Source organism: Burkholderia cepacia GG4 (assembly GCF_000292915.1).
Classification (GTDB): Bacteria; Pseudomonadota; Gammaproteobacteria; order Burkholderiales; family Burkholderiaceae; genus Burkholderia; species Burkholderia cepacia_D.
This window is the reverse complement of the sequence record NC_018514.1, coordinates 230687-288357: the sequence shown is the minus strand read 5'-3', so window position 1 is coordinate 288357 and position 57671 is coordinate 230687. Positions and strand designations below refer to the sequence as shown.

Here is a 57671-nt window from a genome sequence, read left to right as displayed (position 1 = left end):
TCGGGCTCGGGATCAAGCTGCTGACTGCGCGGCAGGCGTAAACGCAAGCGTCGGCACGGCGACTACCGGCGCGGCGACGCGGCCTGACCCGTCAGTCCCTCGCTGCGGCCAGCGTGGCGGCGATTTCGTCGAAAGACGGGCGCGCGTCGCTCTCCTCGTTCAGACACGCGGCGACCAGCGCGGCGAGTGCGCGCGAACCTTCCCATGCACGCGGCTCGCATCGCTCCAGCAACTCGCCGAGCAGATAGCCGAACGCCCTGACCTCCAACCGTTCGAGCCGTGCGGCAAGCCTGCGGTCGTTCACGTCGTAGACCGACGCCGCGCCGAAATCGCCGAGCAGCGCGCCGCCCGCGCCGTCGTGCAGGATGTTGTGCGCGTACAGGTCGCCATGCATGATGCCGCGCGCGTGCAGATGCGCTGCGACCGACGCGACGCCGTGCGCGATCCGCGCGGCGGCCTGCGGTTCGAATTGCGCATCGGCCGCATACACATCGCGCGTGCAGGACGCGAAGCTCGGCGGCCCGGCGAGGTTCGTCAGCGACGGATCGACCAGTTCCATCACGAGGCCGTGCGTGCCGTCCGGATGACCGCGCACCTTGCCGATCACCGGAATCATGTTCGGGTGGCGACCCGCGTGCAGGCACGCGGCCATCTCGCAGTCGGGCAGGCCGTCGCTCGTCACCGCGCCCTTGAACAGCTTGACCGCGACTGCTCGCGGCGCCTGGCCGTCTGCGCGCCACTGCGCACGGTAGATGACGCCCGATGCGCCTTCGCCGAGCTTCTGCTCGCAGGTGAGCGACGTCCAGTCGATGTCCGTGACGCCCGGCTCGGCCGAAGCCGCGGCCTCCGGCGAGGCGCCGAGCGGATTGCCGGCGGAGGCGAGCCACGCGAGGCGCGGCAGGCGCAACAGCCAGTCCGGCAGCGCATCGAGCCGGTTCGCCGACAGCCGCACCAGTTCGAGCGCACGGCATGCGGCCATCTCGGGCGGCAGCGCGCGCAGCCGGTTGCCCGCGAGCATCAGCTTCTGCAAGCGCGAACAGTCGCCAATCCCGGCCGGCAGCGCATCGATTTCGTTGTCGGTCAGGATCAGCCAGCGAAGCGCGCGCGGCAGCGAACGGTGCGGCACGGTGCGGATCCGGTTCGCCTTGAAGCCGATCATGTCGAGCTGCGCACACGTGCCGAGCACGTCGGGGAATTCGGTGAAGCGATTGCCGGACGCGAACAGGATGCGCAGACGGTGCAGCCGGGGCAGATCGTCCGGCAGCGCGGACAGCGCATTGCCGGACAGGTCGAGCACTTCGAGCGTGTCCGCCAGATCGAAGATCTCGCGCGGAAATTCGGTCAGCCCGCACGCGAGCTTGAGTTGCCGGGCGCCCGACAGCTGGCCGGCCTGCAGTTGTTCGAGGGTGGTCGTCACGGCGAGAAAACGGGTTGCGGTTGCGAGGATCGACGGATCGATCCGACGAATTTTACCGGGATCGCTGTCGCCCCCCCCCGAAACCGTGTCACATCCCCTTCACAAACGCGCAATGTGACGTTAGAATTGCGCCCCTGCAGTGCCGACGTGGTGAAATTGGTAGACACGCTATCTTGAGGGGGTAGTGGCGAAAGCTGTGCGAGTTCGAGTCTCGCCGTCGGCACCAGACGCGGTTTTTACCGTGTTCGGGCATGTGCAAAAAACCGCGACAGCGCAACGCTTCGCGGTTTTTTTGTTTCCACTCACACTTGTGGGGCGTGAAGCGCACCGCGCTCGACGAGAAGTACGGCGCCTCCATCCTCGCGCTCGACGCCACCACGAGCGCCGAGAAGTGGCCCTTCCAGACCGTGCATCACGACTTCTGGGACTACCACGTGCCGATGCAGCCGACGCTGATCGACTTCCCGACGGAAGACGGCAAGCGCGTGCCGGCGCTGATCGTCGGCACCAAGATTGGCCAGTTGTTCGAGGCGACTACGTGGTTGCTTACGCATTGCCCGACAACAAGTAAGCGCAGAATTCGACTGGATTGTGCGCGGCGTGGCACGGCGAGGGTTGCCGCTCCACACCGCATTCGACGCGGCGCCCCCCTGCTGAGGCTGCATGCCACCTTTACCCATGAGTCAGTCCTTTCCCGCTTCCAGCGCCCCACGCCACGACGCCGCGTCAGGGCACGGCCGATCGCGCCTGCCGGCGGCCGGCAGGCGTTTCGCACTTCGCATCGGTGTCGCCGCAACGGCCGTTGCCGCGCACGCGTCTGCGGTCCACGCGCAAAGCAGCGTGACGCTGTACGGTGCGCTCGACACGAGCATCGAGATCACGAATCCCGGCTCGGGTTACGTCGCCCGGATGGATTCCGGCGCGTATCGCGGCTCGCGCATCGGCGTGCACGGCGTCGAGGATATCGGCAACGGCGTGAAGATCCTGTTCGATCTCGAAAACGGGTTCGGCTCGGCGGACGGCACCCTGGCCGTCGCAAACACGTTGTTCAACCGTCAGGCATGGATCGGCGTGAGTTCACGCTACGGCACGGTGCGGGTCGGCCGCCAGTATTCGCCGATCTACATCCCGTTCAAGGGGCAGCTCGATGCGTTCGGTGCCGGCACGATCGCGTCGGGCCTGGACAACCTGTCTAAAATCACGCCGTACGAAAGCAACGCGATCACGTACCTTTCGCCGGAGGTACACGGCTTTTCGACCACGATCATGGCGTCGTTGCGCGATGCAAGCGACGGCGACGGCAACGGACTGGCCGGCCACATCGAAACGTTCTCATGGCATGACGGCCCGCTACGCGTTTCGTACGCTCACCAGCAAACCCACGGCAGCGGCGCACTGCGCGCCAACCTCGGCGGCGTGTCCTATGCATTCGGTCCGGTGACCGGCTTCCTGTCGTATTTCAATGGCGATGGCGGAACGCCCCGATACCACAACGATGGCGTGTCGGCTTCCGCGCGCTATGCCGTAAGCGCGCGTTTCCGCGCGTCGCTGGGTTATACCTGGCTGCGTGACCGATCGGGCGGCGACAACAACGCCGATCAGTTCAGCGCCGCGTGCGAATACGATGTGTCGAAGCGGGTTCTGCTCTATGCGAGTGCCGGCTGGCTTCGTAACCGTGGCCATGCGGCTTTCACGCTGAAAGGCGTGAACGTAACCGGCCTCCCGCCTTCGTGGCCGGGTGCGGCCGTGAGAGGGTTCCAGCTGGGGATGATCGATCGTTTCTAGAAAACGGCGCTCAGGGAGCAAACGGTCCAGTGAAGGCCCGCTTCCCCCTGCTCCGTCGGGTTGGGTTGTCACGATCTATCGCACCGTTCTGCATGTGCGATCGGAAACAACACCGGCCCCGTATCAAAGTCGGCCAAGCTCGCCCGAGTAGCCTCCGTTGCCGCGATGCGCGACACCGTGCGCCGAGCGAATGGCCGACCGGCCAGTCGATTTTGCAGACGTCCGCAAATTACTGCGCAACGCTCACAAAGGCCGCCTGGCCGGCGCCGTCGTTCGTCACGACGCGTTGACTGCGTCCTTGAACGCCTTGCCGGCGCTGAACTTCACCGTTTTCGCCGCGGCGATCGCAATCTCCTCGCCGGTTGCCGGGTTTCTGCCGGTCCGCGCGGCGCGTTCCCCTTGCGAGAACGAGCCAAAACCGACGAGCTGCACGCTATCGCCCGTACTGACCGCTTGCGCGATGACGTCCAGCACGGCCTGGATGGCTTCGCCAGTCGCGGTCTTGCTAAGACCGGTATCGGCAGCGACAGCGTCGATGAGTTCCTGTTTGTTCATGAGTCGACCTCTTTCAGTGATTCGAGCCCACACCCTACAGCATTGAGGGACACCCGGGCAAATCCTGGCCTCACTTGCGATGCACGGCCGCGACGCTCCATTCGCCGTCGGTCGACGCCGACCCGAATCATGCACCTCCATCGCGCGTCCGTACGCCGCCATGAAAACGTTGCCACGCCCGCGTCATTTCACCCGGTTCCGGACTGCCGGCCCAGGCCCGGCCCCGCTTTCCGCATCGATTCCGGCGCGGTGGCGGGCCCGAGTACGGCCGCCATTGATCCGGCCCTTCGCGCTGTCAGGCGCGGGCGCCGACTTCCGCTGCTTCAGCCGTCCAGCCCGCGACACGCTCGCTGAGCGTCAAGCCGAGCCCCGGACGCGTCGGCACGATCATCCTGCCGTCGCGGGTCTCGAGCCGTTCATTGAACAGCGGTTCGAGCCATTCAAAATGCTCGACCCACGGCTCGCGCGCATAGCACGCGGCAAGATGCACGTGCAGCTCCATCGCGAAGTGCGGGGCCAGCATCAGTCCCGCGTGATCGGCGAGCGTCGCGACTTTCAGGAATGGCGTGATGCCGCCGACGCGCGGCGCGTCCGGCATCAGGTAGTCGGCCGCACGCAGGCGAATGAATTCCCAATGCTCGGACACGCTGGTCAGCATCTCGCCGGTCGCGATCGGCGTATCGAATTGCGCGGCGAGTGCCGCATGGCCTTCGGCGTCGTAGCAGTCGAGCGGCTCCTCGATCCAGACCAGGTTGAACTGCTCGAACGTGCGGCACATGCGCTGCGCAGTGGGCCGGTCCCACTGCTGATTCGCGTCGACCATCAGCGGGAACGCGTCGCCCAGATGCTTGCGCACGGTTTGCACGCGATGGATGTCCAGCGCGCAATCCGGCTGGCCGACCTTGAGCTTGATGCCGCCGATGCCCTTCTCGCGCGACGCGTCGGTATTGGTCAGCAACTGATCGAGCGGCGTATGCAGGAAACCGCCGGACGTGTTGTAGCAGCGCACCGAATCGCGGTGTGCGCCGAGCAGTTTGGCCAGCGACAGGTTCGCACGCTTCGCCTTCAGGTCCCACAGCGCGACGTCGAATGCACCGATCGCCTGGGCCGCCATGCCGCTGCGGCCGACCGACGCGCCGGCCCACGCAAGCTTGTCCCACAGGCGCGCGATGTCGCTCGGGTCCTCGCCGAGCAGCGTCGGCGCGATCTCCTTCGCGTGGGCGAACTGGCCGGGGCCGCCCGCCCGCTTCGAGTAGCTGAAGCCGAGGCCGCGATGACCGTCGGCCGTTTCGATCTCGACGAACAGGATCGCGATTTCCGTCATCGGCTTCTGCCGTCCGGTCAGCACTTTTGCATCGCTGATGGGATTGGCCAGCGGAACAAACGTCGACGCGACGCGCACCCATTTGATCCGGTCGTTCGACGCGCCGGAGACGAGGGAAGACGAGGTATTCATGAAGAGGGCCTTTGGCGAGAGAAATTCGATACGTGGGTTCGTTCAGCTGCTGCGCGTCGGCTTCAGCGAGACTGACGCGGCGCCGCCTGCGGTGGCCGCATCGGACGCAGGGTCCTCGATCCGCTCGAGCTTGCCGACGATGAAGAGATACGCGAACGCGCCCAGCAGGGAGAGCGCCGCGACATACGTGAGCGCGACTTCGAACGTGCCGGTGCGCTTGATCATCCAGCCGATCGCAAGCGGCGTGACGATGCTCGCGAGGTTGCCGCAGAAGTTGAAGATGCCGCCGCTGATGCCCATCGCTTGCTTCGGCGACACATCGCCGACGATGCACCACCCCAGATTGCCGACGCCTTTCGCGAAGAACGCGATGGACATCACCAGAATGACGATCGTGGTCGAGTGAACGTAGTTCGCGGCCACGATCGTGCTGGACAACACGAGGCCACTGATGATCGGCGTCTTGCGCGCGGCGGTGAGGCTGAAGCCGCGCTTGAGCATCCAGTCCGACCACAATCCGCCGATCAGGCCGCCGATGCACCCCGCGATGGCAGGCACCGACGCGACGAGCCCGACCTTGAGGATCGACATCCCCTTCGCTTCGATCAGGTAGGTCGGAAACCAGGTGAGGAAGAACCACGTGATCGACGTGAGGCAGAACTGGCCGATATAGATGCCGATCATCATGCGGTTGGCCGCAATCGCGCCGGCCTCGCGCCATTTGAACGGCCGCGGGCTGTCGCCCATCGTCGGCAGCCCGCCGCCGGATGCAATGTACTCGAGTTCCGCCGCATTCACGCGATGGTCGCGCTGCGGCTCCCGTACCGACTTCAGCCACCAGAGCCCGATCAGCACGCCGACGGCACCCGTCGTGAAGAACACGTAGTGCCAGCCCCAGCGGCTGACCGTATAGGTCATCACCGGCGTGAACACGGCGAGTGCGAAGTACTGCGCCAGCTGGAAGATCGACGTGGCGAGCCCCCGCTCCGCATTCGGAAACCACATCACCGTGAGCCGGCTGTTGCACGGGAACGCCGGCGACTCGGCAACCCCCATCAGGAAACGCAGCGCAAACAATGCGGCGAATGCGGACGCGAACAGATGCACGTAGCCCTGCACGAACGTGAGCGCCGACCAGACGATCAGGCTCACGCCGAGCACGAGTCGTGCGCCGAACCGGTCGAGGATCAGCCCGCCCGGAATCTGCAGTGCGGTGTACGCCCAGCCGAACGCCGAGAACGCGATCCCCATCGTGAGCGCGTCGAAACCCAGCTCGTGACGCATGCTGGGCGCCGCAATGGACAAGGTCGCCCGGTCGACGTAGTTGAACACCGTGACGATGAAGATCATCGCGAGGATGAACCATCGGACATTCGTTCGCCTGCCGGCGCGCTGGTCGGTTGCCACTGTCGTCTCCTTGATGTTCGTTGCATCTCGTGTCGGTGAACAGAATCATACAATGATTGCGCAATCATTCAACATCGATATGATTGCGCAATCATCATCGTTTACACTGACGCTGCGGATCACGAGTTCCGGCCCCGTCGCCCGGCGACGACCGGCTTCATGCTCTAATGCCGATCTGGTGCCGGGCCCGCCCCGCCGCACCGGACGACATGGGAACAGACCAACGCAGGACGCATGGAGATGGCAAGAAAGAACGAAAGCCGGTCGGCCGCCGCCGCGGACCTGGGCGGCAGCGTGACGCTGATCGACGTGGCGCGAGTGGCGGGCGTCGCGCCGATGACCGTGTCGCGTGCGCTCAATCGTCCGGAACTGGTTCGCAGCGACACGCAGAAGAAGGTGCTCGACGCCGTTCGCGCGACCGGTTACGTGCCGAACCTGCTCGCCGGCGGCCTCGCCAGCAATCGCAGCCGGCTCGTGGCCATCCTGCTGCCGACCATCGCGAACTCGATCTTCGCCGACACGGTCCAGGCAATCATGGACGGCCTCGCCACCTCGGGATACCAGACGTTGCTCGGCCTGACGGCCTATTCCAGCGCACGCGAAGAGGCGCTGGTCGAAGCGATTCTCGGACGCCGGCCGGACGGCATCGTGCTGGCCGGCACGAGCCACACGAAGGCGACGATCAAGCGGCTGTCGAAAGCGAACATTCCGGTCGTCGAAATCTGGGACCTGACCGATAAGCCGATCGACATGATGATCGGGTTCTCGCACGAACAGGTCGGCAGCGACGTGGCGCGCCATCTGGTCGGCAAGGGATACAAGCGCTTCGGCATCGTGTCGGTCGACGATCCACGCGGCTTGCGCCGGTGCGAAAGCCTGAAGCTCGAGCTGGCCCGGCAAGGCATCGCGCCGCCTGCGTGCGAAATCCTGCCGGCGCCGGCAACCTTGCAGGCCGGCCGCGAGGGCCTCAGCCGGATGCTGGCGGCGGCAGCGCCGGAGGTGGTCGTCTGCAGTTCGGATACGCTCGCACAAGGCGTGCTGGCGGAAGCGGCCAGCCGACGGCTCGACGTGCCGCGCGACATGGCCGTGATGGGTTTCGGCGATCTGTCGACCGCCGCGCACGTCTATCCGTCGTTGTCGACGGTTCGCATCGACGGCACGACGATCGGCATGAAGACGGCCGAGGCGTTGCTGGCGCGCTTTGCCGCGGATTCGAAACCTGATGCGCCGAAGAGCAAGGTGAGCATCGATACGGGATTTACGATCATCGATCGGGACAGCGCCTGATACGTTCGGACTCCTGCGCGTTGTGCGGCCATTGCCGCTAAAACCGATGGAGGACATGCACCCGATTCGCCGCGCGGTATTCGAACCGCACATGCCAACTGCCGAAGCGTCGCACCACTCTGTCGAGGTTATGCAATGAAAGCCGGAATCAGCGTGTTGACCCTCGGCGTCGACGATCTCGACGCCGCCGTGACGTTCTATCGCGACGGGCTGGGTTTGCCGACGCAAGGCATCATCGGCACCGAGTTCGAGCACGGTGCGGTCGCCTTTTTCGACTTCCAGAACGGACTCAAGCTCGCGTTGTTCGAGCGCGGCAATCTCGCGCATGACGCCGGACTGCCGATGACGGCGCGCAGCGCGACCGAGTTCTCGATCGGGCACAACGTCGCGAGCGAGCGCGAAGTCGATGACGTGATGCGGCAAGCGCTTGCGGCCGGCGCCCGATTGGTGAAACCGGCCGGAAAGACTTTCTGGGGTGGCTACTCAGGATACTTCCAGGACCCGGACGGGCATCTCTGGGAGATTGTCTTCAATCCCGAGTTGATGCCGGGAGATTGAGGACGGCTGCCGTCAGTAGGCGACCGTAGCGTGGTCCGGAACGACGACGTCTCCTCACAGCACCGGCAACACTGCACGAATATGGTCCGCAAACGCCGCCGTCAAATGCGACGGCCGCTTCCGGTCAAACCTCAGCGTAATGCCCACCGCCGGCAACGGCGGCAGCCCGCGATCGGCGGCGAGGATCGCCAGATCGGCAGGCACCGCCGTTTGCGTCATCACCGCGAATGCCTGTCCTGAACGCACCAGCGCGGTCAGCCCCGCGAGGCTGCTGCTCGCATACGCGACGCGATAATCGCGCCCGGCGCGCTGCAACGCATCGCAGGCCGCGATGTGATCGAGCGTATCGGGATCGGAAAGCGCGAGCGGCAACGGATCGAACTGCGCGGCGTCCTGCCCCGGATAACCGATCCATACCAGCTGCTCGCGGCGGATGAAATCGTCGTTCGAACCATCGTCCGGCAACGAGATCATCGCCAGATCGACGGCCCGCTTGTCGAGCTGTTCGAGCAACCGCGGCGTCGGCCCGCACACGACCTCGACGATCGCCTGCGGATGCTGGCTCGAGAACCGCCGCAGCAGCGACGGCAGGAAGACGGCCGCGTAATCGTCCGGGCAGCCGAACCGGATGGTGCCCGACAGCCCCGTGCCGCACAGGTCGGCCAGCGCCTCGTCGTGGTGCCGCAGGATGCGCTGCGCATGCACCAGCAGGCGCTCGCCGGGATGCGTCAGCACCACGCCGCGGCCGGTGCGCTGGAACAGCGGCTGATCGACGCTTTCCTCGAGCCGCCGCATCTGCTGGCTGAGCGCGGACTGCGTGCGGCCGACCCGCGCCGCCGCGCGACTGAGCGAGCGCACCTCGGCGATGACGACGAACGAGCGCAGCAGGTCGATTTCGAGCGAACGTCCCAAGGTATTAGCTCCTTTTCTACCTTGCATAAGAATTATTCGTTTCCATAAAACCAGACCGGCGCCTAGACTGCAAGCGATCCTTGGCCCTTGTCCGGAGAAGCCCGATGTCCCTGAACGACGACGCCACCTTCTGGCACAACGCCAGGCAGCACCTGATCCGCTACGGCGGCACGTTCGAGCCGATGATCATCGAACGCGCGCAAGGCAGCTTCGTCTACGACGCCGACGGCCGCGCGATCCTCGATTTCACGTCGGGACAGATGAGCGCGGTGCTCGGGCACAGCCATCCGGAGATCGTCGCCGTCATCAGCGAATACGCGGGCAAGCTCGATCACCTGTTCAGCGGGATGCTGTCGCGTCCGGTCGTCGATCTCGCCACGCGCCTCGCCGACATCACGCCGCCGGGGCTCGATCGCGCGTTGCTGCTGAGCACCGGCGCCGAATCGAATGAAGCCGCGATCCGGATGGCGAAGCTCGTCACCGGCAAGTACGAGATCGTCGGGTTCGCGCAGTCGTGGCACGGGATGACAGGCGCGGCGGCCTCTGCCACGTACAGCGCCGGCCGCAAGGGTGTCGGCCCGGCCGCCGTCGGCTCGTTCGCGATTCCGGCGCCGTTCACGTACCGGCCGCGCTTCGAACGCAACGGCACCTACGACACGCTCGCCGAACTCGACTACGCGTTCGACCTGATCGATCGCCAGTCGAGCGGCAACCTCGCCGCGTTCATCGCGGAGCCGATCCTCAGTTCGGGCGGCATCATCGAACTGCCGGAAGGCTACATGGCGGCACTCAAGCGCAAGTGCGAGGAACGCGGGATGCTGCTGATCCTCGACGAAGCGCAAACCGGCGTCGGGCGCACCGGCACGATGTTCGCGTGCCAGCACGACGGCGTGACGCCCGACATCCTCACGCTGTCGAAGACGCTCGGCGCCGGGCTGCCGCTCGCGGCCGTCGTCACGTCCGCGCAGATCGAGGAACGCGCGCACGAGCTCGGCTACCTGTTCTATACGACACACGTATCGGACCCGCTGCCGGCCGCGGTCGGCCTGCGCGTGCTCGACGTGGTGCAGCGCGAAGGGCTCGTCGCACGCGCGACCGTGATGGGCGACCGCCTCCGGCGCGGCCTGCTCGACCTGATGGAACGCTTCGACTGCATCGGCGACGTGCGCGGACGCGGGTTGCTGCTCGGCGTCGAGATCGTCAAGGATCGGCGCACGAAGGAACCGGCGGACGGCCTCGGCGCGAAGATCACGCGCGAGTGCATGAATCTCGGGCTCAGCATGAACATCGTGCAGTTGCCCGGCATGGGCGGCGTGTTCCGGATCGCGCCGCCGCTGACCGTCACCGAAGCGGAAATCGATCTCGGGCTGTCGTTGCTCGAGCAGGCGATCCGGCGCGCGCTGTAACGGAACGCCAGGCGCAACGGCGCCCGCAAACAGCGCGCGGCAAGATTCGGGCACGAGCAAGCGTGCCGCACCGCGCGCGTCGGAACCTAGTCACGCCGCCCGGCCCGGAACACGCTGCACAATTCGTCATGATTGTGTACGTTGAGCCGGCGATAGATCTTGCGAACATGATCGACGACCGTGCTGTCGCGCAGCGCGAAGTCACGCGCAATTTCGCTGTGCGAGCGACCCAGCACGAGCTGCACACAGAGTTCGCGTTGTCGCTCGGTCAGGCCGAACGCAAAACCGAGTCGTTCGACCGTCAGCCTGAGTGGCGGAAAGTGTTCGATATGGATCACGATCGCGGCATCGCGTTGCAACGCGGCTGCGTCGGTACATCGATAGGCCTTGAAGCGGAAACGCCCCGCATGGTTGCGACGCTCGAGCGTCGCAGGTGGCGCCGGGTAGCCGAGCCAGATCCGGTTGATGTTCGACCGCAACGGTGCGAGCCAGTCCGGCAAGCGTTCGTGACGGTAGAACGCGAGCGGCTCGCCGGTCGCGAGCGACAGCATCCGGATGCTGTCGGCGTTGTACAGCAGCAGCCGGCCATCGTCGTCGACCACCATGATCGCGGACTCGCTGCATTCCGATTCGTGCAGCGTTGGCTGCACGGGCCGCGACAGCGCATGGGCAAGATGCCGTGCCACGGGTTCGATGTCGCGATGGTCCTGTTCCGAGAACGGACGACAGCCTGATGCGCGCGACAGCAGCAGGCTGCCCCAGCCGCGCGTGCCGTCCGTCGCGGTCAGCTCGAGACAGTGGCGCATCGACACCGGCCGCCACAGGTCCGCGTACATCTCGCTCGACAGCAGTGCATCGTCGTAGTGCGCGCTGTTGTCGAAACCGCGTCCGCGGCGCATCGCATCGGAAAACGTGACGCCCAGCACCTCCTGCCGCTCAGTGTTGTGGATGTTCGCGAAATACGTCGGCAACAACGTGTAGACCACATCGTTTTCGCTGCACACGTCCGACACGGCATAGTGCTCGTCCGCATAGAAGAACATGCCCCAATCGGCACCGACGATGCGCCGGGTCGCCTCAATCACATGAGGAATGACGAGGTGCGGCTCGACAGCGAGCGAACAGAGCCGACGAATATGACTCGCAAGCGCGACGTGTTTGTCAGACATGAATCCGCTCCTCGAACATGCACCGGCTTCGCTCGCGGGGCGGGGCGAGACGCTCGACATCACACGTTCCGCGATCTCAGTCCAGTGTAGACATTCCACATGACAACGACCGCAATTGCCCCCTTTCAAGAGGGCGTCAAAGCGGCATGCGGGTTCTATCATGTCGCCATTCCGGCTGCATTTGCATGACGAACCCGCCGCTGCGTTCGGCATGCGGGATGTGTGCGGCGCGATGCAATTGCGGCGGAATGCCCCGCGATTTGCGATGCGGAATCCGCGTCGGTCGCATCGTTGTTGTTGCATCGCTATTTCATGTGAGGTGCCACGATGAAGAGCATGTACAAGGCGGCACTGGCCGTCATCTGTGTGTTGGGTGCGTCGGGTCTCGCCCGGGCGCAGGACGAAGGCGCCGCGGCGACGGCGAGCAAGCCGTCCGACGCGGCGATCAGCGCGACGTCGATGGGCAGCATGCCCAGCGCCGGTTCGCAAGCGGGGGCACCGGCCGGACTCACGCGCGCACAGGTCAAGGAGGAGTACCTGCGTATGCAGAAGTCGGGAGAACTCCGGCGTCTCAACGACTTGTATGGCGGCGGCCAGTAGCAGTGAGTGTCCGGCCCGGCTTGGTCGCTCGTGTATCGGGTGGGGAGTAGCGACGGCGCGACCATGCATGGCCGACGAATGGACCGCGAGGAAAGGCGCGCCGGAAGCGCTCGGCGAGCCTGACGAGGATGCGGCCGGGAATCGCTACGGCCGCATGTTCGACCAGCCGATGCTGGTGTTCGCGGCCAACCTGGGCGGTCTGCAGACCGCGCACCGGCACGCGCTGTCGCGCGAGGTCAGGATCGTACCGCCCTGCATTTGCGCGACGTGCTGAAGAGCACGTTCAGGATCAGCCAGGGGAAAGAAGCCATCAGCAGGTCAAGGCCGAATATCTGCTGATCGAGGCGTTTCGCGTCGTCGATCGACTGCGTGTCTACGTTCGCGACGATTCGTTTGAGCTTCATCGGATTCCGCTGGAGGACGAATGCGATGTGACGAGAACGGCTGTTGAACTTTCAGCAGCTCCGGCTTGTTCGCTACTAGCCATGCCTTCACGTCGGTCATCAACGATTTTGCATGGGTCCGAGTGCGCCGCCTGGATGACGCCGATTCGGCTACGATCGAAGCCGAATCAGCTACAAAATTCCCGTAGACCGCCGGCCCGTTGCAGGCCGGCGGCCTTCTCGATCAACCGCCGAGATACGCCTGCTTGATCCGGTCGTTCGCGAGCAGGTTCGCGCCGGTATCGGCGAGCACCACGCGCCCCGTTTCGAGCACGTAGCCGCGATCGGCCACACCGAGCGCCTTGTTCGCGTTCTGCTCGACCAGGAACACCGTGACGCCTTCGTCACGAATCGCCCGGATGATGTCGAAGATCTGCGCGATCACGAGCGGCGCGAGGCCGAGCGTCGGCTCGTCGAGCAGCAGCAGGCGCGGCTTGCTCATCAGCGCACGGCCGATCGCCAGCATCTGCTGCTCGCCGCCCGACATCGTGCCGGCCCGCTGCGCCGCGCGCTCCTTCAAGCGCGGAAACAGCTTGAACACGTGCTCGATGCCGTCGTCGATCTCGTGACGGCTCGCGAAGAACCCGCCCATCTTCAGGTTCTCGAGCACCGTCAGGCTCGGGAACACGCGCCGCCCTTCCGGCGAGATCGCCATCCCCTGCCGCATGATCTGGTGCGTCGACATCGCGGTGATGTCCTTGCCCTCGAACAGCACGCGGCCCGACGACGCGCGCGGCGTGCCGCACACGGTCATCATCAGCGTCGTCTTGCCGGCACCGTTGCTGCCGATCAGCGTGACGATCTCGCCCTTGTTCACCTCGATCGACACGCCCGCGAGCGCCTCGACCGCGCCATAGTGCGTATGGACCTGTTCCAGCTTCAGCATCACTCTTCCCCCAGATACGCCTTGATCACGCGCGGGTCGTTGCGGACCGCCTCCGGCGTGCCGATCACGATCGGCCGGCCGTGCTCCATCACGAGGATGCGGTCCGACACGCCCATCACGAGGCTCATGTCGTGTTCGATCAGCAGCACCGATACGCCGAACTCATGGCGCAGCTTGTCGATCAGGTGCTGCAGCTCGATCTTCTCCTGCGGGTTGAGACCGGCCGCCGGCTCGTCGAGCATCAACAGACGCGGCTCGGTGATCATGCAGCGCGCGATCTCCAGACGCCGCTGGTGCCCGTACGACAGCGTGCCGGCCTGCCGGTTGGCGACCGACCTCAGCCCCATCCGGTCGAGCCACACCGACGCGCGCTCGAGCGCTTCCTTCTCGGCGCGGCGATACGCGGGCGTCGAGAACAGGCCCGGCAACAGCCCCGCCTTCACCTTGCGATGCTGCGCGACGAGCAGGTTCTCGACGACCGTCAGCGACTTGAACAGGCGGATGTTCTGGAACGTGCGCACCAGGCCCTTCAACGCGATCTGGTGGCTCGGCAGCCCTGCGATCGCGTGGCCGTCGAGCACGACATCGCCGCCGGTCGGCTTGTAGAAGCCGCCGACGCAGTTGAACACCGTGGTCTTGCCCGCGCCGTTCGGCCCGATGATCGCGAACACCTCGTTGCGGCGCACGTCGAAATCGATGCCGTCCACCGCGAGCAACCCGCCGAAGCGCATCTGCAGCCCGGCGACCTTCAACAGTTCTGCATTCGCGCTCATTGCGGCAGCTCCACATGGGGACGGCTCGCGGGCAGCAGGCCCTGCGGACGCCACATCATCATCAACACCATCACCAGACCGAAGATCAGCATCCGGTATTCGGCGAAGCCGCGCGCGACTTCCGGCAGCACGGTCAGCAGGATCGCCGCGAGAATCACGCCGAGCTGCGAACCCATCCCGCCGAGCACGACGATCGCGAGGATCAGCGCCGATTCGATGAAGGTGAACGATTCCGGATTCACGAGGCCCTGCCGCGCCGCGAAGAACGCGCCGCCGATACCCGCGAACGCCGCGCCGAGCGTGAACGCCGACAGCTTGATGCGGGTCGGGTTCAGGCCCAGCGAACGGCACGCGATCTCGTCGTCGCGCAGCGCTTCCCACGCGCGGCCCATCGGCATGCGGATCAGGCGGCTCGTCACGAACAGCGTGAAGCCGACCAGCACCAGCGCAATCAGGTACAGGAAGATCACCATGTGCTCGCCGCTGTATTCCAGCCCGATCAGTTCATGGAAGGTCTTCGCGCCTTCGACGCTCGCCGAGCGCGCCATCTCGAAGCCAAACACCGTCGGCTTCGGAATGCTCGAGATGCCGTCCGGGCCGCCGGTGAGGCTCGTCAGGTTGTTCGCGAGCAGGCGGATGATTTCGCCGAAGCCGAGCGTGACGATCGCGAGATAGTCGCCGCGCAGGCGCAGCACCGGGAAGCCGAGCAGGAAGCCGAACGTCGCCGCGGCGATCGCCGCGATCGGCAGGCATTCCCAGAACGACAGCCCGAAGTACTGGTTCAGCATCGCGTACGTATAGCCGCCGACCGCGTAGAACCCGACATAGCCGAGATCCAGCAGCCCCGCGAAACCGACCACGATGTTCAGCCCGAGGCCGAGGATCACGTAGATCAGCGCGAGCGTCGCGATGTCCACGGCACCGCGCGAACCGAAGAACGGCCACACGAACCCGACCGCGAGCATCACCCAGATGACCGCGCGCTGCTGCTGCGCGCCCATCGCAGGCATCGCCGGCAGCTTCACCGCGGATTTCGCGCGCACCAGCCACGGCTTGAACAGCTGGAACAGGAACACGGCCGCGACCGCGATCCACACCGGACGCCAGTGCGGCGTGAGCACCACCTGATAGCCGTCGAGCTTCAGCTGCAGGCCGAGCACCGGAATCGTGAGGATCGCCGTCAGCAGCGCGGCGGCCGCGGCGTTCTTCAGCGCCTGGCCGACCGACGCGTCGGCGGCCGGGCGGCGAACGGAAATGACTTGACTCATCTGCGTCTCCCTCAAACCTTTTCGATGTCCGACTTGCCGAGCAGGCCGGTCGGGCGGAAGAGCAGGATCAGCACGAGCAGGCCGAACGCGACGACGTCCTTGTACTCGGCCGGCATGTAGCCTGCGGCGAAGGTTTCAGCGAGGCCGAGCAGCACACCGCCGAGCATCGCGCCCGGAATGCTGCCGATCCCGCCGAGCACCGCGGCGGTGAACGCCTTGATGCCCGCGACGAAGCCGATGTACGGATTCAGCTTGCCGATCGTCAGGCCGATCAGCACGCCGCCGACGGCCGCCAGCATCGCGCCGAGCACGAACGTGAACGAGATCACGCGGTTCGTGTCGATGCCGAGCAGGTTCGCCATCTTCATGTCCTCGGCACACGCGCGGCACGCGCGGCCCATCCGCGAATGCGAGATGAACAGCGTGAGCGCGATCATCAGCACGAGCGTCACGCAGACGATCAACAGACGCGCATACGGAATCGTCACGTCGAAGTCGCCGCCGAGATGGATGTCGAACGCGCCGGAGATCAGCACCGGCACGGACACGTCGCGCGCGCCCTGGCCGATCTGCACGTAGTTCTGCAGGAAGATCGACATGCCGATCGCGGAGATCAGCGGCACGAGGCGCGGGCCGCCGCGCAGCGGCCGATACGCGACACGTTCGACCGCGAAGCCGTACAGGCCGGTGACGATCACCGACACGATCAGTGCGGCGCCGAGCACGAGCGGCAGTGGATAGCCGGCGGAGATGCCGATGGCGGTGAGGGTCACGAGGCCCACGTAGGCGCCGATCATGTAGATCTCGCCGTGGGCGAAGTTGATCATGCCGATGATGCCGTAGACCATCGAATAGCCGATGGCGATCAACGCATAGATCGCACCCAGCGTCAGGCCGTTGACCAGTTGCTGGGCGAATTGCGGAAAGAAGTCAGTCATGTGCGGGAAGCTCCCGTTGGCGCTGTGTCGCAGGCCGTCGCCGGATCACGGCGTTCGGCCGCGCGCAACGCACGGTGTCGTCTCGGACCGCCCCCTTTGGCCGCGCAAGGGGCAAATGCGCGGCCAAATGCGCACGCGCCCCATCCGGGTCTCGGACAGGGCGGGTGCGCGGGCGGGTACTTCGTTGTTACTTGGCGGCGGTCTTCGTCGCGTCCTTGTGCCACGTGTAGACGACGAACTTGAACGCCTTCAGGTCGCCCTGTGCGTCATACGCGACCTTGCCGATCGGCGTGTCGAACGTCGTCTTGTGCATGTACGCGGCGACCTTGGTCGGGTCGGTCGTCTTTGCGCCGACGATCGAGTCGGCGATGATCTTCACCGCTGCGTACGACGGCATCTGGAACGCGCCGTTCGGGTCGCGCTTCTTGTCCGCGAATGCCTTCACGAGGCCTGCGTTGGCCGGATCGGCCGAGAAGTCCGCCGGCAGCGTGACGAGCATGCCTTCCGAAGCCGGGCCGGCGATCGCCGTCACGTCCTTGTTGCCCACGCCTTCAGGCCCCATGAACGCTGCCTTCACGCCCTGCTCGCGCGCCTGGCGCATCAGCAGGCCCATTTCCGGGTGGTAGCCGCCGAAGTAGACGAAGTCGACGCCTTGCGACTTCAGCTTCGTGATGATCGCCGAGTAGTCCGAATCGCCGGCGTTGATGCCTTCGAACAGCACGACCGGGATCTTCGCGGCTTCGAGGTCCTTCTTCACCGACGACGCGATGCCCTGGCCGTACGACTGCTTGTCGTGCAGGATCGCGACCTTCTTCGGCTTCACGTTGTTGATGATGTAGTGCGCGGCGGCCGGGCCTTGCTGGTCGTCACGGCCGATCGTGCGGAAGATGAAGTGGCGCTTCTTGCCTTCCGTCAGCTGCGGCGCGGTGGCCGACGGCGTGACCATCACGATGCCTTCGTTCTCGTAGATGTCGGAGGCCGGAATCGTCGAACCCGAGCACACGTGGCCGATCACGTACTTGATCTTCTGGCTGACGATCTTGTTGGCGACGGCGACGGCCTGCTTCGGTTCGCATGCGTCGTCCATCTGCACGACTTCGAACTTGTTGCCGCCCGCACCGCCGGCCGCGTTGATCTGTTCGATCGCGGTCAGCGCGCCGGCCTTCACCATGTCGCCGTATTGGGCGACCGAGCCGCTCATCGGACCAGCGATGGCGATCTTCACGGTTTCCGCTTGCGCGGCGGCGGCGCCGGCGGCGAACAGCACGGCAGCGACGGAAATGGACGTAAGACGGGAAAGCGTCATCAGGAGCTCCTCGATGTTGTTAGTCATACGGGCAAAGGCGGCATGACTTGCGCAATCGAACAGCACCCGGGGCGAGGACATGGGACACGCCCGAGACACATGAAGACGGACCTGCGGATAGATGTTGCGTAGCGGGGCCCGGCTCTTGCAGTCCCCGGAAGGGGACGTCTGGTTCGGAAAGACATCGTGATGCGTCTTGCATTGCGCAAGCGTTTCGCCTGCCCCGCTTGCCAACTGCTTCGTCGGAGGGATGGTCCGACAGCCGTTGGCAAGGCAGTCGAAATTATATGGGGGTTTTTAAATGGTCTGTCAAAAATGCCGGCGTTATGAGGGAAAACACGGAGAAACTTACCGGGATGGCGGTGGCGATTTGGGAGCAACTGGCGGGAGGGCTAACGTTTGCCGTGGGTGCTATTGGGTTGCGATTTGTGGTGGGTTGGTGGGGCAGTTCCTTGCACGGTAAGGCTTGTGGCGATTTGTGGTCGTGTGTCGGATGATTTTTTACTTTAAAGGGTCCGATCTATTTAAATCAATCGACTGATGATTGTGCTGGCGTGCACCGATGCGGGACGTCGGGTCGGGGCCTGCAATCCTTCTGTCTGCTGACGTTTATGGTCATGGTGAAAGCTATTTGTTGTTTTTATGAAATAATGCGAACTCGCCTCTGCAATCCCGCCAGCCTTCCTGCGAGTCGCGTCCACCTCACTTCGTAGTCGCTTCAGGGCCGCTTCGACGCCCATCCGTCGCCCAGCCGCCAGCCAGTGATCTGCCGTTTTTTCTCATTGCATATCACCTGCTTCGGATCGCCGATGAATCATCCTCTTCGCTTTTCTTCTGCCGCCGCGCTCGCGTGGATGTTCGTCTTCTGCAGTTTGTACTCGGGCAACACGCGCACCAGCGAGCCGTCGCGCAGGCCCCCGATTGCCGAATAAACCGGCAAGATGCCGATTCCCATATTTTCTCGAATCGCGGCTGCGAGCGATTCGGCGATATTCACGTGGATGGGCCCGTCCACGCGCATCTCGACGCTGCCTTGCGGGCCGTCCAGCGTCCACTCATGCGCCGGAAAGGCCGGTGTTCGCAGGATCAGACAGTCATGCGGAGCGAGTTCCTCGGGCGTACGCGGGATCTGATATGCATCCAGGTATCGAGGCGACGCACACAAGATGCTGTACGTGGAGCCCAGCTCGTGTGAAACGAGATCCGAGTCCGGCCGCGACGGCGCCATGATGACCGATACGTCGCAACTGCCTTCGAACAGATTCGGCATGCACTGCGAGAGCGTCAGTTCCACCGACACCTCCGGATGTTGCGCCCGATACAACGAGATCGCGGGCAGCACATATTGTTGGCCGATACCAGCGAAACTGTGCATGCGCAGCTCGCCGACCGGATGCTCGCACGCCCGGCTCGCCTCCTCCTCGGAACCGTCAAGGTCCGCGAGAATCTGACTGCAATGTTTCAGGTACTTTTCGCCGGCCGGCGTAACGGAAAGGCGGCGCGTCGTGCGATTCAGCAGCCGGGTCCGCAAATGCTGTTCAAGCTCCGACACCGCGCGCGACATCGCACCGGTCGTCGAGTCCAGTGATTGCGCCGCAGCCGTAAAACTGCCGGCCTCCACAATGCGGACGAAGGCCCGCATATTCTTTAGCGTGTCCATCAGACTTTCTCGTTCGGTATCGCGACGCAGGACCATCCGCACACCAGAGGAACCGTCGTCGCCACGCCACCTCGAAAGCTGCATGAGCAGTCTTCCTGCGCTCCATCGACCGCAGCGGCCGAGTCCGTCCGAGCGATGAAACCGCTGCGATCCAGCTCCCCGGCCACCGGACATCGGATCCCCAGCGCTAGTCCTGATGGAATGTCGTAAATGAAGAAACCGCTGCGCGTTCCGTCTCGAGGGAATTTTCGATCGAGTCGGGATCGGCATATCCCAGGCTCATGCCGACCACGAGCATTTCATCGCTTTCGAACTGGAGCATCTCCGAGATCAACGCGTGATACTTCATGAACGCCGCTTGAGGACACGTGCTGAGGCCATGTGCGCGCGCGGCAATCATGATGTTTTGCAAGAACATGCCGTAATCGAGAAGGCTGCCCTTCTGCATGGCGCGATTGATCGTGAAAAACAACCCGACGGGCGCATCAAAGAACTGAAAGTTCCTGCCGTGCTGAGCGTACATTCGCACCTTGTCGCCTTTTTCGATGCCTAGCAGGCCATACAACTTCCATCCAACCGCGCGCCTTCTCTCGATGTAAGGCGATATCCACTCGCGCGGGTAGTAGTCCCATTGGTCGCTATGTATCGCGTCCAGCTCCGGCGTATCGCGTACTCGCTGGATCGCTGTACAAATGCGTTCCCTCGCCGCTTCGGTAACGACGTGGACCCGCCAAGGCTGCATATTGACCCCAGTGGCAGCAAAACGAGCGACATCCAGAATCGATTCGACCGTCTCCCTTGGAATCGGCGTCGCCAGGTAAGCCCTTGTGCTGCGGCGAGACAAGAGCGCCCATTCGATTGCCTGACGCAGGACACTCGAGGCTATCGCCGGCGGCAGAGTACTTCTTTCCATTACTTCCTCCTGATCGGATTGGAGCGATCGAACATCGCTACGCGTTCCGGACTCGACAATACGTGCGCAGCAGGGAGGAAGTTGTCATCTACGAGACATTGTCGAGAACGTGGTAACTCGCGGCTCGCGCGTTGCGCTGACAGGCAGGCACGTCGAATGAAATGTCTCGTTCAGGACAGTCTCGCGAGAACGCAACGCGTAGATTGAGTCGCGTGCCGGGCGCCACCGGGCCACTTGATTCGGAACGCCAGCCCAGACGTCGGTCGCGCCGATCGGACGTCCTGTCACGCAGGTCCCGGACATCTTCAGATTCAGGTGAGGAGACACACAATGACTACCGCTATCTATGAACGTGGACTGGATCGCAACGAAGCGAACCATATGCCGCTCACTCCACTTCATTTTCTCGACCGATGCGCCGAGCAGTTTCCGTCGCGAGTCGCCATTGTCCACGGCACGTTGCAACAGACCTGGGAGCAGACCCGCAGTCGCTGCCGCCGTTTGGCCAGCGCGCTCGTGCAAAGAGGTATCGGGCGCGGGGATACCGTATCGGTACTTGCACCGAACATCCCGGCCGTAATCGAAGCGCATTTTGGCGTACCGCTCAGTGGGGCGGTGCTCAACACGATCAACTGCAGGCTGGATGCGGAAGGCATCAGTTTCATCCTGCGTCACAGCGAATGCAAAGTGCTTCTCGTCGACCGCAAGTTCGCGAACCTTGCCTGCAAGGCGCTCGAGCCGCTCGATGAGAAACCGCTCGTCGTCGATATTGCAGACCTCGAAGCGCCGCCCGGACCTTCGATCGGACAACTGGAATACGAAGCCCTTCTTGCTGAGGGAGATTCGGACTTTGCGGGTGTATGGCCCGTTGACGAATGGGATGCCATCGCACTCAATTACACCTCGGGAACGACTTCGGACCCGAAGGGCGTGGTGGCGAGCCACCGCGGAACCTACCTGATGAGCATGTTGCAACTGATCGACTGGTGCATGCCGAACGGGGCGGTATACCTCTGGACCCTGCCTATGTTCCACGCGAACGGATGGTGCTTTACCTGGGCGATCACTGCGGTCTGCGGTACGCACGTGTGTCTGCGCAAGGTCACTGTCGAGAATATATTTGCCGCCATTCACGAATCCGGGGTCGACCATTTCTGTGCAGCGCCCATCGTGCTGTCCATGATGGCGAGCGCCCCGGCAGTCGACGATAAACCGTTGCCACACCTCGTGCGCATTCGCACGGCCGGATCGCCGCCGCCCGCGACCGTGCTCAAGACCATCGGCGAACGTGGGTTCAAGGTCGACCACGTCTATGGCATCACCGAATCACTGGGCACATCGGTAAGCTGCACGATCAGGCCAGAGTGGGAATCGCTGCCGATCGAAGAACAGGCACGCCTGAAGGCGCGGCAAGGCAATCGGGCTGCGGGACTCGAAGGTCTGCGGGTCGCCGATCCCGTCACCCTGGAGCCGGTACCTTTTGATGGAAAAACGCACGGTGAGTTGCTGCTGCGCGGCAACGTCCTGATGAAGGGCTACCTCAAGAACGAAACGGCAACCCGTGATGCCTTCGCGGGTGGCTGGTTTCGCACCGGCGATGTCGCGGTCATGCATTCGGACGGATACATCCAGATCACGGATCGCTCAAAGGACGTGATCATCTCGGGCGGCGAAAACATTTCGTCGGTGGAAGTAGAGGACATCCTGCACCGTCATGCCGCCGTGCTGGCGGCCGCTGTCGTGGCACAGCCCGATGCCAGGTGGGGAGAAGTTCCGTGCGCGTTTGTGGAACTGAGGCCGGGTGCGATGGCACCGACCGAGCAAGAATTGATCGAGTTCTGCCGCAAGCATCTCGCACATTACAAGTGCCCCGCACGGGTCGTGTACTGCGAGTTGCCCAGAACCGGCACTGGCAAGGTCCAGAAGTTCAAACTGCGGGAGCAAGCCGGCAGTCGCGAAGCCATTACCGCCTTATCGCGCGTCTAGCAGTGTCCGCCAGACCGGCCATCGCGATCTGACGCGCACGGCGCACGGGCTGACACGGGCCAGCCGCGCCGGCGCTCGTCATGTTCGCGTCTGCCACGACGCAATCACGGCGTGCGTGCCGGTGGCGTCAATCGTCCGCATGAGCAAAGTCGCGCAGCCCCGCGAGGTCGAGTATCCGGACCGAACCATACTCGATCCGCAATAACCCGGCATCGGCAAGTTCATGCAGTGCGCGGTTGGTATTTTGTCGGGAAAGGCCGGAAAGACGGCCGATTTCCTCCTGCGCGAGATTGAGCGTGCGAGTCGTCCCGGGAAAGAGTTGCGGATTGAATAGCTCGGCGAGGCAGAACGCGACACGGGCCGATGCTTCGTGCAGGCGAACGTTCTCGATCAGCGCAACGTAGTATCCGCAGCGCGCGTTAAGTTGGTCGATAACGAATCGGCAGAATGCGTTGCTATCGTCCAGCAGCCACTCGAACGTGCTGCGTGGCACAAACCCGATCTTGCTGTCGCGCAGGGCGATGACAGAATACGGCCGCGGCTCGGCTTTCAGCAGAACCCCCTCGCCAAACCAGGCACCTGCAGACACGCCGGCGAACGTGGTCTGGCGTCCGCCTTTGGTTACCGTATCCACCTTCACGAGTCCGTCGATGACGCCGAGCCAATGATCCGCCACGGTTCCACGGTGGCAAACCGTTGTGCTGGCCGGATACTCTCGTTCAAATGCATCTTGATGCACGCGCGCTAGTCAGTATGACTCCCGTGGAGCAAAGGCTGGCCTGCCGTGAGGAATCAAACGCGGGTTAGCATTGCTGCCAGAGCCGCACGGTGCGGACAGGGCCGCACCCGGCGATTTCCAGCACGGAGGCCAGCATGGAACACGATAGCACGCTGTACGTCGGGCTCGATGTCCATAAGGAGTCGATCACGGCCGCCTATGCGCTCGGCATGGGCGAGGTTGAGCTGCTCGGCAAGGTCGGCGCCACGAAGACGGATATCGATCGCTTATGCAAGCGCCTGCAATCGAAGGCGTCGCGCATCCGTATTGTCTACGAGGCGGGCCCATGTGGTTACGGGCTTTACCGTCAACTTCAGCAGAAGGGAATCGACTGCATGGTGTGTGCACCGTCCCTGATTCCAAGGAAGCCGGGAGAGCGCGTAAAGACCGATCGGCGCGACGCGATCAAACTGGCGCGTTCGCTCAGGGCTGGCGACCTGTCGGAAGTCTATGTCCCTACCGTCGAAGACGAAGCGTTTCGCGATCTGGCACGGGCATGGGTGAGTGCCAAGGATGATCTGAAGCGTGCGCGTCAGCGGGCTGAAGTCCTTTCTGCTTTCGCATGGGGTCGGCTATACCGGGTCGCGCCGACTGGAGGGCGGCACACCGGCGCTGGCTGAGCACGTTTGCGTTCGACAGCGCATGGCAGCAGTTGGCATTCGAAGAACATCGACGCACGATCGAGGACCGTCTTGCGCAATGCGATCGACTGGAAGCTGCACTGCGCGAGGCAGTGGTTGCCTGGCGCTTTTATCCGGCAGTACTGGGTCTGCAAACGATGCGCGGCATGCAGTTCACCACGGCGGTCGGCATGCTTGCCGAGTTGGGCGATCTGTCACGCTTCGCGCATCCCCGCCAGTTGATGGCGTGGTTGGGTGTAACGCCGAGCGAGCACTCGTCCGGCGAGAAGCGCCGTCAGGGCAGTATCACCAAGAATGGCAACAGTTATGCGAGAAAACTGCTCGTCGAATCGGCATGGAGCTATCAGCATCCGGCTTGTGTCAGTCCGGAGATTCAGCGCCGCCACGAAGGGATCCCCAAACCCATCATAGATCGAGCGTGGGACGCGCAGGTGCGCCTGTGTCGACGCTATCGAACGCTCGTTGCACGCGGCAAGCAGAAGAACATCGCCGTGGTCGCGGTTGCCCGTGAACTGAGCGGGTTTATCTGGGACATCAGCCAGCTTGCCATGTCACTTGCTTCGCAACCGCAGAGGCGCGAGGCTTGAGCAGGCGAGCGCGAGTCCTCGATCACCGAGCAAAGAGTTCCCTGAAGGCGGCGTAGCCCGGCACATGAGTAACCCGCGCCACGGCTACGCAACGAATCCGATTCGACTTGCGACGCTAGATAGCGGCAGGCTCATCGGGCGGACCTCTGTAATGCGGTAGCCAACCCGCGGATATCAGCGTGATCCACCGTCGAGATGTACTGCTACGCCGCCCTCAGGAAATTCGAATGGAACCTCTCAGAGAGAATTGAAAACCGATCCCAATTGACAGCGGGAGTCATATCAGCTGTGCGGCGGTCAGCTTGGCCGACCACGAAGACTGCGCAATCAGCAATTCGAACTCGTTTGATATCGGCATGAGGAGATCCGGCTGGTACGAGACACGGTGGAATCGCTAGTTTATCCATTAGGCCAACGCCGGGCGTCGTTGTGCGAGGATCGGCGTCGGAACCGGAAGCCGGATATCGCCGTGCACAAATGAATGATGCGAGCCGCAGTTCTCCCTGTCCCACTCTCTGAAACCAGCCCCCCTCACCGCGGCGAAACCACAATCGCCGCCCGCCGATTCTGCGCTCTCCCCGCGACCGTCCGGTTATCCCCCACCGGATCGCTCTTGCCCTTGCCGACAACCGCAATCTGCTTCCCATCCAACCCCACATCCACAAGCTCAATCTCCACCACCTCCGCCCGCCGCCTGGACAACTCGAGATCATAGGAAGCCTCCCCCTCCTCATCCGAGTACCCATAAACCCGCACCCCATTGATCCCCGCCGACCTCAGCGTCTTTCCGATCCGCGTCACAATCCGCCTGATATCCGGCCTGAGGTTATACCGATCGAAGTCGAACAAAATCGGCCCGGCCGACCCGAACTCGAACCCCTGCTCGGTCTCGTGAAACCCGGCTGACTTGAGCGCCGTCACTTGCGTCTGCGTGAGCCCCCGATGAAGCGGCGGCGTCTTGCACCCGCCAAGCAGCAGGCACAGCAGCACCGCGCTCGCGACGCACATCCGCCCAATGCTCACAGGAAACGAGTTTTTCATCATCGACCCCTTGTTATGCGCCCGCGTCGCGTGCGCCCTTTCAACCCGCAGCTGCGACCTCGCCCGCAGTGCGCAACGATAGACCTCAAACCGGCCTGGCAACGCCTTCGGCCAATTGCCACGTTCCTGGCCGCGCGCGCTTGGCGCGGTACATCGCGGCATCCGCCGCCCGCAGCAAGCCGCTCGCGTCCGACGCGTGGTCGGGATAGAGCGCAACGCCGGCACTCAGCATGGTGGCCACCATGCGTCCGTCTGACAACTCGATCGACGGCACCATGCCGGACAAAATCTCGTCGGCGATCCGGCACACGCTGTCCGCTTCGCGCACCGGCGCCAGCATCACCGCAAATTCGTCGCCGCCCAGGCGAGCGACCAGATCGGACTCACGCACCTGCGTGCGCAAGCGCGCCGCGATGCCGACCAGCACCGCATCGCCGGCGTCGTGGCCGAGACAATCGTTGATTTCCTTGAAGCGGTCGCAGTCGAGATACAAGACCGCGACCCGCTGCCCCGTCACCACGGCGTCGCAGAGGGCAACCGAGAGGCGCGACTCGAACTGCACGCGGTTGGGCAGCCCCGTGAGCGCATCGTGCGTCGCCTTGTGTTCAAGCGACGCGTTTTCGTCGCGCAGCGTGTTCTGCCATTCTTCGAATTCGTCGAGCAACGCATTGAAGTCGTCGCCGAGCTGGTTCAGTTCGGCGATCGCCGCCGGCTCGACCCGCCGCGCGAACGCTCGCTCGCGCCGCACGGCGTGCGCCACGCCGGCGAGCGCGCGCAGCGGCGCAACGATGTTGCGCAGCAGACGCTTCGAGCTGACATACGCGCCAAGCACACTGACGGCCAGGCAGCCGAGAATGCCGCAGATGCCGCCCAGCAGGAACCCGAAGAACTGGTGTCCGCGGCCACGCACGATGACGTGACCGATGACGACACCGTCGTGCATCACCGGGACGCTCACGGGCCCGGGCAGCGCGAGATTGGCGACGCCGCGCTCGAGCCCGGCGATGCGGCCGCTGGCGGGCAGCCTCCAGGTCGCGAACAACTGGCCCTTGCCGTCGGTGACCACCACCTGCGCGACGTCCTCGTCGTTGGCGATCAACCCGATCGCTTCGTTCGCCGCGACGCGGTCGCCGAACACGAGCGCCGCCTCGACCGTATAACCGAGCGAACGGGCCAGCAGGTTCAGGTTGTTGCCGGCATACGCACGCAACGCGATCACGGCGACGACGATCAGCGACACGGCGGCCATCGTCACCGCGACGAACGCCAGGCGCAGGTGCGCGCGGCGCAACACGCTCTGCAGCGTCGGGCGCGGCACACGCGAAGCGGAAATGGGGGGCGCGGAACGTGTCATGGCGTCACCGGCGGCCGCGCGAGATTGAGCACATTGGGATGAACGCGCACGCCGCTGCGCGCGACGGCGTCGAGATTGATCTCGAACGTCACGCGTTCGCTTTCGACCGTGAGACAGAACATGCTGCCCGCGGTGCAGGACGGATCGTGTTCGGCGATGGTCAGCACCGGATGGCCGGCCAGCGCGGCTCTCACCCGCGTTCGCTCGCCGTTGGCGAGGGTGCCGAGATAGACGACGTCGCATGCGATACCGAGCGCGAGATCGTCGAAGCGCACGCGCTGCACGTCGAGCACCGTCGAGCCGGCCTGCAACGTATCGGTCAGGCCGGCCGCGTAGTCGGGTCTGCCCGTCACGCATAGATGCAGGTGAACGGGCGTCGTCGGCCAGCGCGTGAAGCTGATGATGCCGAGCACGACCTGACGCACGGCGGAGTCGTGTGACGAAATGGCGGGATCAGGGGGACTGGCGGGACTGGCGGGTGTTGTGGCGGCGGCGATTCGCACCGCGTCGACCGGCTCATCCGTATCTGCCGTAGACCCGGCGAGGACGGCAGGTGCAACGCTCAGAACGCAAACGATTGCGACGAGTGCGTGGCGCAGCGAGGCAACTCGGCCGGACCTGCCGGACGCCTTCCGCGCGGCGATTGCCGCCGCGCACACTGGCGTCGGTGCGGCCGCATGACTCGCAGCCGCCGCGCACACACTCGCATCCATAATGGAAACATCAGTTGCAGTTGTTCCCGGAGATACCTCCTACCCGCCATGCGCGTGCCGGCACCGAGTCACACGCACGATTGCTTCCATCTTAGGTAAAAATTGGCATCCCAAACCAGTGGGATACACCCGCCAATAACATCGGAAAGTATGCTGAATCGTCGTCGTGCACGACGCCGACGCGGGTGAAGAAGGTACCTGACGCCGCTCCAGTCGCGACGTCGGCGGATTGATCAGCGGATAGGACGACCGTGCGCGTCAAACGTCATACGTTCCTCGGCGGCGCACCGGACCGGCTTGCACCACACACCGATGCGCGGCCAGTAAAAATTGCTGCGCGATTCCGTCGCCAGACGGAACAGGCGCGTCACGCGATGCTCGACGCAGCGAACCCGCATCCGTCCAGGAAAGCGGCGCTTACTTCGACTTGCACGCTACGGTTCGGAACACGTATCCGTCACCGTCCTTCACGGCCTCCGACACACGGTCGTCGCCAATGCGCGCGAACAATCCAGTGCGGCTGTCTCCGCGACACGCGCCGGTTGCCGAATACGTCGTCCGCACCAGCACGTTCGAAAGCAGCGTCCGGGTTTCGACACTGCCGACGAGATAGGTGGGCCCCATCAGCAACGGCACGGCCCAGAACACCAGACCAATCGGCGCGAGCATGGCAATCATCTGGCGGAGCCGCTCCCGGTCATCCACCTCCCACTTTTTCAGCCCGAGCCTGAGTCGTCTCCAGGTCACGGTCATTCGCTCGACACCCTCCCTGCTGAAGACCCGGACGTGATTCGCAGACAGCTGAATGAGCAGGCCAACCATCAGGAGCACGAACTGAAATGCGAGGAACACGAGAAGCACGATCCCCGCCGCCTGAACCAGGCGCAGCGCGAAGAATGCAGAAGCTGACAGACCGGTGAAGCTGGAAAAATGATCGGCGGTTTCATGCGTCAACGTCAGGACCAGCTTCTCCGCGTCCGAGCGCGCGAGCCAAAGCGCGACCGACGCAACCGCCAGATAGGCGCCCTTGCCTAACGCCTTGCTCCACGTCCAGCGCGCGATCAGTCGCAACACATGGTAAGTGTGCCGTGCCGCTGCGTAGGCGAGCAGAACAAAGACGGGGATGGCCAGGCGCCCGATCCACGTCACATTCAGCACGATCCACAGGATGCCGGAGAGCAACAACATCATCGCGACCAAACCGTAGGTCATGGTGACGTCAGGAGGAAGTTTCGCGATCGGGCGCAGCTTCCGCATGACTCTGACGGTGCGACGAATCAGCCATGTTCGAAACGGCCGCAACACGGTGATCCATTCACGGAAGATCCCGTACAGCATCGTTGCTGAAATCGCACCGGCAAGAAGCCTGCTCACGAGCTGATACTTGAGTAGCGGCAGCATGACGAACAGCCCGACCAAAAGCACTGCGCTGCGAACGATCGGCGATCGATGCCACGGAACTGCGGGGGGTTGTCGGCCCTCGGGAATATTGTTGTCGGACATTGCGCTCTCAGATGACCCGTCCAGTTGGCAAACGCGGCGGAATCGCCCCCTTCCAGGTTCGTCAATCATTCCGGAAGAGAAAAGCGCAATTCGCGCGACTGCTTCGTATCCGGCTTCGTATGGCCGGGGGCCTAGCGTACAACCTGAGCACCCGTCACGACAACCTCGCCCCTCGCGCAAGCGGGCCCGATTCGCGCATCGCCTCGTTCGCGAGTATCCTTGCTGATCATTCGCTTGCAATTCCGAGCACCGGCCCGAAGCGCTCGTCGCCGACGCCGAGTGGCGATCTTCAACCGTTCATTTCGTCTTCCCTCATGGACTTCGACGTCATCGTTCTGGGCGCAGGCATCGTCGGTGTTTCCGCGGCGCTGCACCTGCAGGATCGCGGCCGCAAGGTCGCCCTCGTCGATCGCGGTGCGCCCGGCGAAGGCACGAGCTTCGGCAACGCGGGGCTCATCGAGCGCTCGTCGGTCGAACCGTATCCGTTCCCGCGCAGTCCGTTCACGCTGATGCGCTACGCGCTGAACCGCTCGACCGATCTCTACTGGCACAGCACATCACTGCCCGCGTTCGCGCCGTGGCTCGCGCGTTTCTGGTGGGAATCGGCACCGCTGCGCCACGCGGCAGCCTCGCGCGACATGCTGCCGCTGATCGAGCGCTGCATCGTCGAGCACGACGCGCTGATCGCGCGGGCCGGCGCAACCGAACTGATCCGCGCGAGCGGCTGGATGGAAGCGTTCCGCACGCCGGCCGCGTTCGACCGTGCGGTGGCCGAGGCCGGGCTCACCGCGCGCCGCCACGGGCTCGGCATCACGCCGCTCGATGCCGCCACCCTGCGTGCGCAGGAACCGAGCCTCGCGGCCGGCTTCTGCGGCGCGCTGCACTGGCTCGACCCGAAAAGCGTCGTCGATCCGTCCGCGCTCGTCAAAACCTACGCGCAACTGTTCGTGCAAGGCGGCGGCACGCTGCTCAACGGCGATGCTGCGAGCCTCGACGCGCTATCGCCCGGCTGGCAGGTCACGACGGAGCACGGCAAGATCGCCGCGCCGGCCGTCGTCGTCGCGCTCGGCCCGTGGTCCGACACGGTGTTCGGCAAGTTCGGCTACAAGATTCCACTGCGCGAGAAACGCGGCTATCACATGCACTACGCGCCGTCCGAACGCGGCGCGCCGTCGGCGCCGATCGTCGATCGCGAATACGGCTACGTGATCGCGCCGATGCGGCGCGGGCTGCGGCTCACCACCGGCGTCGAGATCGCACGGCGCGGCCTGCCGCCAACGGGCGTGCAGCTCGAACGCGCGGAACGCGTCGCGCGCCCGGTGTTCGGCTTCGGCGAGCGGCTCGACCCGCAGCCGTGGCTCGGCTTCCGGCCGTGCACGCCCGACATGCGGCCGGTGATCGGTCCCGCGCCCGCGCATCGCGGGCTGTGGTTCGCGTTCGGGCACAACCATCACGGGCTGACGCTCGGCCCCGTCTCGGGCCGCCTGCTGGCCGAGATGATGACGGGCGAAACGCCGTTTACCGATCCCGCACCCTACCGCGCCGACCGCTTCTGATTCTGAACGCCCACGCTCAGTCGAGCGCGCGGCCGAAGATCCTGATCACTTCGTCGAGATGCTCGGCCATCGCGCGGCGCGCGGCCTCCGGATCGCGCGCGCGGATCGCGTCGAGGATCGCGCGGTGCTCCTGCTCCGACCGGTGCGGCATGTCGTCGGGCATGTACAGCGACTGCAGCCGCTGGAACATCAGGTCGTATTTGTGCGCGAGCAACTGCTTGATCATCAGCGCATACGCAGGGTTGTCGCTGGCTTCCGCGATACGGATATGGAACAGCCGGTCGCCCGGATGCGTGAGCGAGCCGCTGCGGTTGTCTTCCTGGTTGCGCAGAAACGCGTCGTGGATCCCTTCGATCTGCGCGTCCGAGCCGTGTTTCGCGGCGAGCGACGCGGCTTCCGGCTCGATCAGCCGGCGCGCCTGCAACAAGGCGAACGGCGGGATCTCGGTATCGAGGTCGAGCGCGATGCCGAGCTCCGGATCGATCTCGACGATCGAGAACGGCGCGACCTTCGTGTCGATCTGCGGCGCCGGTACGGCAGCCGCTTCGGGCTGACGCACCTTCACGCCGTCGCCGACGCGCACGCTGACGCGCCCGCGCACTTCAAGCGCGATCAGCGCCTCGCGCACCGACGTGCGCGACACGCCGAACTGCTCGGCCAGTTCGCGCTCGGGCGGCAGATAGCTGCCCGGCGGAAAATCGCCGGACTCGATCATCGCACTGAGCTTGTCGGCGATCTGCTGGTAGAGGCGGCGGTTCTGAATCGGCTGGATGGACATACGTTGATACAGGTAAGCGGTTGCGTTGCGGACGGCCTGACGAATGAGACGACAGGCCGTTCGCACCTATTTTATATGCCGGGCTTCGGGTCGCCCGGCACCGCGTAGCAACGCGCGGCCGTGCCGCCCCACAATGCGTCGCGCTCGGCCGCCGACAACCGCGCTTCGGCCCAGCGCTCGACCAGCGATGCCACTTCGTCATACGACGCGGCGAGCAGGCACACGGGCCAGTCCGATCCGAACATCAGCCGCTGCGGCCCGAACGCGTCGAGCGCCGCATCGAGGCAATGCTCGATGTGCCGGATGTCCGGCGCGCGCAGGCCGCGCCGCCAGTCCGTCTCGGTCACGAGCCCCGACAGCTTGCACACCACATGCGGCAGCGCGCCCAGCTCGCGCAATCCGGCGCGCCAGCGCGCGAACGCCGTCGCGTCGCGGTCGAACTCGGCGAGCGCGGGCTTGCCGGCGTGGTCGAGCACGAGCCAGTGCGCGTCGTGCCGCGCGCAGAACGTGCGCACGTCCGGCAACTGACGCTCGAACACGAGCACGTCGTACACGTAGCCGTTCGCCTGCAGCCACGCGACGCCGCGATTGAAAGCGGGGTCGGCGACGAACGCGCCGACATCGGCCTCGTCCTGCACCTGGTGACGAAAGCCGCGCAGCTTCGGGCTGCGCCATGCGGCGATGCGATCCGCGAGTTCCGGCGCACCGAGATCCTCCCAGCCGACGACGGCCGCGATGTGCGCGTCGTCACGGGCGAGATCGAGCAGGAATGCCGTCTCGTCGCGCCCGCCGCGCGCCTGCACCGCGATCGACGCGCGCAGCGCCTGCGCACGCATCTGCGGCCACAGCGCATCGGGCAGGTAGTCGCGGGCGAGCACGCCCATACCGGGGCCGATCCACGGATAGTCGGCCGCGCGATACCGCCAGAAGTGCTGATGAGAATCGATACGTACTGCGCCCATGGTGTCCTCGCGTGTCGCCGTCGCCCGCTGCGGCACGCTCAGTCGTACAGCGCCGCCGCGACCTTCGGATCGTCGATATTGGTCTTGTCGTACCAATAGAAACCGGTATCGATGACCTTCGGCAGCTTCTCGCCCTTGATCGCCTTCACGGCCGCCTCGACGGTCTTGTAGCCGATCCCGACCGGGTTCTGCGTGATCGCGCCGGCCATCAGCCCGCTGCGGATCGCGTCCTTCTGCTGCTTGCCCGAATCGTAGCCGACGATCACGACTTTGCGCTTCATTTCTCGCACGCCGTTGACCACGCCGATCGCCGAGCCTTCGTTGGTGCCGAACAAGCCTTTGAGTCTCGGATACGCCTGCAGGATCGACTTCGTCACCTCGGTCGACTTCAACTGGTCGCCTTCGCCGTACTGCACGGTCACGACCTGCACCTTCGGATGCGCCGATTTCATCCGCTCGAGAAAGCCGTCGCGGCGATCGATGCCGGTGCGGCTCGTCTGGTCGTGTGCGACCACGGCCACCTCGCCTTCGTCGCCGATCAGCGCGGCGAGCTTGTCGGCGGCGAGCGACGCGGCTGCCTTGTTGTTGGTCGCGGCGGTGGTGACCGGGATGTCGCTGTCGACGCCCGAGTCGAACGCGATCACCGGGATCTTCTCGGCCTGCGCCTTCTTCAGGAGCGGCAGCGCGGCCTTGCTGTCGAGCGCCGCGAAGCCGAGCGCGGCCGGCTTCTTCGCGATCGCGGCCGACAGCATGTCGATCTGCTTGTCGACCATCGCCTCGGTTTCGGGGCCTTCGAACGTCACCTTCACCTTGTAGTCCCTGGCGGCCTGCAGCGCGCCCGCTTTCACGGCCTGCCAGAACTGATGCTGGAAGCCCTTCGAGATCAGCGGGATGTAGGCTTCCTGCGCTTGCGCGCCGGCCGTGACGCCGACGGCGAACGTCAGCCCGACGATCGCGTTCAACACCTTGCTCCTGATCACTTCACGTCTCCTTGGTTGGTATCGTCTGACATGCCGGCCCGGCCGGCGGTGAAGCGGATAAGCGGATGCATGGCACGTGCGTGCGTTAGCGGCGACGCCGGCGCAGGATGTCCACGTAGACGGCGAGGATGATGATCACGCCCGTCACGACCGTCTGCCATTCCTGCGCGACCGACATGATGCGCAGGCCGTTGGTCAGCACGCTCATGATGAACGCGCCGATGATGGTGCCGACGATGCTGCCCGCGCCGCCCGACAGCGACGTGCCGCCGATCACGACGGCGGCGATCGCATCGAGCTCGTAGCCCTGCCCGAGCGCGGGCTGCGCGGAATTCAGCCGCGATGCGATCAGGAGCCCGGCGATCCCGCACACCGCGCCGCTGAACGTGTAGACCGCGATCTTCCACGCGTCGACGTTCACGCCGGACAGCCGCAGCGCTTCCTCGTTGCTGCCGAGCGCGAACGTGTAGCGGCCGAAGATGGTCCGGTTCAGCACGATCGACGCGCCGATCGCGACGACGAACAGGATCAGCACCGCGTTCGGGATCGGCAGCGCGGGAATCAGGTTGCCGATCAGCGAATCCTGCGCGATCGACGTGAAGCCCGGCGTGTCGTTGAAGTAGATCGGCCGCGTGCCCGAGATCACGAGCGACAGCCCCTTGAGCAGCATCATCATCCCGAGTGTCGCGATGAACGGCGGCACCTTCATCTTCGCGATCACGAAGCCCGACACGCTGCCCGACAGCGCGCCGAAGCACAACGCTGCGAGGATCCCGAGCGGCAGCGGCATGCCCCAGTTCGTCAGCACGACGCCCGCCATCACCGCGCAGAACGTCATCAGCGTGCCGACCGACAGGTCGATGCCCGACGTGATGATCACGTACGTGCAGGCGACGGCCAGCACACCGTTCACGGCGGTGGCCTGCAGGATCGTCACGAGGTTGTCGACGTCGAGGAAGTTTGGCGACGCGATGCTGAAGAACACGATCAGCAGCACGAGGCTCGCGAACGCGAGCAGCTTCTGCCGCGCGGCCGGGTTGAAGAAGCGTGACTTCAGGCTCGATGCGGCGGCCGGCGTGTCGCCGGAAGCAATGGGCGGGACGGGATGCGTATCGTTGGACATGATCGGTAGGCGTCTGAATCAGGACAATACGGTCGACTCGCGCTGCGTCGCGAACTGCATGATCTTTTCCTGCGTGGCCTCGGCCGCGCGCAATTCGCCGGTCACGCGCCCTTCGCACATCACGAGGATCCGGTGGCTCATGCGCAGCACCTCGGGCAGTTCCGACGAGATCATCACGATCGCCTTGCCGTCGGCGGCGAGCGCGTCGAGCAGCTTGTAGATCTCGCTTTTCGCGCCGACGTCGATGCCGCGGGTTGGTTCGTCGAAGAACAGGATGTCGCAGTCGCGCAGCAGCCACTTCGCGATGACGATCTTCTGCTGGTTGCCGCCCGACAGGAGCCGCGCGGGCTGCGCGACCGACGGCGTGCGGATCGCGAGCTGCCGCACGTACGACTGCGCGGTGGCGCGCATGTCGCGCGCATCGAGAAACACGCCGCGGCGCACGAAGCGCTGCATGCTCGACAGCGCGATGTTGTTCTGCACGTCCATGCCGACCGCGAGCCCGAAGTGCTTGCGATCCTCGGAGAGATAGCCGATCCCGTGCGCGACCGCATCGGCCGGCGTGCGGATCGTCACGGTCTTGCCGTGCACGCGGATCTCGCCCGCGTCGACCGGATCCGCGCCGAACACCGCGCGCGCGACCTCGGTGCGGCCCGCGCCCATCAGCCCCGCGAAGCCGAGGATCTCGCCGCGCCGCAGCGTGAAACCGACGTCGCGGATCGCGCGGCCGCGCGACAGCCCGCGTACCTCGAGCGCGACGGCGTTCGCCGACGTATCGGGCGGCGTACGGAACGTCGTATCGAGCTGACGGCCGACCATCATCGCGATGATCGCGTCCATCGACGTGTCCGCCATCGGCACGGTCGCGACGTACTTGCCGTCGCGCATCACCGTCACGCGATCGGCAATCTGGCGCAGCTCGTCCATCTTGTGCGAGATGTAGACGACGCCGACGCCGTGCGCGCGCAGGTCGCCGATGATGCGGAACAGCTCGGCGATCTCCGCGTTGTTCAGCGCGGCGGTCGGCTCGTCCATGATCAGCACGCGCGAATCGAACGACAGCGCCTTCGCGATCTCGACCATCTGCTGCTTCGCGACCGTCAGCCGGCCGACCGGCGTACGCGGATCGAGATCGAGCCGCAGCCGCGCGAAGATCGCGGCCGCGTCGCGGTTGAGCTTGTCTTCGTCGACGAACACGCCGAAGCGGCCGCGCGGCTCGCGGCCGATGAAGATGTTCTGCGCGACGCTCAGGTGGTTCATCAGGTTCAGTTCCTGATGAATGATGCCGATCCCGAGCGCCTGTGCGGCGCGCGGATCGGCGATCTCCACCGCGCGGCCGTCCATCCGGATCTCGCCGCCATCCTTCTGGTAGACGCCGGCGAGGATCTTCATCAACGTCGACTTGCCGGCGCCGTTCTCGCCCATCAGCGCATGCACTTCGCCGGCGCGCAGGTCGAACCGGCAATCGTCGAGCGCCTGCACGCCCGGAAAGCGCTTGCTGACGCCGCTCAACGCAATCAGCGGCGGCGCGGGGTTCAGGTTCGGGTCCGGTTGCATGGAGCGCTGCCTTCAGCCGATCGCGCGATCGAGATGCGTATAGCCGCCATCGACGAACAGCCACTGCCCCGTCGTGTGCGACGCGCGTTCCGACAGCAGGAATACCGCCGTATCGGCAATCTCGTCGGTGGTCGTGAAACGCTTGCCGAGCGGCACCCTGGCGGCGATGTCGGCGAGCTTCGCTTCGGGTTCGTCGAAACCGGCGAGCCAGTTCTGGTAGAGCGGCGTCATCACCTCGGCCGGAATCACCGCGTTCACGCGCACGCCGTCGTTTCGCAATGCGACGGCCCATTCGCGCGTCAGCGCGAGTTGCGCGCCCTTCGATGCGCAATAGCCGCTCGTGTTGCCCTGCCCGGTGACGGCCGTCTTCGACGACAGGTTGACGATCGCGCCGCGCGTCGCCTTCAGGTGCGGCACGCAGTAATGCGCCATCACGTAGTAATGGATCAGGTTGCGCTCGAGCGACGCGACGAACGCATCGCGCCCGGCGGCGAGCCCGATGCTGTCGTTGATGCCCGCGTTGTTGACGAGGCCGTCGATGCGGCCGAAACGCGCGATGGTCTGCGCGACCGCGTCGCGGCACTGCGCGTCGTCCTGCAGCTCGACGGACACGCACACGGCGCGCGGCTGTTGCCGCGTGAGTTCGCGCCAGAATGCGTCGTCGGGCGCGTGGCGCGCGAACACCACCGGAATCGCGCCTTCGCCGGCGAGCCGCATCGAGATCGCGGCACCGATCCCCGACGCGCCGCCGGTCACGATCACGACCTTGTCTTGCAGATTCAAATCCACTTCGCGTCTCCGTCGTTGATGGTGTCGCCGTGCAGGCCGCGCGCGGTGCATCGTGCGTCGTCGTACACCGTCGGGCTGCGTGCTTCAACCTCGGAATCGATACTGCTCGAGCGATTCGGGCTTGATCTCGATCGAGAAGCCGGGCGCCGTCGGCGGCATGTACGCCGCGCCGCGCACGACGCACGGTTCGACGAAATGCTCGTGCAGGTGATCGACGTACTCGGTCACGCGCCCTTCCTTCGTGCCGGAAATACACACGTAGTCGATCATCGACAGATGCTGCACGTATTCGCACAACCCGACGCCGCCCGCATGCGGACACACCGGCAGCCCGTATTTCGCGGCCAGCAGCAGCACCGCGAGAATCTCGTTCACGCCGCCCAGCCGGCACGCGTCGATCTGCACGACGTCGATCGCGCCGCGCGCGATGAACTGCTTGAACAGCACCCGGTTCTGGCACATCTCGCCGGTCGCGACCTGCACGGGCGCGATCGCGTCGCGGATCTTGCGATGCCCTTCGACGTCGTCGGGGCTCGTCGGCTCCTCGATGAACCACGGTTTCGCGAACGCCAGCTCGCGCACCCAGTCGATCGCCTCGTCGACCTCCCACACCTGGTTCGCGTCGATCATCAGCTTGCGCTCGGGGCCGATCGCCTCGCGCGCGATCGTCACGCGGCGGATGTCGTCCTCCAGGTTCGCGCCGACCTTCAGCTTCACGTAGTCGAAGCCGGCGTCCACCGCCTCGCGGCACAGCCGGCGCAGCTTGTCATCGCTGTAGCCGAGCCAGCCCGCCGACGTCGTGTAGCACGGGTAGCCGTCGCGCTCGAGCGCCGCGATCCGCGCCGCCTTGCCGGGCGCCTGCCGGCGCAGCAGGTCGAGCGCTTCGTCCTGCGTCAGGCAGTCGGTCAGGTAGCGGAAATCGATCGCGCGCACGATTTCCTCGGGGCTCAGGTCGGCCACGAGCCGCCACAGCGGCTTGCCCACCGCCTTCGCCCACAGGTCCCACACCGCATTGACCACCGCCCCCGTCGCCAGGTGGATCGCGCCCTTGTCGGGGCCGATCCAGCGCAACTGGCTGTCCGACGTGACGTGCCGCCAGAAGCGGCCCATGTCCTCGCGAATCCAGTCGAGATCGAGGCCGACGACGAGGTGACGCATCGCGTCGATCGCCGCGCAGCAGATTTCATTGCCGCGCCCGATGGTGAACGTGAGTCCGTGGCCTTCGAGCCCGTCGCGGTCGGTTTCGAGCACAACGTACGCGGCCGAATAGTCGGGATCCGGATTCATCGCATCGGAGCCGTCGAGCTCGCGCGAGGTCGGGAAGCGCACGTCGAGGACGCGCATCGATCGAATGATAGCCATGGCAAACCGTCCATTAAAGGGTGTCAGGCCTGCACGGTGCGCTGACGCTGCTCGCCGAGCCCGTCGATGCCGAGCGTGATCACCTGCCCGGCGCGCAGATAAACGGGCGGCTTCTGCCCGAGGCCGACGCCCGGCGGCGTGCCGGTCGAGATCACGTCGCCCGGCTGCAGGCTCATGAAGCAGCTCAGGTAGCTGATCAGGTGCGGCACGCGGAACACCATCGTCGCGGTCGTGCCGTTCTGGTAGCGGTGGTCGTCGACGTCCAGCCACAGCCGCAGCGCGTGCGGATCGGGCACCTCGTCGGCCGTCACGAGCCACGGGCCGAGCGGCCCGAACGTGTCGTTGCCCTTGCCCTTGTCCCACGTGCCGCCGCGTTCGAGCTGGTATTCGCGCTCCGACACGTCGTTGACGACGCAGTAGCCCGCGACATGCGACAGCGCGTCGGCTTCGTCGATATAGCGGCCGCCCCGGCCGATCACCACGCCGAGCTCGACTTCCCAGTCGGTTTTCTCCGAGCCGCGCGGAATCTCGACGTCGTCGTTCGGCCCCGAGATCGCGCTCGTCCATTTGCCGAACACCACCGGCTCCTTCGGGACTTCCATGCCCGACTCGGCCGCGTGGTCGGAATAGTTGAGCCCGATGCAGATGAACTTGCCGACGCGGCCGACGCACGCGCCGAGCCGCGGCGCGCCGTCGACGAGCGGCAGCGACGACGGCTCGATGTCGCGCAGCCGCGCGAGCGATGCGGGCGTCAGCGCAGCGCCGGCGACGTCGTCGATCACGCCCGACAGGTCGCGGATCTTTCCCTGCGCATCGAGCAGGCCGGGTTTTTCATGGTGTTTTTCGCCAAATCTCAGCAGTTTCATGTCGTCCAAGCGGAAACGGAAAGTGAATGGAAAGGCGCGGTTGGTTCGACGCGGTCGGCCAGACGCGGTCTGCTAGACGCGGTCAGTTCGACCAGCCGCCATCGATCAGGTGAATCGCGCCGGTGGTGAACGACGCTTCGTCCGACGCGAGGTACAGCGCGAGCGCGGCCACTTCGTCCGCCGTGCCGATGCGCCCCATCGGCTGGCGCGCGACGAACGCCTGGCGCACGGTGTCGGCCGACACCTGGCGCGTGCGCGCCTGCTCGGCGATCCGCTGCTCCAGCGACGGCGATTCGATCGTGCCCGGGCAGATCGCGTTGCAGCGGATGCGCTGCTCGACGAAATCGGCGGCGACCGCCTTGGTCAGGCCGATCACGGCCGCCTTCGTCGTGCCGTAGACGAAGCGGTTCGGCACACCCTTCACGCTCGACGCGGCCGACGCCATATTGATGATCGACGCGCCGCCCGCGTCCAGCATCGCCGGCAGCAGCGCGCGGATTAGCCGGTACATCGACGTGACGTTGAGGTTCAGCGAGAACGCCCACGCGTCGTCGTCGCACTCGAGGATCGAGCCGTGGTGCACGTAGCCGGCGCAGTTGAACAGCACGTCGAATGCGCGCTCCTGCGCCGCGAGTGCCGCGACGTCGTGCGCATCGGTCACGTCGAGCCGGCGCGTCGCCAGCCGGCCGCCCGCGCGTTCGGCATCGGCCGCGAGCCGACCGAGCGCGGCTTCGTTGATGTCGGTCGCCAGCACGTCGGCGCCCTCGCTCGCGAACCGCAGCGCGGTCGCGCGGCCGATACCCTGCCCGGCCGCCGTCACCAGCGCGCGCTTGCCCTGCAATCTCATGAGCACCACTCCTGTCGAAGTCGGCCGAGCCGGCCGATTGGCACAAAGGACTAAAGGTCCAACCAATCATAGGAACAGAATCCGGATTTGTCACGATCGCGCGATTCAGTATTTTCCCGAGCGGGAGAATCGGGCGGAAAGGCGGTGCCGCGGGCTTCGATGACTGTCTATTTCAGGTTCCACCGATCGGCCGCCTGTCGCGCAAAGCCAGTATCGGCGGGCGTTTGCGCCGGCCCCGAGCGCCTGAGCCCACGTGCCGGCGCGGCGAAACTGACAAAAAAGTCATGTTCACGTCAGGGTCTCAACGGGGGGCGCGCGCGATCATGACCGTGCCGGACCGCGCTTTCCGGCACGCCGCCCCCGCCCGTCGCCGATCCCTGGCGGGCCCCTCCGTCCCCCGCGGTGTGTCACGTGACTGAGCGAGCAGACACGGTGGCGCGGGCCGATTTTTCGCCCCGGACGTTCGCGTCCGGGGCGCTTTTGTCGTTGGTTTCTTAAGGAAATGCGCGGCGATTGTTTCTAAATCGGCAAAAGGTAATTTGAGCCAGACAGGATGTTTTTTCCGGTCACAGACGCTTACATTTAGCGCACCACTCATGGAAACCGCTACGGATTCGTCCTTGGGTAGTGACATCCACTGCCATGGCCGAAACCGCACGAGCTTTAGGAAACGGCAAAATGAAGGCCTCCAAATCCCTGCCTGCGCTCGATCCCGCCGACGTCCACGTCGAAATTCTCGAACGTTCCGATACGCTGCTCGTCGTCCGCTGGGTCGAACCCGGCCGCTGTCATTACGGCGAACAGCGCTGGCGGCGCCGCTTCGCGCAGCGCACCGGCACCTGCGCGCTGTCGCGCCAGGTCATCCAGCGCGGCGACGAAGTGTTCCGCCCGGCCGAACGCCCGGCGCCCGCGAATGCGGCCGCGATGATCTCCGCCGCCGAAGTGCTCGGCCTGGCCGGCGGTCGATAACGCCCGCCCGCCGCGTGCCGGGGCCGGCTGCGTGCGGTTGCGCGCGCCCGCCCTAGAACCGTCGGTCTAATTCCCCTGCTTGTCTGTCCCGCCTGCGCGGACTATCGTTACACCACTCAATGTAACGATTACGCGTCGTGGCGCACCGGCCACACCGCTGGAGGCAGACATGCATGCATGGAGTGCGCGCCACGTCCCGGCGCAAGGCGGCAAGGTCGCGGTCGTGACCGGCGCCAACAGCGGCCTCGGCTGGCAGATCGCGGAAACGCTGGCCGCCAAGGGCGCGACCGTCGTGATGGGTTGCCGCGACGCCGCGCGCGGTGCGCAGGCGGCCGCTGCGATCCGCCGGTTCCATCCCGCCGCACGGGTCGAAGTCGATCCGCTCGACCTCGCCGATCTCGCCTCGATCCAGCGCTTCGCCGCCGACGTCTCCGAGCGCCACGGCCGCGTCGACATCCTCTGCAACAATGCCGGCGTGATGTTCCTGCCGCTGCGCCACACGCGCGACGGCTTCGAGATGCAGTTCGGCACCAACCACCTCGGCCATTTCGCGCTGACCGGCCAGCTGCTGCCCGCACTGCGCGCCGCGCGGCGGGCGCGGGTCGTGACGATGTCGAGCGGCTTCAACCGCGGCGGCCGGATCCGCGTCGACGACCTGCGCGCCGAGCACCGCTACAACCGTTATCTCGCCTACTGCGACAGCAAGCTCGCGAACCTCGTGTTCGCGCTCGAACTGCAGCGCCGCTTCCAGCGCGCGGCGTTCGCGGGAATCAGCGTCGCCGCGCATCCGGGCTACGCGGCGACCAACCTGCAGTTCGCGGGCCCCGCGATGGACAGCTCGCCCACGCGCGCCATGCTGATGCGCGCCGCGAACCGTTATCTCGCGCAACCGGCCGACCAGGGCGCGCTACCGGCGATCCATGCGGCGACCTCGCCCGACCTCACCGGCGGTTCGTACATCGGGCCGTCCGGCTGGTTCGAGTCGCGCGGGCTGCCGGCCCCCGCGAACGTGCCGCGCTCGGCGCGCGACGTGGCCGCGGCGACGCTGCTGTGGGAGGCCTCCGAAGCAGCGACGGGCGTGCGTTTCCTCAGCACCGGCGTGCCCGCCGGCCGGCTGCCGGCCAACCCGTTCGACACGGCGGCCGAGGTGCGCTGAACAGCGCGCCGCCGCCCCACAATTCTTCATACTTATTACACTTACGGAAACGAAAGGGCGCTGAAAGCCTGATTCGACCCGCCACTGTTACCGCGCAGGAAACAATCTATCGTCAAATTCAGCGTTTACCCTGAACCGTCCGGTGACTAAGATTTAGTCAATCGCTTAAGACAAGGTGTCGAGAGCGAACTCAATAAAACACCGGAGGTCATCATGAAATCGCTCGTTTCCGCAGTTGTTGCCGCTGTCGCCTTGTCCGCTTCGTTCGGCGCTTTCGCACAAAGCACCGTCACCCGCGCACAAGTCCGCAACGAACTGGTCCAGCTCGAACAAGCCGGCTACAAGCCGGGCGTGTCGAGCCCGTACTACCCGAACGACATCCAGTCGGCGGAAGCGCGTGTTCATGGTGCCGACGCCAGCGGTTACGGCGCGCAACCGGCTCCGGTCGTCCACGCTGGCGCCCCGGCTGCCGCAGCGTCGTCGAACGCTCGCGACTCGATCTTCTTCGGCCAGTAAGCCGACGCGCCCCCGGCGGGCGCACCGCGCATCGCGCGACCAAGCTGTATCCGGACGAGCCCGTCATGCGGGCTCGTCTTTTTTTGTGAAACGCATACCTCCGCTACCCGGTAACGGGTGGCTTCGCCCGGGCGCAGTGCGTCCGGGCGCTTTTTCCCCTGGTGAGGTATGCGTGACGCAGCCGTGTGCGCCGATCAGCGCCCCGCGACTGCGGCAGGCACCGAACGCGACAGCACGCGCCACCGCGACAGCAGTTCGTCGCGATCGACGTAGCAGCCCTGCAGATGCCGGCGACCCGTCGATGGATCGAACTCGGTGCGCGCATGCAGCACGCGCCGGTTGTCGAACGCCCACATATCGCCCGCCCGCAGCCGGCGCAGCACGCGGAAACGCGGCTCGCGCGCGAGCGCGAGAAACCGCCGGTACGCGCGATAGACGGCCGCGACCGAGCCGGCCGGCGCATCGAGCGGCCCGCGCAGGAAGTTCGCGACGCGCACCTCGGTGACGTTGCCGCGCGCATCGAGCCCGATCACGGGCGCCGAACAGCGGTAGTCGCTGTTCGCACTCTTGTTCCAGAACTCGAACGGCGTCGACGCAAGTTGCGCAAAATCGGCCGGATATTCGCGCCGCAGCGCATCCGCGAGCGCGAAGCCGTCGAGGAAGATGCTGTCTCCGCCCGTTGCATCGTTCGCGAGGCAATGCAGGAACTGCACGCCCGGCTGCAATTCGCGCGTCGGCAGATCGGTGTGCGGCGGCAGGTTGAGCGACGTATAGGCATTGCTGTCCGGGCGCGGCTTCGATTCGACGTCGAACAGCATGCCGAAATTGCTTTCGCGGATCAGGCCGATGCGGCGCGCGATCTCGTCGACCCGGCCGCGCTCGGCCGGCACCCCCTCGACCAGCGTCAGCCCGGTGCGCTGCAACGCGGCGAGCCATGCGAGCAACGCGCCGTCGTCCTCCATCACGTCGCGCCACGCGAACACGCCGATCGCCGTCGCATCGGCGCCGACCCATACGTGCCGCCCGTGCGCGGCCTGGCGCTCCGCGCGCGACGCATCGTCGTATGCATGCGCGCGCAACCACCCCGGCGACCAGGTGCTGCGATGCCCGTCGTTCCACTCGATATGCAGCGCGCCGTCGGTTTCGACCTGCACGGTGAGCGCCGACAGATCCTCGCGCGCATCGGCAATCTCGAATACCTGCTCGCGCGTGACCGCATGCACGCACGCGGAACACGCGCAGTTGTCGCGCAGCCAGTCGAAGTGAAACGGCGATCGTCGCGTGTCGCTCCACTCGACGTCCACCGCTCCGTCGCCGATCGTCGCCGCCGCAATGGCCGCGTCGGCGGAAAAGGTCCGCCAATCCTCGATACGGTGTTGCGCTGCCTGCATCGTTGCCTCCTGGAAACGCCCGCTACGCGTGTGGTGCGAGCAGAAACCCGCCGATCATCCGGTGCATCCGCGCCGCGTGCGGGCTCGTTCCGAGCGCGCGCCAGCAGCCGTGCACCAGCCCCTCTCCCCTCCAGTAACGCGCGGTGCCGCCGGCCGCGAGAATCCGTTCGACATAGACGCGCGCGTCGTCGCGCAGCGGATCGTGCTCCGCGCCGATCGCGAGCACCGGCGGCAGCCCGTCGAAACGCGATGCGGCAAGCGGCACCGATGCGCGCAGCAACGGATCGTCGTTCAACGCGGCTTCATCCTCGACATTCCAGTAGAGCGCGCGATAGCGATGAACGTCGTCGAGCGTCAGCATCGGCGCGTGCGCTTCCGTTTCGCGCGCAGGCGATTGCGGTTCGAACCCGAGCATCGGATAGACGAGCGCGATGCCGTCGAGGCCGCCTTCGCCTGCATCGCGCAGCGCAGTCGCGACGGCCGCCGCGAGATTGCCGCCCGCGCTGTCGCCCGCGAGCGTCAGCGACCGTGCGCATGAGCCGAACGGCCAGCGTCCATCGCGCGCGGCCCGCGTGACGGCCAGGCAATCCTCGAGTGCGGCCGGTGCGCGATGCTCGGGCGCGAGCCGGTAGTCGACCGCGATCACGGCGAGCCCCGTGTCAGCCGCCAGTTGCGCGGTGATCAGCGTGTGACTGTCGAGCGAGCCGACGACGAAGCCGCCCCCATGAAAGAACAGCACGGTGCCGCGCGGCGCACCGTGTGCCGGTGCGTAGCGCCGCAGCGCGATCGCGTGTCCGTCCGGTGCGTGCCACACCGCATCGTGCTGCACGATGCCGGCCGGCAGTTCGGCGGGCGTCCATGCGGCAGCGAAGCGATCGTAGAGACGGCGCTGTTCGGCGGGCGAGCACGCCGCCGAGTCGGCCGGATACGCTGCGTCGACAGCCGCGACGAACGCCGCGATTTCCGGCTCGAGCATCGTGTGCGCTCCGCGGTCCAAGGTTGAACGTCGACGCTAGCGGCGCGGCGGCAGGCCGATCACGCGCCCCGCATACGCGGGCGCCGCGCAGTCGCGCTGCAACACGTGCAGCTCGGCCACGCGCGCGGCGACGTCGTCGTCGAACGGCGCCGATTTCGCGCCGTCGCGCGTGTCGACGTGCAGCAGCATCTGCTCGCTCGCCGACACGGCACCGTCGTGCCCGTCCGCGAACAGTTCGAGATACAGGTGCAGCCGCTTCGCGTCGTGCGCGAACACCCGCGCATCGACGCGCACGCGCGTGCCTTCCTTGATCTCCTGCAGATAGTTCACGTGCGCTTCGAGCGTGTAGACCGAGCGGCCCCGCTCGCGACGCGCGGCGTCGTCGAGACCGATGCGGTCCAGCAGCGCATCGGTCGCGAAGCTGAAGATCAGCAGATAGAACGCGTCGCGCAAATGGCCGTTGTAGTCGACCCACTCGGGCCGCACGACGTCGCGGTATATCGTCAGCGGGGTATCGCCCGTCATGTTCAGTCCTCGAATCGCATCCCGTGCCGCGCCTTCACCGCGGCGATTGCCTTCAGCACCTCGGTAATGCACTCGTCGCGATAGCGTTCGAGTTCCTTGATGCTGCGCGTGCCCTGCTGCTCGCTCGTGCCTTCGACGACGCTGTCGATCAGTTCGTCGGTCAACTTCGGTGCGACCAGCTTCGTCCATGGCAGTTCGAGCGCGGGGCCGAACTGCTGCATGAAGTGTCGCATGCCCGCGTCGCCGCCGGCCAGCGTATAGGTCAGGAACGTGCCCATGAACGACCAGCGGATGCCCGCGCCGAAGCGGATCGCGTCATCGATCTCGCCGGTCGTCGCGACGCCTTCGTTGACGAGATGCAGCGCCTCGCGCCACAGCGCTTCGAGCAGCCGGTCCGCGATGAAGCCCGGCACTTCCTTGCGCACGTGCAGCGGCCGCATGCCGAGCTTGCGATAGATCTCCATCGCCGCCTCGACCGCTTCCGGCGACGTGCGCGCGCCGCCGAGCACTTCGACGAGCGGCAGCAGGTAGACCGGGTTGAACGGGTGGCCGACCACGCAGCGCTCCGGATGCGTCGCACGCGCGTAGAAGTCGGTCGGCAGCAGCCCCGACGTCGACGACGCGATGATCGCGTCGGGCTTCGCCGCGCGGCTGATCTGCTCGTGCAGTTCGAGCTTCAGCGCCTCGCGCTCGGGGGCGCTTTCCTGGACGAAGTCCGCGTCGGCGACGCAGGCCTCGATCGTCGATTCGAAGCGCAGCCGCGCGGGATCGGCGCCCGGCGCGAGGCCGACGCGTTCGAGCGCGGGCCATGCATTCGCGACGTTCGCGCGCAGCCGCTCTTCCGCGCCCGGCGCGGGGTCCCACACGACCACGTCGAGACCGTGCGCGAGCGCACGGCAAATCCACCCGCTGCCGATCACGCCGGTGCCGATCGCGGCGAACGTCTTGATGTCGGTCTTCACAGCCATGTCAACGCATCCTTCAAATCGAGGAAAATCGGACGGCGGCCGCGCTCGTGCGCGCCACCGCAATGAATCGGAATCAGCCGCAAAGACTCACGCGAATTCGGTCGCCGCGCGGCGTTCGAGCAGACGTTCGCCGCGTGCCGGCAGGCCAAGCTTGCGACGCCCTTCAGCCGGCGTCAGCACGCGGCCGCCGAGGCGTTCGATGATTTCCCGCGCGCGCTCGACGAGCGTGCCATTGGTGGCGTGCACGCCGCGATCGAGCCAGATGTTGTCTTCGAGGCCGACGCGCACATGGCCGCCGAGCAGCATCGCCTGCGCGACCATCGGCATCTGCATCCGGCCGATCCCGAAGCCGGCCCAGTGCGCGCCCGGCGGCAGGTTGTCGACCATCGCCTTCATCGTGCCCGTGTCGGCCGGCGCACCCCACGGAATGCCGAGGCACAGCTGGAACAGCGGCGGATCGTCAAGCAGTCCTTCCTTCAGCAGCTGCTTCGCGAACCACAGATGCCCCGTGTCGAAAATCTCCAGCTCCGGCTTCACGCCGAGCTCCTGGATGCGCTTGGCGCCGGCGCGCAGTTGCGCGGGCGTCGACACGTAGATGTAGTCGCCATCACCGAAATTCAGCGTGCCGCAGTCGAGCGTGCAGATTTCCGGCAGCAGCTCCTCGACGTGCGCGAGGCGCGTGAGGCCGCCGACGAGATCGGTGCCCTTGCCGAAGCGCATCGGGTCCTCGCCGGGGCCGATTTCCAGATCGCCGCCCATGCCGGCCGTCAGGTTGATGATCACGTCGACGTCGGCCGAGCGGATCCGGTCGACCACTTCGCGGTACAGGTTCGGGTCGCGGCTGCCGCGCCCCGTCTGCGGATCGCGGACATGGCAGTGTGCAACGGTCGCGCCGGCCTTCGCGGCTTCGATCGCGGCGGCCGCGATTTCCTTCGGCGTGACCGGAATCGCCGGATGCTTGCCGACCGTATCGCCCGCGCCGGTGACCGCGCAGGTGATGATGACGTCATGGTTCATGCTGTGTGCCTCGCTTGACTCGGTTTGTGTCGTAATGCGGGTAAATCGACGCGCTGCGCGCGGGCCCTTACAGGCCGAGATACGCCTTCACGGCGGGCAGGCCGTCCTTGCCGTCGAACGTCTTGACGCCGGCCAGCCACGCGTCCAGCACCTGCGGATTCTTCTTCAGGTACGCCTTCGCGGCGTCGGCCGGCTTCGTCTTGTTCATCACCGACTGCATCAGCTGGTTCTCGAGCTGAGTCGTGAAGCGCAGGTTCTCGACGAGCTTGCCCGCGTTCGGGCAGCGCGCGATGAAGTCGGGCGCCGTCAGCGTGTACACGCGCGCTTCGCCGTAGTTCGGGCCGAACGACGCATCGCCGCCGGACAGGTAGTTCATGCTGATCTGGATGTTCATCGGATGCGGTTCCCAGCCGAGGAACACGACCCACTTCTTGTCGCGAATCGCGCGCTCGACCGTGACGAGCATCCCCGCCTCGCTCGATTCGACCAGCTTGAAGCCGCCGAGCCCGTACTGGTTCGTGTCGATCATCTTCTGGATCGTCGCGTTCGCGCTGCTGCCCGGCTCGATCCCGTAGATCTTGCCGTCGAGCTCCGCACGGTGTTTCGCGATGTCCTCGAAGGTCTTCAGGCCGGCCTGGTATTCGTAGCTCGGCACCGCGAGCGTCGCCTTCGCGCCCGACAGGTTCGGCGGTTCGACGACGTTGATCGACTTGCTGTCGAGGAACGGCTGGAGCTGCTTTTGCTGCACCGGCCACCAGTAGCCGAGGGAGACGTCGAGCTGCTTGCTCTTCAGGCCGGCGAACGAGATCGGCACCGACGCGATCGTCGTCGTCGGCTTGTAGCCGAGCCCTTCGAATACCGTCGAGGCGAGCGCCGTGGTGGACGTAATGTCGGTCCAGCCGATATCCGCGAAGCGTACGTTGCGGCAGGTCGCGGCATCCGTTTCGGCCTGCGCCGCGGTCGCGAACGAGCCGGTCGCCAGCACGGCCGCGACGAACGCGGCGATCTTTGTCGACTTCATGGTTTCTCTCCCGGTTGGACCGATGTCCGACGGGTTCGCGGAGTGCGTCCCGGCCTGCATCGTGGGAGTAAAAGTAACGAGCCATATTCACCGCAAGACGACCGCCGGCGACCTGTTCTTGATTATTTGCGACTATGGGTGGAAACCACTAGATGCGGGCTGTGGCTTGTACGGCGGGGGTTTGGGGCGGATTTTGATGAGGCGGGGTTTGTCCGGATGCGGCGTGTCCAGGCTACTGGTCACGCCCTCGGGACCAGACTCATGCGCAAGCGAATACTCGCGCCGTCATGCATTTGCTCCGGGGCGCTCGCGGATGCCGGCAACAGGGTCAGTGCGTGGTCAGCCTGGCTGCATGGAAATCTTCCCCAGCACCGCAGCCAAAATCATGGCCCGCGCATTTGACGGCACCGGACGTCCGCTTGGCCTGAATACCGCGTAACCCGGAACGATCTGCGCCCCGGAGAGCGCACACATTCCCGGCCGTGATGCGCGTGCCAGCCGCCAGGTCTGCTCGCCGTAGTGAGCGCGTCCCGGCTCCACCCATCGCACCAGCAGCATGTCTGCCGAATGTTCCAGGATCTCTATTTTCGGACGTGTCGTCGCACGATAGGCCGAGTCAAGGGCGGAGACCAGAATCATTCTCGCTTGCGCCGATTGGCCTTTCGGACTGAACACCGGATCGCCGCACACGACCTTTGCTCCGGAAAACGAACATTGTCCGGAGCGCAGCGCGCGCCCCGGTATCCAGCGTTGCTCCTCTTCATCCGTCTGCCCGGTCTTGCGCCAGCGCACGAGCAACACGTTATCCGCGTACTTCAGTATCTGCACCAATCCGTTCATTTGCCATTATCCGCTCCGCAGTTACGCGGTATCGCCTGCGTCGCAACACGCATCGATCTCGATGATCCTTCGATTACCTGCCATCCATGCTGCAATTCGACGCGGACGCGGCCCGCGTGGTGTCCGCCCGCCGGCCGGATCACGTCGCCGCCGCGGACGGGCGCGGCCTCGACCGCGTTTCACCGGCATTGCATGGGTCGCTGCTGCATCCGGTACGCATTGACGCTCACGCATCGCCATACGTTCGGCGCGACGCACGTCCACAGCCTCGCTCCAATCGCGGAGCGTGACGACGATCTCGTGTTGAAGGTGGGAGCCCGGCGATCGAACACAACCGGCCACGTGCGTGGCCGGTTGCCTTGCGCTTATTGTTTGGCGGCGAGACCAAACGCGTAGAGTTTGTGACTCGTGCCGTCGTACGGCAGACCGAGCACCTTGGTGTGGTAACCGGCCCCCCAGTACACAGTGCCGTCAACGATGGCAGCGCCCGACACCACCGCGCCGTTATTCTCGTAACTCCACTTGATCGCGCCCGTCGCCGCATCGAGCGCATACATGCTCGCGCCCGTGCCGGCCAACGAGCCGGCGTAGACGACACCGTTTGCAGCCGACATCGCCACCGTGTCCATCTTGCCCTGCGGGTCGGCCGTGCGCCACAGCACCTTGCCCGTGGCGGCGTCGACTGCCGCCCAGATGCCGCCCTTGGTCGTCTTCTCGCCGTTCGGACCGTTGTCGACGTCGATCGACTTCCCGTCCAGGTTGCCGATCGAAACGTAGATCCGCTTGCCGTCAGCAGCCGTCCCCCAGAGCATGCCGCCCAGCAGGCTGCCCGGGCCGACCTGCGTATGCCAGATCACCTTGCCGGTCTTGGGATCGAGCGCCCAATACACGCCGCTCTTCGCGCCCGCTCCTACCAGCGTCTTCTGCTTGCCGTTGATGGTCGCCTTGAACAGGTTTGGCCCCGAGCCGAAATCGTAGTCCGGGCCATCGTCGTGGTCGTAGTTGGTCGACATGTCAGCCGCCAACGTGCGGCTATGCCAGACGACCTTGCCGGTTTTGAGATCGAGCGCGACAAAGCTGTCGATCATGTTGGTCGGCGTATCGGGTTGGCAGTTCTTCTGGGTCGGAAAACGACAGTGCCCCGGCGGGACCGAGAAGTTGTTGCCCGTGGTCACGTAGAGCAGGCCGGTGTCATGATCGACCGCCGCCGTGTTGCCCCACACCGAACCGCCGGTGTACCCCTTCGGCACCATGTAGGTCTTCCACAGCATCTTGCCGGTCTTGCCGTCGAGGGCGACCACCGCGCCGCGATAGGTCGGCTTGTCCTTGAGCGCCTCGGCACGCGACGACAGGCCGACATAGACCACCCCGCGATCGACAATCGGCGATTGGGTGATGATCGCGGTCGGATCCGAATCCACCTTGGTCCGCCACACTGGCGCGCCATCCTCGGCCTTCGCAGCCATGATGAACGCGCCGGTCGGGTTGTTCGCAATCTGGGTGCCCTGACCAAAGATCAGCATGCCTTCCCAATATGCCGGGCTGGTGCGCGACGCATCGTTGTCGACACCACTGTATTCGGTGATCTTCTTTTTCCACTTCACCTTGCCGCTGGCAGCATCGACCGCCCATAGCGAGCCGCCGAAGTCCGGCACATACACGGTGCCGTTGGCGACGGTCGGCGTGGCCGCCACGTTGCCGTCGGTATCCAGCGTCCAGCGCGGCGCAAGCTGCGAGACGTTATCGACACCGATGACGTGTTCGTCCGGCGCGGTGCGCGTGTTGTCGACACCCTGGCCGGCAAAGACCCAATCTGCCGCCGCACTCGGGCCGCTCGCGATCATGCCGAACAGTGCAAGCGTTCCGATCATGGCAGGCGTACGCCGGCGCCATGAGGCAAGTTCGACGATCTGCTTGTTGGATGTTTTCATGACATCACCTTACCGAGAAAAGTGTGACTTGAGACCGGCCGAACGGGAACGACCGCGATGAAAAAACCCCTGGCGAACCGAGGCGACAGGAAGCGCCCGAGACGCCTGGCGATACAAAACCTGCACGTGCTTTCAAAAGCCGGGAGAAGATCGACATGGACGGGATGGACCATCTGACGCAGCGTGAGTATCAATACCAAAAGTTCAGTTGCGAAGCGTGAATCATCGGACCACTGCATGACACCACCGCGTCGGCATCACGCATCTGCACCGACGACACATGCGTGCCCATGGCAACATCGCATGACGACGAGCGAACCCTGACGCCGATGCACCGGCAGTTCCGTCACTCAGAACGTATGCATCATCCCCATATACGCGCCCGTCTGCGACTCGCCCGTCATCGGGCTCGTGCCCGACGTCGCGTCGCGCGGCGACGCGAGCAGCGAGAAGTTCGAATTCCCGCCGTTGCGCACATACGCGACCGTCCCGTACAGGAACGTGCGCTTCGACAGGTTGTACGTGGTGCCGAGCACGTACATCATCGCGTGGCCCGACGGATCGTGCGACGCATCGCCGCCGCCGTCGCCGACCTTCACGTAATAGCCGCCGCCCGTCACGGCCCACTCCGGATTGGCCGCGTAAGTCACGCCGAGCCAGTAGTGATCGGCGCGATCGGCGACGCCGGCCGGGCTGTCCGGCGCCTGGTAGTGCGTATAGGCACCCTGGATCTTGAACTTCGACACCTTCACGTTCGCGCCGACGAAATATTCGCGCGACGCGGTGAAGATATTGCTGAACTTGCCGTTGTTGTCGCGCAGCTCGTCGTAGAGGCCGCGCACGTCGAAGAGCGCCGAGTGGTACGACAGCATGATCCCGTCCGAGCGGCCGAAGTCGTCGGCCGCACCGTAGTTGAAGCCGCGCGACTGGTTGCCGAACGCATATTGCGCCTGCACGTCGAAGCCGGCGATCACCGGGCTGTGATATTCGATGTTGTTGCTGCTCTGCTGCCAGTTGCGGCCGCGCACGAGCGATGCGGACGAAAACGCCTGCTGGACGAACGGATCGAATTCCCACACGCCGTCGCTGTCGATGAACAGGTTGCGGCCGGCCTGCAGCTGGCCCCACGTGTTGCTCTTCAGCCCGACATACGCGCGGCGCGACCACAAGCGTCCGCCGCCCGTCGTGCCGTTCATCACCTGGAACGCGGTTTCCAGGTTGAAGACCGTCGACATCCCGCCGCCGAGATCCTCGAAGCCCTTCAGGCCGAACATGCTGGTGCCCCAGTCGCCGCCTTCCGCGCTCCAGCGCGTCGAACTGCCGTTCGGCGTCGCGATGTGGTTCAGGTATTCGACGCCGCCGTCGATCCGGCCGTACAGCGACACGCTCGTCTGTGCGAACGCGGCCGCCGGTGCGGCGGCCACGATCAGCCATGCGAAACGTTTGAGTTTGAATCGCAACACCATGCCCACCCCTCCGCGTCTCGACCGTAGGATGCACGCCTCGTGAGCGCGCACGTCCTATCCGAAATCGATCGAACAACCCCCGGGCCCCGCCGCGTCAGGCGCAAGCAGGTCGCCCGAAATCCCGATACCCTTCTTGCAAACTGCAGCCTGTCGATCAGACTGCCCACGCTGACCCACTATCGACGACCGACCACGCATGCCATCACGGAAGCGATGGTGCAACGCACTACATACGAATCGGTGCGCACTCGTATGACGTGATGCCCCGCCGAACGGAGACGGAGAAGCGATAAGTCGATGGAATCGACAAGGCACGCAGCTGGCCGCCGACCCTGCCGAAGTCCGCCCGTCACATGAAACGCGCGAGCCGCCGAGAACCCGCTTTTTTCGTTGTGGACCGAATAAGAGGTTAGGACAAGCACGACGCAATCAACAACAATAATTTGGAAATGCACCGATGCCATTTTTTTCTTGATGACGGCATCGGCTCATGCAAGCATCAGGCTTGCCACCTCTGTTGCTGGCCGTGCGTCGTGACAATTCTGTGATAGTAGACAACGCAACTGACGATGGCATTGCATGCAGTTGCGCGAGAGCGGTGTGTACGAGTGATTCACCCCCTATCAACCTTGCAAAGGAGCTTGCATCATGTGGACCAAACCTGCCTATACCGACCTGCGCCTCGGCTTCGAAATCACCATGTATGTTTCGAATCGTTGATTCGAGCCTGCTTCATCAGGCAAAAAGCCTCGGCTAGCCGAGGCTTTGTTGTCTGATCGATGCGAAGGAATCGAATGGTGTCCGTGACGATCCTCCCGTGAACGGGAACGCCAGCAGTGGCGATGCACCTGCCGGAGCACGCCATATCATTGGATGGCGGCGGGCAGACGAAAGGCGCGGATGATGCGGTTTCCGGCCGCGCGCGTACCGGCCGGCAACCGAGGCCTTATCGCGGTACTTCGACGTAGGTTTCCCTGCAGATCTCGCGCAGCGCCTGGACGAGCACATCCCGCGTCGGCGCATGCGCATCGGCGGCTCGGGTAAACAGCGCGATGGGCGGCAGCGTCCAGACCAGCGAATACGGCACGATCGCCACGCCGGCGATGCGCACCATTTCTTCCGCGATATCGGCCGGCACGATCGACACTGCGTCGTCGCTCGACGCGATCATTTCGCCGATCAGCTTCGACGAGTAGCTTTCGACGATCGGCACGGGCGGCGGGATGCCCGCCGACAGGAACAGGTCGGTCACCTGCTCGCGCATCGGCGTATGCGGCGCGCCGAGAATCCAGTCCAGCGCGTGCAGCTTCTCCCAGTCGAGCTTCGTGCGGGCCAGTTTCGCGGCCAGGCGCCGGCTCGCGATCATCCGGGGCTGCTGCTGGTACAGCACCTCGAAGGAAACCTGCCCCAGATCGACCGCCGACGACGCCCGCCCGATCACGAGGTCGACGCTGTGGTCCTTGAGCTGCAGCAGCAACTGGTCGCTGGTGCCTTCGTGGATCGTCACGGTCAGGCGCCGTTCCATCCGTGACTGCAGGCGCTTGAGCGCCGCCGACAGCATCTGGCCCGAAATAAACGGAATCACGCCGATATGCAGGTGGGCCGCATGGCCGGCCGCGACCGCCTCCATCTCGCGGGCGAGATGGTCGAGATCCTTCAGCATCGCCTTGGCCCGCTCGAGCACGACGGCCCCAAGCGCGGTCGGCCGCATCCCGCGCGACGAGCGCTCGAACAGCGGCGTGCCGAACATGCTTTCCAGCTCGGACAGCGCGTTGGTCACGGCGGGCTGGCTGCTGGCCATGTGCTCCGCGACGCGCGTCAGCGACCCGTGCTGCTGGATCTGCAGCAACAGCATCAGGTGCCGCATCTTCAGGCGCGCGCCAAGCCGCCTGACCACGTCGTTCGCGTCGAATGTCATTGCCTGGCCACGCACCCATCATGAAAAAGTGATGGACCAATATTAAAACAGAATCATCTCCTTATGGCCGATCCCTAGAATCACCTCCATGGATCGCGTCGGGACTGGCCTGGCGCGCACGCCCGGACCCAAAAAATGAAACAGACAGAGACTCAGCAGCAGGCAGCGTTCGACTATCACGAGTTTCCGACCCCGGGGAAGATCTCGGTGGTCGCCAGCAAGCCGCTCGTGACGCAGCGCGATCTCGCGCTGGCCTACACGCCGGGCGTCGCCAGCGTGTGCGAGTCGATTGCCGCCGAGCCGCTGAACGCGCACCGCTTCACGAGCCGCGGGAATCTGGTGGGCGTCATCACCAACGGCACCGCGGTGCTGGGTCTGGGCAACATCGGCGCGCTCGCGTCCAAGCCGGTCATGGAAGGCAAGGCCGTGCTGTTCAAGAAGTTCGCCGGGATCGACGTGTTCGACATCGAGATCAACGAGACCGATCCGGACAAGCTGGTCGACATCATCGCCGGCCTCGAACCCACCTTCGGCGGGATCAACCTCGAGGACATCAAGGCGCCGGAGTGCTTCACCGTCGAGCGCAAGCTGCGCGAACGCATGAAGATTCCCGTCTTCCACGACGACCAGCACGGCACCGCCATCACCGTCGCCGCCGCGTTCATCAACGGGCTGAAGGTGGTCGGGAAGTCGATTTCGGAGGTGAAGGTCGTGACGTCGGGCGCCGGTGCCGCGGCGCTGGCCTGCCTGGACTTGCTCGTCGACCTCGGGCTGCCGATCGCGAACATCTGGGCGACGGATATCGAAGGCGTCGTCTACAGCGGCCGTACCACGCTGATGGATCCGGCCAAGGAACGCTTCGCGCAGGAAACCGACGCGCGCACGCTGTCCGAAGTGATCGGCGGCGCCGACGTGTTCCTGGGGCTGTCGGTCGGCGGCATCCTGAAACCGGAAATGCTGAAGGCGATGGCCGCGCGTCCGCTGATTCTCGCGCTCGCCAATCCGACGCCGGAAATCTTCCCGGAACTCGCGCATGCGACGCGCGACGACGTCGTGATCGCGACCGGCCGCTCGGATTTCCCGAACCAGGTCAACAACGTCCTGTGCTTCCCGTACATTTTCCGCGGCGCACTGGATGTGGGCGCAACGACGATCACCCGCGAAATGGAAATTGCCGCGGTGCACGCGATCGCCGGCCTCGCGCAAGAAGAACAGAACGACATCGTCGCGGCGGCCTATGGCGGGGATGAAGTGTCCTTCGGTCCGCAATACCTGATTCCGAAGCCGTTCGATCCGCGCCTGATCGTTCGAATCGCACCAGCCGTGGCCAAGGCGGCGATCGAAGGCGGCGTGGCGACGCGCCCGCTCGCGGATCTCGACGCGTATGTCGAACAGCTGCAGCAGTTCGTCTACCACTCCGGCGCATTCATGAAGCCGCTGTTCGCGACGGCGCGTCAGCTCGTGCGTGACGGCGGCAAGGCCCGCATCGTGTTCACCGAAGGCGAAGACGAGCGCGTGTTGCGTGCGGTGCAGGTGATCGTCGACGAGAAGCTCGCGCGTCCGATCCTGGTCGGCCGTCCGGAAGTGCTGCTGGCGCGCATCGAGCGCTTCGGCCTGCGCCTGCGACTCGGCGAGGATGTGGAAGTGACCAATCCGGAATATGACGAGCGCTTCCCGCAATACTGGACGACGTACTGGGAACTGCGCTGCCGCGACGGCATCTCGAAGGAAATGGCGCGCGTCGAAATGCGGCGTCGCCTGACGCTGATCGGCGCGATGATGGTGCGGCTCGGCGATGCGGACGGGATGATCTGCGGGACGGTTGGCGAGTATCACAATCACCTGCGGTTCGTGGACGAGGCGATCGGCAAGAAGCCCAATGCGTCGACCTACGCGGCGATGAATATCCTGCTGCTCAATCAGCGGACGGTCGCGTTGGTGGATACGCACGTCAACGACAATCCCGATGCGGAACAGATCGCGGAATTCACGATCGCGGCCGCGCGGCAGATGGAGTGGCTGAATCTCACGCCGAAGGCGGCGTTGCTGTCGCGATCGAACTTCGGGTCGGGCAGCGCGGCGTCGGGGGTGAAGATGCGGCAGGCGCTGGAGATCATTCGCGCGCATGCGCCGGATATCGAGGCGGACGGCGAAATGCACGGCGACTGTGCGCTCGATGAAGGGCTGCGGTCGCGACTGCTGCCGATGTCGCCGCTGAAGGGCGCGGCGAATCTGCTCGTGTGTCCGAACGTGGATGCTGGGAATATCGCTTATAACCTGCTCAAGACCGAGGCCGGCAGCAACGTTGCGGTGGGGCCGTTCCTGCTGGGGGTCAATGCGCCGGTGAATATTCTCACGTCGAGTGCGACGGTGCGGCGTATCGTCAACATGACGGCGTTGACGGTGATCGAGGCGAATCGCAACGCGGCTGTTTGAGTGCGGTTGACGTAATCGCTTGATGTGGGTCGGCTACGGCCGACTCCATCGATCAGCGGGCGGTGGCCCGCTGAAAAGCGATCCCCGGGCGATTGCCAATTGACGACTGCGCTGAGACGGGCAGAAAGAGACGACTGCGATCCATGACTTCTGATTTGGCCCGTTCCGTTCGTGATTACCAGGCGCCAAGGTCTTACCTCGCTTGTTTTCCAGCGCTTCCTTTTTCGTGCAGCCGCCTCTATGCGGACGACATGACATGACAAAAAAAACTTACGCTATTTTCTTGAGATGATCACCGCTGTGTAGTTCCAGCCACGACAGGTGCTGACTTTGGATAACCGAGTTGGGTCGATCACGGTGCTCCCGCATGACGGCAATC

General features: G+C 65.1%; 50 protein-coding genes, 1 tRNA gene and 4 pseudogenes (1 of these 55 cut by a window edge). 17 read left to right on the top strand and 38 right to left on the bottom strand.

Going from position 1 to position 57671, the window contains the following annotated elements; translation table 11 throughout:
- Positions 1–41, top strand: the 3' portion of a protein-coding gene (locus GEM_RS17080; protein WP_014898609.1) for a LysE family translocator. It extends 589 nt beyond the left edge of the window; 41 of the gene's 630 nt are visible here — the last part of the coding sequence; its start codon lies off the left edge, out of view; it ends in the stop codon at positions 39–41.
- A 50-nt stretch (positions 42–91) separates the two neighbouring features.
- Here GEM_RS17080 and GEM_RS17075 read toward each other — a convergent pair whose 3' ends face one another.
- The gene (locus tag GEM_RS17075) at positions 92–1417 is read right to left on the bottom strand and encodes a leucine-rich repeat-containing protein kinase family protein (protein ID WP_014898608.1); all 1326 of its coding nucleotides are present in this window, start codon (positions 1415–1417) and stop codon (positions 92–94) included.
- Between the two features lie 141 nt (positions 1418–1558).
- On the opposite strand from GEM_RS17075, the gene GEM_RS17070 reads away from it, so the two are divergent.
- From GEM_RS17070 to GEM_RS17065, 3 genes and pseudogenes are all read left to right on the top strand, one after another.
- Positions 1559–1643, top strand: a tRNA-Leu gene (locus GEM_RS17070).
- Between the two features lie 82 nt (positions 1644–1725).
- Positions 1726–1944: pseudogene (locus GEM_RS32265) on the top strand (hypothetical protein); the annotation flags it as partial.
- Between the two features lie 136 nt (positions 1945–2080).
- A complete protein-coding gene (locus tag GEM_RS17065; RefSeq protein ID WP_014898607.1) occupies positions 2081–3202 on the top strand; it encodes a porin in 1122 nt (373 codons plus the stop codon).
- 276 nt (positions 3203–3478) lie between these two features.
- Here GEM_RS17065 and GEM_RS17060 read toward each other — a convergent pair whose 3' ends face one another.
- From GEM_RS17060 to GEM_RS17050, 3 genes are all read right to left on the bottom strand, one after another.
- Entirely contained in the window at positions 3479–3898 is a 420-nt protein-coding gene (locus GEM_RS17060) for an HU family DNA-binding protein (protein WP_187293280.1), read from the bottom strand.
- Positions 3899–4052: 154 nt separating this feature from the next.
- Positions 4053–5213 carry an L-talarate/galactarate dehydratase gene (locus tag GEM_RS17055; RefSeq protein ID WP_014898605.1) on the bottom strand — a complete coding sequence of 387 codons (1161 nt, stop codon included), beginning with the start codon at positions 5211–5213 and terminating at the stop codon, positions 4053–4055.
- Positions 5214–5255: 42 nt separating this feature from the next.
- A complete protein-coding gene (locus tag GEM_RS17050) occupies positions 5256–6620 on the bottom strand; it encodes an MFS transporter (protein ID WP_014898604.1) in 1365 nt (454 codons plus the stop codon).
- A gap of 240 nt (positions 6621–6860) precedes the next feature.
- On the opposite strand from GEM_RS17050, the gene GEM_RS17045 reads away from it, so the two are divergent.
- Together GEM_RS17045 and GEM_RS17040 are read left to right on the top strand one after the other, a co-directional pair.
- A complete protein-coding gene (locus GEM_RS17045) occupies positions 6861–7907 on the top strand; it encodes a LacI family DNA-binding transcriptional regulator (RefSeq protein ID WP_014898603.1) in 1047 nt (348 codons plus the stop codon).
- A 135-nt stretch (positions 7908–8042) separates the two neighbouring features.
- Positions 8043–8465, top strand: coding sequence for a VOC family protein (locus tag GEM_RS17040; RefSeq protein WP_014898602.1), 423 nt, complete (start codon positions 8043–8045; stop codon positions 8463–8465).
- 54 nt (positions 8466–8519) lie between these two features.
- On the opposite strand, the gene GEM_RS17035 is transcribed toward GEM_RS17040, so the two are convergent.
- Entirely contained in the window at positions 8520–9404 is an 885-nt protein-coding gene (locus tag GEM_RS17035; RefSeq protein ID WP_051137999.1) for a LysR family transcriptional regulator, read from the bottom strand.
- 77 nt (positions 9405–9481) lie between these two features.
- Between GEM_RS17035 and GEM_RS17030 the strand changes: the two genes are divergently transcribed.
- Positions 9482–10783: an aspartate aminotransferase family protein gene (locus GEM_RS17030; RefSeq protein ID WP_014898600.1), complete on the top strand. Its 1302-nt coding sequence runs from the start codon at positions 9482–9484 to the stop codon at positions 10781–10783.
- A gap of 86 nt (positions 10784–10869) precedes the next feature.
- Here GEM_RS17030 and GEM_RS17025 read toward each other — a convergent pair whose 3' ends face one another.
- A complete protein-coding gene (locus GEM_RS17025; RefSeq protein WP_272148427.1) occupies positions 10870–12255 on the bottom strand; it encodes a helix-turn-helix transcriptional regulator in 1386 nt (461 codons plus the stop codon).
- Between the two features lie 24 nt (positions 12256–12279).
- Between GEM_RS17025 and GEM_RS17020 the strand changes: the two genes are divergently transcribed.
- Both GEM_RS17020 and GEM_RS17015 read left to right on the top strand, forming a co-directional pair.
- The gene (locus GEM_RS17020) at positions 12280–12552 is read left to right on the top strand and encodes a hypothetical protein (protein WP_014898598.1); all 273 of its coding nucleotides are present in this window, start codon (positions 12280–12282) and stop codon (positions 12550–12552) included.
- Between the two features lie 97 nt (positions 12553–12649).
- A pseudogene (locus tag GEM_RS17015) lies at positions 12650–12802 on the top strand (DUF2000 family protein); the annotation flags it as partial.
- A gap of 58 nt (positions 12803–12860) precedes the next feature.
- Here the strand turns inward: GEM_RS17015 and GEM_RS32260 are convergent.
- The 8 genes and pseudogenes from GEM_RS32260 to GEM_RS16980 form a co-directional block, all read right to left on the bottom strand.
- Positions 12861–12956, bottom strand: a pseudogene (locus GEM_RS32260) (glyoxalase); the annotation flags it as partial.
- 223 nt (positions 12957–13179) lie between these two features.
- The gene (locus GEM_RS17010; RefSeq protein WP_014898595.1) at positions 13180–13881 is read right to left on the bottom strand and encodes an ABC transporter ATP-binding protein; all 702 of its coding nucleotides are present in this window, start codon (positions 13879–13881) and stop codon (positions 13180–13182) included.
- Positions 13881–14654: a high-affinity branched-chain amino acid ABC transporter ATP-binding protein LivG gene (gene livG / locus GEM_RS17005; RefSeq protein WP_014898594.1), complete on the bottom strand. Its 774-nt coding sequence runs from the start codon at positions 14652–14654 to the stop codon at positions 13881–13883. Before livG ends, GEM_RS17010 begins: the two co-directional genes overlap by 1 nt.
- Positions 14651–15922 carry a high-affinity branched-chain amino acid ABC transporter permease LivM gene (locus tag GEM_RS17000; protein ID WP_014898593.1) on the bottom strand — a complete coding sequence of 424 codons (1272 nt, stop codon included), beginning with the start codon at positions 15920–15922 and terminating at the stop codon, positions 14651–14653. The genes livG and GEM_RS17000 overlap by 4 nt, the downstream gene beginning before the upstream one ends.
- 11 nt (positions 15923–15933) lie before the next feature.
- Positions 15934–16860, bottom strand: a complete 927-nt coding sequence (gene livH, locus GEM_RS16995) for a high-affinity branched-chain amino acid ABC transporter permease LivH (RefSeq protein WP_012366668.1) — start codon at positions 16858–16860, stop codon at positions 15934–15936.
- Between the two features lie 187 nt (positions 16861–17047).
- Complete coding sequence (locus GEM_RS16990) at positions 17048–18166, bottom strand: branched-chain amino acid ABC transporter substrate-binding protein (RefSeq protein ID WP_014898592.1); 1119 nt, start codon at positions 18164–18166, stop codon at positions 17048–17050.
- Between the two features lie 814 nt (positions 18167–18980).
- On the bottom strand, positions 18981–19826 hold the full coding sequence (locus GEM_RS16985) for a LysR family transcriptional regulator (RefSeq protein WP_080599500.1): 846 nt from the start codon (positions 19824–19826) through the stop codon (positions 18981–18983).
- A 187-nt stretch (positions 19827–20013) separates the two neighbouring features.
- Positions 20014–20739 carry a nitroreductase gene (locus GEM_RS16980; protein WP_014898590.1) on the bottom strand — a complete coding sequence of 242 codons (726 nt, stop codon included), beginning with the start codon at positions 20737–20739 and terminating at the stop codon, positions 20014–20016.
- Positions 20740–21069: 330 nt separating this feature from the next.
- Between GEM_RS16980 and GEM_RS16975 the strand changes: the two genes are divergently transcribed.
- Positions 21070–22725: an AMP-binding protein gene (locus tag GEM_RS16975; RefSeq protein ID WP_014898589.1), complete on the top strand. Its 1656-nt coding sequence runs from the start codon at positions 21070–21072 to the stop codon at positions 22723–22725.
- A gap of 127 nt (positions 22726–22852) precedes the next feature.
- Here the strand turns inward: GEM_RS16975 and GEM_RS16970 are convergent, their stop codons facing one another.
- Positions 22853–23464 carry a Crp/Fnr family transcriptional regulator gene (locus GEM_RS16970; protein ID WP_080599436.1) on the bottom strand — a complete coding sequence of 204 codons (612 nt, stop codon included), beginning with the start codon at positions 23462–23464 and terminating at the stop codon, positions 22853–22855.
- Between the two features lie 134 nt (positions 23465–23598).
- Here GEM_RS16970 and GEM_RS16965 point away from each other — a divergent pair.
- Positions 23599–24731, top strand: a pseudogene (locus GEM_RS16965) (IS110 family transposase).
- A 531-nt stretch (positions 24732–25262) separates the two neighbouring features.
- On the opposite strand, the gene GEM_RS16960 reads toward GEM_RS16965, so the two are convergent.
- The 4 genes from GEM_RS16960 to GEM_RS16945 all read right to left on the bottom strand — a co-directional run bounded on the left by GEM_RS16960 (position 25263) and on the right by GEM_RS16945 (position 29342).
- Positions 25263–25772 carry an OmpA family protein gene (locus GEM_RS16960; RefSeq protein ID WP_041490893.1) on the bottom strand — a complete coding sequence of 170 codons (510 nt, stop codon included), beginning with the start codon at positions 25770–25772 and terminating at the stop codon, positions 25263–25265.
- Positions 25773–25857: 85 nt separating this feature from the next.
- Positions 25858–27126: a diguanylate cyclase domain-containing protein gene (locus GEM_RS16955; RefSeq protein WP_014898586.1), complete on the bottom strand. Its 1269-nt coding sequence runs from the start codon at positions 27124–27126 to the stop codon at positions 25858–25860.
- Positions 27123–27839, bottom strand: coding sequence for a YfiR family protein (locus GEM_RS16950; protein ID WP_041490718.1), 717 nt, complete (start codon positions 27837–27839; stop codon positions 27123–27125). Before GEM_RS16950 ends, GEM_RS16955 begins: the two co-directional genes overlap by 4 nt.
- 417 nt (positions 27840–28256) lie before the next feature.
- On the bottom strand, positions 28257–29342 hold the full coding sequence (locus GEM_RS16945) for a hypothetical protein (protein ID WP_014898584.1): 1086 nt from the start codon (positions 29340–29342) through the stop codon (positions 28257–28259).
- A gap of 314 nt (positions 29343–29656) precedes the next feature.
- Here GEM_RS16945 and GEM_RS16940 point away from each other — a divergent pair, with 314 nt between their 5' ends.
- On the top strand, positions 29657–30898 hold the full coding sequence (locus tag GEM_RS16940) for an NAD(P)/FAD-dependent oxidoreductase (protein ID WP_014898583.1): 1242 nt from the start codon (positions 29657–29659) through the stop codon (positions 30896–30898).
- Between the two features lie 16 nt (positions 30899–30914).
- On the opposite strand, the gene GEM_RS16935 is transcribed toward GEM_RS16940, so the two are convergent.
- The 9 genes from GEM_RS16935 to GEM_RS16895 all read right to left on the bottom strand — a co-directional run bounded on the left by GEM_RS16935 (position 30915) and on the right by GEM_RS16895 (position 40162).
- On the bottom strand, positions 30915–31676 hold the full coding sequence (locus GEM_RS16935; protein WP_014898582.1) for a FadR/GntR family transcriptional regulator: 762 nt from the start codon (positions 31674–31676) through the stop codon (positions 30915–30917).
- 71 nt (positions 31677–31747) lie between these two features.
- A complete protein-coding gene (locus tag GEM_RS16930) occupies positions 31748–32638 on the bottom strand; it encodes an amidohydrolase family protein (RefSeq protein ID WP_014898581.1) in 891 nt (296 codons plus the stop codon).
- Positions 32639–32676: 38 nt separating this feature from the next.
- Positions 32677–33618 (bottom strand): ABC transporter substrate-binding protein, encoded by a 942-nt coding sequence (locus GEM_RS16925; RefSeq protein ID WP_014898580.1) that lies wholly within the window; start codon positions 33616–33618, stop codon positions 32677–32679.
- Between the two features lie 85 nt (positions 33619–33703).
- Positions 33704–34741 (bottom strand): ABC transporter permease, encoded by a 1038-nt coding sequence (locus GEM_RS16920; protein ID WP_014898579.1) that lies wholly within the window; start codon positions 34739–34741, stop codon positions 33704–33706.
- An 18-nt stretch (positions 34742–34759) separates the two neighbouring features.
- The gene (locus tag GEM_RS16915; RefSeq protein WP_014898578.1) at positions 34760–36298 is read right to left on the bottom strand and encodes a sugar ABC transporter ATP-binding protein; all 1539 of its coding nucleotides are present in this window, start codon (positions 36296–36298) and stop codon (positions 34760–34762) included.
- A 12-nt stretch (positions 36299–36310) separates the two neighbouring features.
- Positions 36311–37087 (bottom strand): SDR family oxidoreductase, encoded by a 777-nt coding sequence (locus GEM_RS16910; RefSeq protein WP_014898577.1) that lies wholly within the window; start codon positions 37085–37087, stop codon positions 36311–36313.
- 84 nt (positions 37088–37171) lie between these two features.
- On the bottom strand, positions 37172–38449 hold the full coding sequence (locus tag GEM_RS16905; protein ID WP_014898576.1) for an L-fuconate dehydratase: 1278 nt from the start codon (positions 38447–38449) through the stop codon (positions 37172–37174).
- Between the two features lie 23 nt (positions 38450–38472).
- Entirely contained in the window at positions 38473–39315 is an 843-nt protein-coding gene (locus GEM_RS16900; RefSeq protein ID WP_014898575.1) for an ureidoglycolate lyase, read from the bottom strand.
- 82 nt (positions 39316–39397) lie between these two features.
- A complete protein-coding gene (locus GEM_RS16895; RefSeq protein WP_014898574.1) occupies positions 39398–40162 on the bottom strand; it encodes an SDR family oxidoreductase in 765 nt (254 codons plus the stop codon).
- A gap of 678 nt (positions 40163–40840) precedes the next feature.
- Between GEM_RS16895 and GEM_RS16890 the strand changes: the two genes are divergently transcribed.
- The 3 genes from GEM_RS16890 (at position 40841) to GEM_RS16880 (ending at position 42803) form a co-directional block, all read left to right on the top strand.
- Positions 40841–41131, top strand: coding sequence for a DUF3331 domain-containing protein (locus GEM_RS16890; RefSeq protein ID WP_014898573.1), 291 nt, complete (start codon positions 40841–40843; stop codon positions 41129–41131).
- A 169-nt stretch (positions 41132–41300) separates the two neighbouring features.
- The gene (locus tag GEM_RS16885) at positions 41301–42287 is read left to right on the top strand and encodes an oxidoreductase (RefSeq protein WP_014898572.1); all 987 of its coding nucleotides are present in this window, start codon (positions 41301–41303) and stop codon (positions 42285–42287) included.
- A gap of 213 nt (positions 42288–42500) precedes the next feature.
- Positions 42501–42803 carry a DUF4148 domain-containing protein gene (locus GEM_RS16880; protein WP_014898571.1) on the top strand — a complete coding sequence of 101 codons (303 nt, stop codon included), beginning with the start codon at positions 42501–42503 and terminating at the stop codon, positions 42801–42803.
- A 194-nt stretch (positions 42804–42997) separates the two neighbouring features.
- Here GEM_RS16880 and GEM_RS16875 read toward each other — a convergent pair whose 3' ends face one another.
- From GEM_RS16875 to GEM_RS16840, 9 genes are all read right to left on the bottom strand, one after another.
- Positions 42998–44194 carry a TauD/TfdA family dioxygenase gene (locus tag GEM_RS16875; RefSeq protein WP_014898570.1) on the bottom strand — a complete coding sequence of 399 codons (1197 nt, stop codon included), beginning with the start codon at positions 44192–44194 and terminating at the stop codon, positions 42998–43000.
- A gap of 22 nt (positions 44195–44216) precedes the next feature.
- Positions 44217–45170, bottom strand: a complete 954-nt coding sequence (locus tag GEM_RS16870; RefSeq protein ID WP_014898569.1) for an alpha/beta hydrolase — start codon at positions 45168–45170, stop codon at positions 44217–44219.
- A gap of 36 nt (positions 45171–45206) precedes the next feature.
- Positions 45207–45695, bottom strand: coding sequence for a thioesterase family protein (locus GEM_RS16865; protein WP_014898568.1), 489 nt, complete (start codon positions 45693–45695; stop codon positions 45207–45209).
- A 2-nt stretch (positions 45696–45697) separates the two neighbouring features.
- Positions 45698–46663, bottom strand: coding sequence for an L-carnitine dehydrogenase (locus tag GEM_RS16860; RefSeq protein ID WP_014898567.1), 966 nt, complete (start codon positions 46661–46663; stop codon positions 45698–45700).
- Between the two features lie 87 nt (positions 46664–46750).
- On the bottom strand, positions 46751–47680 hold the full coding sequence (locus GEM_RS16855) for a 3-keto-5-aminohexanoate cleavage protein (RefSeq protein WP_014898566.1): 930 nt from the start codon (positions 47678–47680) through the stop codon (positions 46751–46753).
- A 67-nt stretch (positions 47681–47747) separates the two neighbouring features.
- Positions 47748–48701: a choline ABC transporter substrate-binding protein gene (locus GEM_RS16850; RefSeq protein ID WP_014898565.1), complete on the bottom strand. Its 954-nt coding sequence runs from the start codon at positions 48699–48701 to the stop codon at positions 47748–47750.
- Positions 48702–49040: 339 nt separating this feature from the next.
- Positions 49041–49541, bottom strand: a complete 501-nt coding sequence (locus GEM_RS30160; protein WP_014898564.1) for a DUF3331 domain-containing protein — start codon at positions 49539–49541, stop codon at positions 49041–49043.
- A 365-nt stretch (positions 49542–49906) separates the two neighbouring features.
- Positions 49907–51472: a PQQ-binding-like beta-propeller repeat protein gene (locus GEM_RS16845; protein ID WP_014898563.1), complete on the bottom strand. Its 1566-nt coding sequence runs from the start codon at positions 51470–51472 to the stop codon at positions 49907–49909.
- A gap of 350 nt (positions 51473–51822) precedes the next feature.
- The gene (locus GEM_RS16840) at positions 51823–52938 is read right to left on the bottom strand and encodes a porin (protein WP_014898562.1); all 1116 of its coding nucleotides are present in this window, start codon (positions 52936–52938) and stop codon (positions 51823–51825) included.
- Between the two features lie 648 nt (positions 52939–53586).
- Here GEM_RS16840 and pqqA point away from each other — a divergent pair.
- A complete protein-coding gene (gene pqqA, locus GEM_RS30155; protein WP_080599499.1) occupies positions 53587–53658 on the top strand; it encodes a pyrroloquinoline quinone precursor peptide PqqA in 72 nt (23 codons plus the stop codon).
- A gap of 226 nt (positions 53659–53884) precedes the next feature.
- Here the strand turns inward: pqqA and GEM_RS16835 are convergent, their stop codons facing one another.
- Entirely contained in the window at positions 53885–54856 is a 972-nt protein-coding gene (locus GEM_RS16835) for a LysR substrate-binding domain-containing protein (RefSeq protein WP_014898561.1), read from the bottom strand.
- 135 nt (positions 54857–54991) lie between these two features.
- On the opposite strand from GEM_RS16835, the gene GEM_RS16830 reads away from it, so the two are divergent.
- The gene (locus GEM_RS16830; protein ID WP_014898560.1) at positions 54992–57292 is read left to right on the top strand and encodes an NADP-dependent malic enzyme; all 2301 of its coding nucleotides are present in this window, start codon (positions 54992–54994) and stop codon (positions 57290–57292) included.
- Positions 57293–57671: the final 379 nt, after the last annotated feature.

Excerpts from the sequence above, each read along its gene's own strand:
- GEM_RS17065 (WP_014898607.1), top strand. The coding sequence starts at position 2,081 with ATGCCACCTTTACCCATGAGTCAGTCCTTTCCCGCTTCCAGCGCCCCA.
- GEM_RS17060 (WP_187293280.1), bottom strand. The coding sequence starts at position 3,898 with ATGGAGGTGCATGATTCGGGTCGGCGTCGACCGACGGCGAATGGAGCG.
- GEM_RS17055 (WP_014898605.1), bottom strand. The coding sequence starts at position 5,213 with ATGAATACCTCGTCTTCCCTCGTCTCCGGCGCGTCGAACGACCGGATC.
- GEM_RS17045 (WP_014898603.1), top strand. The coding sequence starts at position 6,861 with ATGGCAAGAAAGAACGAAAGCCGGTCGGCCGCCGCCGCGGACCTGGGC.
- GEM_RS17040 (WP_014898602.1), top strand. The coding sequence starts at position 8,043 with ATGAAAGCCGGAATCAGCGTGTTGACCCTCGGCGTCGACGATCTCGAC.
- GEM_RS17035 (WP_051137999.1), bottom strand. The coding sequence starts at position 9,404 with ATGCAAGGTAGAAAAGGAGCTAATACCTTGGGACGTTCGCTCGAAATC.
- GEM_RS17030 (WP_014898600.1), top strand. The coding sequence starts at position 9,482 with ATGTCCCTGAACGACGACGCCACCTTCTGGCACAACGCCAGGCAGCAC.
- GEM_RS17025 (WP_272148427.1), bottom strand. The coding sequence starts at position 12,255 with ATGCAACAACAACGATGCGACCGACGCGGATTCCGCATCGCAAATCGC.
- GEM_RS17020 (WP_014898598.1), top strand. The coding sequence starts at position 12,280 with ATGAAGAGCATGTACAAGGCGGCACTGGCCGTCATCTGTGTGTTGGGT.
- GEM_RS17010 (WP_014898595.1), bottom strand. The coding sequence starts at position 13,881 with ATGCTGAAGCTGGAACAGGTCCATACGCACTATGGCGCGGTCGAGGCG.
- livG (WP_014898594.1), bottom strand. The coding sequence starts at position 14,654 with ATGAGCGCGAATGCAGAACTGTTGAAGGTCGCCGGGCTGCAGATGCGC.
- GEM_RS17000 (WP_014898593.1), bottom strand. The coding sequence starts at position 15,922 with ATGAGTCAAGTCATTTCCGTTCGCCGCCCGGCCGCCGACGCGTCGGTC.
- livH (WP_012366668.1), bottom strand. The coding sequence starts at position 16,860 with ATGACTGACTTCTTTCCGCAATTCGCCCAGCAACTGGTCAACGGCCTG.
- GEM_RS16990 (WP_014898592.1), bottom strand. The coding sequence starts at position 18,166 with ATGACGCTTTCCCGTCTTACGTCCATTTCCGTCGCTGCCGTGCTGTTC.
- GEM_RS16985 (WP_080599500.1), bottom strand. The coding sequence starts at position 19,826 with ATGGACACGCTAAAGAATATGCGGGCCTTCGTCCGCATTGTGGAGGCC.
- GEM_RS16980 (WP_014898590.1), bottom strand. The coding sequence starts at position 20,739 with ATGGAAAGAAGTACTCTGCCGCCGGCGATAGCCTCGAGTGTCCTGCGT.
- GEM_RS16975 (WP_014898589.1), top strand. The coding sequence starts at position 21,070 with ATGACTACCGCTATCTATGAACGTGGACTGGATCGCAACGAAGCGAAC.
- GEM_RS16960 (WP_041490893.1), bottom strand. The coding sequence starts at position 25,772 with ATGAAAAACTCGTTTCCTGTGAGCATTGGGCGGATGTGCGTCGCGAGC.
- GEM_RS16955 (WP_014898586.1), bottom strand. The coding sequence starts at position 27,126 with ATGACACGTTCCGCGCCCCCCATTTCCGCTTCGCGTGTGCCGCGCCCG.
- GEM_RS16950 (WP_041490718.1), bottom strand. The coding sequence starts at position 27,839 with ATGGATGCGAGTGTGTGCGCGGCGGCTGCGAGTCATGCGGCCGCACCG.
- GEM_RS16945 (WP_014898584.1), bottom strand. The coding sequence starts at position 29,342 with ATGTCCGACAACAATATTCCCGAGGGCCGACAACCCCCCGCAGTTCCG.
- GEM_RS16940 (WP_014898583.1), top strand. The coding sequence starts at position 29,657 with ATGGACTTCGACGTCATCGTTCTGGGCGCAGGCATCGTCGGTGTTTCC.
- GEM_RS16935 (WP_014898582.1), bottom strand. The coding sequence starts at position 31,676 with ATGTCCATCCAGCCGATTCAGAACCGCCGCCTCTACCAGCAGATCGCC.
- GEM_RS16930 (WP_014898581.1), bottom strand. The coding sequence starts at position 32,638 with ATGGGCGCAGTACGTATCGATTCTCATCAGCACTTCTGGCGGTATCGC.
- GEM_RS16920 (WP_014898579.1), bottom strand. The coding sequence starts at position 34,741 with ATGTCCAACGATACGCATCCCGTCCCGCCCATTGCTTCCGGCGACACG.
- GEM_RS16915 (WP_014898578.1), bottom strand. The coding sequence starts at position 36,298 with ATGCAACCGGACCCGAACCTGAACCCCGCGCCGCCGCTGATTGCGTTG.
- GEM_RS16905 (WP_014898576.1), bottom strand. The coding sequence starts at position 38,449 with ATGGCTATCATTCGATCGATGCGCGTCCTCGACGTGCGCTTCCCGACC.
- GEM_RS16900 (WP_014898575.1), bottom strand. The coding sequence starts at position 39,315 with ATGAAACTGCTGAGATTTGGCGAAAAACACCATGAAAAACCCGGCCTG.
- GEM_RS16895 (WP_014898574.1), bottom strand. The coding sequence starts at position 40,162 with ATGAGATTGCAGGGCAAGCGCGCGCTGGTGACGGCGGCCGGGCAGGGT.
- GEM_RS16890 (WP_014898573.1), top strand. The coding sequence starts at position 40,841 with ATGAAGGCCTCCAAATCCCTGCCTGCGCTCGATCCCGCCGACGTCCAC.
- GEM_RS16885 (WP_014898572.1), top strand. The coding sequence starts at position 41,301 with ATGCATGCATGGAGTGCGCGCCACGTCCCGGCGCAAGGCGGCAAGGTC.
- GEM_RS16880 (WP_014898571.1), top strand. The coding sequence starts at position 42,501 with ATGAAATCGCTCGTTTCCGCAGTTGTTGCCGCTGTCGCCTTGTCCGCT.
- GEM_RS16875 (WP_014898570.1), bottom strand. The coding sequence starts at position 44,194 with ATGCAGGCAGCGCAACACCGTATCGAGGATTGGCGGACCTTTTCCGCC.
- GEM_RS16870 (WP_014898569.1), bottom strand. The coding sequence starts at position 45,170 with ATGCTCGAGCCGGAAATCGCGGCGTTCGTCGCGGCTGTCGACGCAGCG.
- GEM_RS16865 (WP_014898568.1), bottom strand. The coding sequence starts at position 45,695 with ATGACGGGCGATACCCCGCTGACGATATACCGCGACGTCGTGCGGCCC.
- GEM_RS16860 (WP_014898567.1), bottom strand. The coding sequence starts at position 46,663 with ATGGCTGTGAAGACCGACATCAAGACGTTCGCCGCGATCGGCACCGGC.
- GEM_RS16855 (WP_014898566.1), bottom strand. The coding sequence starts at position 47,680 with ATGAACCATGACGTCATCATCACCTGCGCGGTCACCGGCGCGGGCGAT.
- GEM_RS16850 (WP_014898565.1), bottom strand. The coding sequence starts at position 48,701 with ATGAAGTCGACAAAGATCGCCGCGTTCGTCGCGGCCGTGCTGGCGACC.
- GEM_RS30160 (WP_014898564.1), bottom strand. The coding sequence starts at position 49,541 with ATGAACGGATTGGTGCAGATACTGAAGTACGCGGATAACGTGTTGCTC.
- GEM_RS16845 (WP_014898563.1), bottom strand. The coding sequence starts at position 51,472 with ATGAAAACATCCAACAAGCAGATCGTCGAACTTGCCTCATGGCGCCGG.
- GEM_RS16840 (WP_014898562.1), bottom strand. The coding sequence starts at position 52,938 with ATGGTGTTGCGATTCAAACTCAAACGTTTCGCATGGCTGATCGTGGCC.
- GEM_RS16835 (WP_014898561.1), bottom strand. The coding sequence starts at position 54,856 with ATGACATTCGACGCGAACGACGTGGTCAGGCGGCTTGGCGCGCGCCTG.
- GEM_RS16830 (WP_014898560.1), top strand. The coding sequence starts at position 54,992 with ATGAAACAGACAGAGACTCAGCAGCAGGCAGCGTTCGACTATCACGAG.